Source organism: Pantoea sp. X-Soil-YNGN-844 (genome assembly GCF_059730595.1).
On the sequence record NZ_AP036008.1, the window covers coordinates 167,929 to 224,086 of the forward strand.

Below are 56,158 nucleotides of genomic sequence, written 5' to 3' on the forward strand. Positions count from 1 at the left end.
ATAATTGGGTTTCGTCAGGGATAAAACGTGCAGTGTATCAGGGAATCCCCCGCGTCGGTGCACAACGCGGGGTCAGGGTCAGGCTAAATCCAGTGAACGACGTCCGTTAATATTCAGATCTTCCGGCTTAAAACGTTGCTCCCACCCGGCTTCATAATCTTCCGGCGGAAAATCACCCGGCGAACGTCCCTGTTCCAGTGCCTGCGCAACCTGGCGGGCGTAGATGCGGTTTTTATCACACATCGGCGCAGCGGGGATATACATCACATTGCCCCAGCCCTGCTGATCGTCCACCGGTGCAACGGAATGGATCACATCACAGTGCCACCACACTGAATCGCCCGCCTCCAGAGCCGGGATTGAACAAAGTCCGGCGATCAGGTGCGGATGCCACTGCGCAGTGACAGGTAACACCCGACCCGGCGCGACGCCACAGAGTTCATCTTCAGGTACATCGGAAAGCAGCGGGCGCAGCAGAATATACGCCATCGCCTGGGGTACCGGCACCACATGCAGCAGGCCCTGACCGGGGATCATATCAGAGAGTGCGGTCCAGCCCTGAAACGTGCGGAATACAGAACACTTAGTCGTGCCAGGCAGGTCATACTCATCAACGTCGGTACGGTGTGCCGCATCCCAGGGATCGTAAGCGGCAAAATCACCGTGAAACAGCTTGCTGAAAACCTGCTGGTAAGCGGGCAGTAACCAGCGTTCCAGCGCGCCGGAGTCGGTATGTGCGCCTAATCCTTTCGACGTCGTGCCCGGCAAACGGCGACGGATGCGATCGGGATAGATCACGCTGACATCGGGATCAAACCACTTTTTGCCCTGAGAGTTAAACATCCATAAACGGTTCAGAAACGATTGCGCATCAGCCATCGCCACACTCTGTCGCGCTTCCATCTGCGCATGTGACCAGTAAATCGGGTAGATTTCGGGACGTGAGGCAGCGAGCGTGCCAAAGAAGTCATCACCGGGACCGCGGTACTGCTCATCAAAGCGGTTGTGATCCAGGTAGTCGAGCATCGACTTATCCCACGCCATCGCCTGATCACGCGCGAAGTGTTGCTTAATTACTACACAGCCGCGACGTTTAATCAGCGATCGGGTTTCATCCGAAACCTTCCCTTCTGCTATGTCCTGCATCGGGACGACCGGCCAGGCACTGCCGGTTCGCGCTTCGTCCGCTTTTGCCTCAGCAATCGCGGCAGTAATGTTGTCGCACACCTGCCGAAACAGAGCATCTACGTCGCCAATTTGCTGGCGTAGCTGCTGTTTCATTTCGCGGATAGCGCTTTTAACGTCATCAGGCAAAGGTGTCGCTCGGGATTCATCACGCATTTCACACTCCTAAAAGTTCGGGGTTGAGTTACGAATGGAATTAAAATAACCTTCATTCGTAAATTGCGACTGAGGTTAACATTCTTTTAACGATAAAAAACGTGCGTTGTAACACAACTTCTGAACCGGAACGCTCTGAAAGCCGTTAGCAAAGTCACTATTTGCATTCTCATTAATCCACACAGCGAGTAAGCTTTATGAATCAAATCAATCAGCCGGCAGGACAGAACGGCGAACGTATAGGGGCAGGCGAGATGGCGGTTAAGATGATTGCGGTGGATATGGACGGCACCTTTCTGGACGATAATAAGCAGTACAACGTTCAGCGGTTTTCACGTCAGTATGCGCTGCTGAAGCAGAAGGGCATCCGTTTTGTGGTGGCCAGTGGTAATCAGTATTACCAGCTGCAGCGCTATTTTCCCGACATCAAAGATGAGATCGCTTTCGTGGCAGAAAATGGCGCCTGGGTCTCTGACAGCAATGAAGAGATTTTCTGTGGTGAATTAGCGCAGGATAAGGTGCATAAGATCCTCGATATTCTGGCGCATGAACCCGACATCGCAGTGGTGGTCTGTGGACGAAATGGTGCTTATATGCATTGTTCTGCCTCTGACGAGGTGATGGACCAGCTGGCAAACCACTATCACCGTCTGGAAAAGCGCGATGACCTGTATGCCATTGACGACACCATCTTCAAGTTCTCGCTAAAGCTGGAGAATGAAGGGGTGGAAGCACTGCTGCAACGCCTGCATGCGCGTCTGGGCGAGCTGGAAAATATCATGCATCCGGTTTCCAGCGGCTTTGGTTTTATTGACCTCATCATTCCCGGCTGCCATAAAGCCCACGGCATCGCGCTGTTACAGGAAAAATGGGGCATCAGTGATTGTGAAGTGCTGGCGATTGGCGACAGCGCGAATGATATCGAGATGCTGCGCCAGGCCTGCTTCAGTTTCTCAATGGCCAATGCGGCCGACGCTGTCGCCGCCGTGGCGCGCTACCAGACGCAGAGCAACAATGACGAGGGCGCGCTGAATGTGATTGCGCGCGTGCTGGCACGCGAATTCCCGTTCGATTAAGACGCGGCAAGCTTTATAACGGGCGGCGCTTTAACCGCCCTCCTGATGGCTGCGCGCATGATTTTCCATTTCATCCAGCGCAGCCTGATTTTCCAGTCCCCACTGATACATCTGCTCGATCGGCTGTGCAAAGGTATGGCCCAGCGCCGTGAGGCTGTATTCCACTTTTGGCGGCACCACCTGCCACACCTGACGTGACACCAGTCCGCGTTGTTCCAGCTCACGGAGCGTCTGGATCAGCATCTTCTTCGAGATGCCCTGCAGGCTGCGCTCCAGTTCGCCCGTGCGTGCCCGATTGTCCGGCCAGTGAAAAAGCGCATGCAGCACCATAGTGCTCCACTTCACCGAAAACAGTTCCAGCAGGCGGCGCGGCGGTGAGTCCGCATAAAAACACAGTTTTCCGTCAACCCAGACCGGCATAATGACCTTCCTATTTCATGGTAACCAAAAGGTAACTACTATCAAAAGGGTCTCCGTGTGTCTATAGTGTGCCGCTTTCTTTACGACCATCAGGTAAGAAGAGGCAACAGATGAAAATTAACGCGCTGGTAGCAACTCAGGCAGGTCAACCGCTCAAGGCAGGCGAGGTTGAGTTACGCGATCTGCAGGCTGATGATGTAAAAATTGAGATTCTCTATTGCGGCGTCTGCCACTCTGACCTGCATATGGCGCGCAATGAATGGGGCGTCAGCCGTTATCCGCTGGTGCCTGGTCACGAGATTGTTGGTCGCGTGGTTGCAACGGGTGACAACGTCACTAAATTCTCTGTTGGAGAGACGGTTGGCGTTGGCGTGATGGTCGATTCCTGCCGGGAGTGTCACTTCTGCCAGCAGCAAGAAGAGCAGTACTGTGAGGCGGGTTTCACGCCGACCTATAACGGCACCGATCAATATACCGGCAACACGACGTTTGGCGGCTATGCGCAGCACGTTATCGCTGACCAGCATTTTGTGGTCAAGGTACCGGATAATCTGGCGCTGAACGCGGTGGCTCCACTGCTGTGCGCTGGCGTGACCGTCTGGTCACCCTTGCAGCACTTCAACGTCAAAGCAGGCGATCGTGTGGGTGTGATCGGTCTTGGCGGGCTGGGTCATATGGCGGTTAAGCTGGCCAGCGCGCTGGGTGCGGAGGTTACCCTGTTTACGACCTCTCCGGCGAAAGGGGCGGATGCGCGTCGGCTGGGTGCAAAACATGTGGTGGTCTCGCGTGACGCGGCCCAGATGGCCGGGTGTCAGGCGTCTCTGGATATCATCCTCGACTGTGTTGCTGCACCTCACGACCTCGATCCTTATCTCAGCACGCTGAAAACCAACGGTCAGCTGGTGCTGGTGGGGATCCCCGATCAACCGCATCCGTCACCGAATGTCACGCCAATGGTGTTCCGCCGCCTGAGTATTACGGGCACCTCAATCGGCAGCATTCAGGAGACGCAGCAGATGCTCGACTTCTGTGGTGAGCACAACATCACGGCTGACGTAGAGATGATTACCGGTGAAGAGGTGGAAACTGCCTTTGAACGGATGCTGACCAGCGATGTGAAATATCGTTTCGTCATCGATATGCAGAAAACCCGCTGGTAACACGCCTGGCCCGCGGTGAAAGCGGGCCTTCAGGCAGCGTTCAGTAAGTCACAGCATGAAAAGAAGAGGCTATCTGTAGTTACAACATGCTTTTAATATCAATTCGCCGTACCATTCGTTTCTGTGCAGCAAAAGCTATTTAGCGAAAACGTCTTTTAGCAGCCAAAAAAATACCCGACTCACTGGCCGGGTATCTGCTTTAACATCAGGGAAGGTCGTTAATCCTGCTCTTTATCCGCGTTACTCTTTTCGGGTTCGTCTTTTTCAACAGCATGAATAAAGGGCTTAAGCAGCTGGATATCCAGAATGACATAAACCATGGTGCTGATGAAAAGCGAGATGACACTGCCAAACACGCCACTGGTGGTAAAGGTCAGATAGTTATAAATCACCAGCCAGGTCACACAGATAAACAGTGCGAGCGAAATAGAAAGATTGGGCACAGAGTAATTGCTGGTGCCACCGCCCTGAGTATGGGTGGCTTTAAACAGGTTACCGATGGCATACTTCTCCAGCACCAGAATACTCTTTTCCCAGTTATGCTGCTTACGCGCACTGGCACGGGTCAGGAAGAGATAAAGAATGGAGATGAAGAAACCGGAGAAGGCGATGAGCACCGGAATCGCTTCCAGTGCATACTCGATACTCTTATGCGCCGCGCCTGTGGTGCTGAGATCCAGCGTCAGCGAGGCCCCCAGCGCAGCATATAAAAAAAGAAACAGCAGCAGAAAAGTCAGGCTGCGCTTCCAGTCGCTGTCTGCCTCTGCACTTTTCTGCTGAATGGCCAGCTGAAGCGATTGCTGAATGTGTTGTGCCTGAAGTGAGTCTGTATCGAAGGTGTCGCAGGGTGCAGCAAAGAAGTTGTGCATAAACAGCTCATCTTCTTTGTGAATAGTGATTTTCATCAGAAACCTGTGTGCGGGAAATTTTCTCTATTTTAATCAGCACGGGATGAATTAACAGTAACTTCGCCCGCAAACCCGCAGCCCCATGCTGACTTAGCGGGATAACAGACTCAGAAGAGAGCTGAAAAGCGAATCCGTTGCAAAGTTCTGCGCAGCGTTACCCTCATCGTGACGCAACTGCTGATAGCGCAGAAGCGCCGCATCAGCGTTATCGGCATTAACTACGTCCCACACCACTTTATAGCCTTCAACTGATAACAGGTCCTGCTGATCCTGGCTTACATGATTCACGGCCCTGACTGTCTGGTCCTTCTGAAACAGGCGATAATCTGGCATGTTTATTTCTCCGCAGGGTTGTCCAGCGCTTTAAACTGCTTAATCGCTTCATTGATATTGTTTGTTTCAACGGTCGCGATACAGCGATCGCCGTTAAAAACTTCATAACGGGCATTATGCAGCTGAAACAATAAATCGCGGCCACGAAAGTGTATACGTTTCTGCTTAACGCCAATCCCATGCCGCCGTAATAACGCCTGTGACAGGCGATCGGTCTCTTTAATCATTCCCTCAGCTCCTCGGCAGTACGTGGTCACTACCAGTAAACCTGATGAACATTAGTTTTATATTAAGAGATAACCTTATTTTTAACAGGGCTAAGGCGCACCTTTCAGAGAAATTACCTGATAGCAGGGACGTGGGGGAACATGAGTCTGCAGAACGGCTGCCATTCGCTGAGTTAATGGGCTATGAATGCGGTACACTTGACCGGACAACTTGCCACAGGACACGCCGCTATGAGCGATAAGAAGATGATTTCCATTGATCAGTTCAATGCTGATGAACGTCTGGCCGTCGAACAAACCTATAAAGGGCTGGCTGAAAAGTACCGTCAGCGAACCGGTAAAGAGCCGGATAGTAAAAAAGAAAAAGAATTCAACAGTGAAGCACGGCAGATGGTGATGGCCAGTAAGCTGGAGAAGGAGAGAGCAAAGGCTGAAAAGGAGAAGAAAAAACCGCTGCGTAAAAAGAAACCTGAGTCACTCACCGCCAGTGAAGTCAGCGATTTCAACTGGTCGGCCTCAATTGTGAAAGGCCGCCGATAGTCTCCCTGTGCGCGCTGTCATGGCGTGTACACACTCTTTCTCGATCAGCATCGGTTGCCTGGACATCATATAGTGCTGAGTAAAAACATTAGTTACGCAATAAGAATATTCTGTAAATAATTAACCCTGTTTAAGCATTTGCCGATAAACTGCCGTAACCAGTGGCTGCTTCAGTGTGCATATGAATTATTACACTCCCGATGATGTTCAACTGAAGCGCCGTTCGACGCGATTTGTGCGACGAATGTTTATGATGCGCCAGCTCGGCACCTTTCTCTGTTTTCTGCCCATTTTGTCGGTTCTGATGGAGATGGGAAAAAGCGCGGTACTTTGTGCTCTTCTCTTTACCAATGCGTTTATCTGGCCTTATGTCGCCTATCGAATGGCATTGCGGTCGCGCGATCCGACCGGTTTTGAGCGTAAGAATCTCACGCTGGATGCCGCGTTTGGCGGCGTATGGGTTGCTGCGATGGCACTGAGTCCGTTGCCTTCAATTATTATCATGGCAGTGCTGATCTCCGATCGCTACTCGGCAGGCGGCTGGGTTCAGCTAAAGTCCGCGCTGCAGGCATTTCTGTTTGCCTTTGTGCTGGTCTGGTCAGCGGAAAAGGCACCCCTGGTGCTGACGTTCAGTACCCGAACCGTCTGGCTGACTCTGCCGCTGGCCAGCCTGTATCTGCTGGCACTCAGTGTGGTGTCACACAATCTGACGCTGAGTCTGCGCCAGAAGAACCGCGAGCTGGAACGCATTGCGCTGATGGACCCCGGTCTGAAAATCCCTAACCGCCGGCTGTTTGAACGGCGGCTGGAAAGTGAGTTTTTGCGCACGCAGCGAGGCGAGGGCAAAGCCTGGTTAATGCTGCTGGATGTCGACCACTTCAAACAGGTTAACGATACCTATGGACATGAAGCGGGTGACTTTCTGCTGACAGAGATTTCGGCACTGCTGCGTGACAGCGTCGGCCTGAAAGATGTGCCCGCCCGCTTTGGCGGCGATGAATTGTGTGTGATCGTACGGGATGCGGATGAAACCAGCATCCTGCTGCTGGCAGAGCAATTCAGGCAGGGGATTGCCCTGTTGCGGCTGCCAGCGTCATCCACCTTTCAGTGTTCGGTGAGTATTGGGATTGCGGCAGCACGTGATGCGGCTTCAATTCATGAGTGGCTGAGATGTGCTGATGAGGCGCTTTATCAGGTTAAGCGCGCGGGTCGCAACAATGTGCAGATATGGCATTCAGACTCGCTGAACACACTCAGTGCAGTCAGGAGCAAATGAAGAAGGCAGCCTGAGACGCGTCCTCAGGCTGAGTGATTAAATCGCCGGGTAGTCGCCAGTGCCTTCAGGCCACGGCGTCAGCAGATCGAAACCCTCTTCAGTGACGGCGACGGTATGTTCCCACTGCGCCGAGAGCGAACGATCTTTAGTCACGACCGTCCAGCCGTCGGATAGCACGCTGGTCCCGGCTTTACCGGCATTAATCATCGGTTCAATAGTAAAAATCATACCGGCCTTCAGGGGCATTCCTTCACCTGGGGTGCCGTAGTGCAGTACCTGCGGATCGGTGTGATAAATCTCACCCACGCCGTGCCCGCAATACTCCCGTACGACAGAGAAACCGGCAGCTTCAGCAACACGCTGGATTGCCGCGCCCACATCGCCCAGCGTTGCGCCAGGACGGACGGTTTTGATCCCCGCAACCATCGATTGATAGGTGATCCCGACCAGGCGTTTTGCCCGGACTGACGGCGTGCCGACAAAATACATCCGGCTGGTATCGCCATACCAGCCATCTTTGATAACCGCCACATCGATATTAACGATATCGCCATCCTTAAGCTTTTTGCTGGCTGGTATACCGTGGCACACCACGTGATTGACCGACGTGCAGGTTGTGCGGGTATAGCCGTGATAGCCGATGTTCGCGGGCGTCACCCTGAGTTCATTCACAATGAAGTCGTGGCAGATATCATCCAGCTCTTCGGTGGTAATGCCGGGGCGAACGTGCGGTGTAATCATCGCCAGTACCTGCGCCGCAGCCTGCCCGGCTGCGCGCGCCATCTCAATCTCCGCCGCGGTATGAATTTTAACGGTGTTCATGACACGTCTCCTTGTGTGGTGAGGCTCTCTTTATGGAGCATATTGCGGATATCAGCGCTGCCGTCCAGTTCAAGCCGGATCAGCATCTGTGCCAGTTGGTGTTGGGTCTGCTGCGGATAAAGTTCTGCCAGCATGCCGAGTTTTAGCCAGTGTTCCGCCTGTGCATTAATCGAGCGGCTCATCGCCTGACTGGCGATGCGCAGATTTTCATGCATCAGGTCGGAGATTTTTACGATACCCATTTGAGCCTTATATGAAATGTATATGTTTCGTATAGAGTAACGCGTGCGGGCCGATTTGCAAAGCGACGAAATGTTTACCTGCATGAATCGGCTCAGAATCTACTAAACGCCTCCGCCAGCAGGGACGCCTTTACTGAAAACCTGGAAAGTTATTCATCACTAAAGTGATTATTTAGCGGGTATAAGTGCTGTAAAAAACTGCTCATAACTGGCCTCATCAGGTCCTGCATCCGCCTGTTTAACATTGATGGGTCTGCCTCCCCATTCGCAGTCAGCATCACAATCCAAATCCGTAGAGGACACTGCTCAACGTCTGGTCATCCGTGCGCTGGCCTGACAATAAATAAAAGCCTTCTTTTACATATTTTCGGACATCCTTCTTTTCGTTTTGCTGACATACATTTTGTTGCTGATTAATTAAACTACACGCTGAGAATGAACGTTCATTACAGGATCTTTATGGGAAACTTTCAGCGCAGTATCATCGCCGGACTCGTGATGATTGTGGCGGCCTGCGACCAAAACAGTCAGCAGCCAGATGGAAACATGACCACAGAAGTCGGTGTGAAAACCTTGCAAACCGAATCTGTGACGCTGGATAGTCAGCTGGCCGGACGCGTAACGGGCAGTATGACGTCAGATGTCAGGCCCCAGGTGGATGGCATCATCCAGAAACGCCTGTTTACAGAGGGTGATGACGTTAAAGCCGGGCAGATTCTTTACCAGATCGATCCCGCCAGCTATCAGGCCAGTTACGATCAGGCCCTGGCGCAGCTGAAAAATGCTCAGGCGCTGGTGAAAAGCAGTAAATTAAAAGCCGAACGCTATGCTGCGCTGGTGAAAGAGAATGGCGTTTCACGGCAGGATGCGGATGATGCCCAGGCAACGTATCAGCAGAACGTCGCCTCTGTTGACCAGTACCGTGCTGCCGTGGAAAGTGCCCGTATCAGTCTGAACTACACCCAAATCAAAGCGCCGATTAGTGGTCGTATTGGGATCTCATCGGTGACACCTGGTGCACTGGTCACCGCCAGCCAGACTTCTGCACTGGCAACGATACGCGCGCTCGATCCCATCTACGTCGATCTCACCCAATCCAGTGTGCAACTGCTGAAACTGAAGCGCCAGCAGGCGTCGCTGCAGCAGAGTGCCGATGCCGTCCCCGTGACGGTGAATCTGGAAGATGGTACTGCCTATGAGCATCCCGGAAAGCTGGAGCTGACCGAAGTCTCAGTGGATGAAGCCACGGGTACAGTAACGCTGCGCGCGATCTTCCCGAATCCGCAACATGAACTTCTGCCTGGCATGTACGTTCGCGCCAGCGTCACCAATGGCGTACAGAGCGATGCGATTCTGGCACCGCAGCAGGGAATTACCCGGGATGCGAAGGGCAACGCCACTGCGCTGGTAGTGGATAACCAGAGCAAAGTAGAAAGCCGGGACGTCGTAGCCGATCGCGTGATTGGCAACAAATGGCTGATTACCTCGGGACTGAACCGCGGTGACAAGCTGATTGTGGAAGGCACCGCTAAAGTTCAGCCGGGTATGCGCGTCAAGGCTGTCGAAGTGACGCCAGACGCGAAAGCCGCAACCGGCGAGGGCAAATGATATGCTGGCTCAGTTCTTTATTCGTCGTCCGGTTTTCGCCTGGGTAATCGCCCTGTGCATCATGATGTTCGGCATCCTGAGCATTAACAGCCTGCCGGTGGCGCAATATCCGGATGTGGCACCGCCGCAAATCAGTATTCAGGCAACCTATACCGGTGCTTCTGCTGAAACGCTGGAGAGCAGCGTGACTCAGGTCATTGAGCAGCAGCTTACCGGGCTGGATGGGTTACTCTATTTCGATGCCACCAGCACTGCCTCCACCGGCCAGGTCAAAATCAACGTCACTTTCCAGCAGGGAACCGACCCGGATATTGCGCAGGTTCAGGTGCAGAACAAGGTTCAGCAGGCCGAGAGCCGCCTGCCGACCGCAGTCACGTCACAGGGTGTGACCGTGCAGAAAGCGCAGAGTGACTTTCTGCTGATCCTGGCGCTGTACGATAAAACCAATAAAAGCAGCTCATCAGATGTCGCCGACTATATGGTGAGTAACATGGAAGACAGCCTGGCGCGTGTGCCGGGAGTAGGCAGCGTTCAGGTATTCGGTGCTGAATATGCGATGCGTATCTGGCTTGATCCCGCCAGGCTGACTTCCTTTTCTCTGATGCCTTCCGACGTCACAACGGCACTTGAGAGTCAGAACACGCAGGTCTCCTCGGGGCAGTTAGGGGCACAACCCGCCAGCAAAGAACAACAGCTGGTGGCGACGGTCCGTTCACGATCCCGACTGCAAACCCCTGAGCAGTTCCGCAATATCGTCCTGAAAAGCCAGGCGGATGGGTCAGTGGTACGACTGAGTGATGTCGCACGCGTTGAGATGGGTAATGAAGATTACAGTTCTAACGTTCTCGCTAACGGTCATCCTGCATCCGGTATTGCCGTGCAGCTGGCGTCAGGTGCCAATGCACTCTCAACCGCCGAGCAGGTGAAAGCGAAAATTAATGAGTTTCGCAGCACTATGCCTGCGGGCTATGAGATCGCTTATCCGCTCGACAGCACCGATTTCGTTAAAATCTCCATTGAAGAAGTGGTGAAAACGCTCATCGAAGCAGTGATTTTAGTGGTCATCGTGATGTTTGTTTTCCTGCAAAACATCCGTACTACGCTCATCCCGGCGATTGCTGTCCCGGTCGTGCTGCTGGGCACCTTTGGTGTGTTGTCCCTCTTTGGCTACTCAATTAATACCCTCACCATGTTCGGGATGGTGCTGGCCATCGGCTTACTGGTTGATGATGCGATTGTCGTGGTTGAAAACGTCGAACGTGTGATGCGTGAGGAGGGCTTACCCCCGCGTCAGGCGACGGAAAAATCGATGAAGGAGATTACCGGTGCGTTGATTGGTATCGCGATGGTGCTCTCAGCCGTGTTCCTGCCTATGACCTTTTTCAGCGGCTCAACGGGTGTGATCTATCGTCAGTTTTCAATCACCCTTGTTTCATCGATGGTGCTGTCGGTGATTGTGGCGCTGACGCTGACGCCCGCACTCTGTGCCACCCTGCTTAAACCGCATAATCACGAAAGCGGCAGCACGGGCTTCTTCGGCTGGTTTAATCGCAGCTATGAAAGAGTCCAGGCACGCTATCAGAATGGTGTTGGTCATGTTGTGAACAGTTCGGTTCGTTATCTGCTTCTGTATGGCGTGCTGTTGATCGGCTGTGCGGTGCTTTATATGCGCCTGCCCACGGGCTTCCTGCCGACTGAAGACCAGGGTTACATCATGGTGCAGTATCAGCTTGCTCCCGGCGCCACGGAAAACCGGACAAGTGACGTGCGTCGTCAGGTTCAGCACTACTTTGCCACCCAGGAGAAAGATAACGTCAACGTCAGCATGCTCGTCAACGGCTTTAGTTTCGCGGGTAATGGTCAGAACGCCGGTATTGGCTTTATCGCGCTGAAGAACTGGAGTGAACGGGAAGGCAGCGAAAACAGTGCTGATGCTATTGCGGGCCGCGCGATGAAGGCGTTGTCGGGCATCCGCGATGCGCAAATTTTTGTACTCACGCCCCCGCCGGTTTCCGGGCTGGGTCAGTCGAATGGCTTTACCTTTGAACTGCAGGCGCGCGGGGCGACCAGTCGCGACGAACTGCTTAAAATGCGCGATCAGCTGATTGCTGAGGCCAATAAGAATCCCGACCTCAGTGCCGTTCGCGCCAACTCACTGCCGAGCCTGCCGCAGCTGGACGTCGACATTGATGACGCTAAAGCCCAGTCACTGGGTCTGACGATCAGCGATATTAACAGCACCTTAAGTGCGGCGATTGGGGGGAGCTACGTCAATGACTTCACCGACCGTGGTCGTGTGAAAAAAGTCTACATTCAGGGGGAACAGCAGTTCCGCAGCAAGCCGGAAGATATTGATCAGTGGTATGTGCGCGGCACGGACAGCAGCAGTAACACCACGATGGTGCCGTTCTCATCCTTTGCCTCGATGAAGTGGGCGTATGGCCCGGATGTCCTGTCACGTTATAACGGCCTGGCGTCTTACGAAATTCAGGGTTCGCCGGCCTCCGGCAAAAGTTCGGGGGATGCTATCACCGCGATGGAAAAGCTGGTGGCGAAGTTACCCGCAGGAAACACCTTTGCATGGAGTGGCCTCTCGTATCAGGAAAAACTCTCTGGCAATCAGGCAATGTCGCTCTATGGCATCTCACTGATTGTGGTGTTCCTGTGTCTTGCTGCTCTGTATGAGAGCTGGTCAATACCCTTCTCGGTCATGATGGTGGTGCCATTAGGTGTGATCGGTGCGCTTCTGGCGACGACGCTGCGCGGACTGGAAAACGACGTTTATTTCCAGGTCGCGTTGCTCACTATCATCGGACTCTCGGCAAAGAACGCCATTCTGATCGTGGAATTTGCTGAAGAGCAATATCGCAAAGGAGAGAGTCTGGTCAGGGCCGCGACGCATGCAGCAACGATGCGTTTGCGTCCCATCATTATGACCTCACTGGCCTTTACCGCAGGTGTGCTGCCGCTGGCTATCTCGACAGGCGCGGGCGCGAACAGTCGTATCGCCATTGGTACCGGCATTATTGGCGGGACCTTAACCGCGACGCTGCTGGCCATCTTCTTTGTTCCGCTGTTCTTTGTGCTGGTCCGCCGTCTGTTTCCGGCCAGACCGCATGAGGAAACACAGTCTTCAGAATCCGCAGTAAGGGTAAGAGAATAATGACAATATCTGCAAAATGTTTAGCGGTGTTTTTGCCCTGCTTCCTTGCGGGATGTGTTTCGCTCGATCCGCATTATGCACGCCCGGATAATGCCGTCGTTGCCGCAATTCCGAGCGGGGAGGCTTACCGCAACCTGCAAAAGAACGCGATTAATTATCGCGATGTGGGCTGGCATGATTATGTGCAGGATCCCCGGCTTCGTCAGGTTGTCGCAATGGCTCTGGACAATAGCCGCGACCTGCGGGAAGCCGTGGCAAGTGTGAAGTCTGCACATGCACAATATGGTGAGCAGCGGGCTAATCTCTTCCCCACGCTCAGCGCCGATGTGAGTGGAACCCGCTCTCGCGCGCTGACAGGAGAGGGTAATCAGACTGCATTGGGCAACAGTTACTCGGCAGAAGGGAGCGTCAGTTCATTTGAACTGGATCTGTTTGGCAAAAATCAAAGCCTGTCACGCCAGCAGTATGAAACCTATCTCGGCACGCTGGAAGGGGCGCGAAGTACGCGCCTGACTATACTCTATAACACGGTGGATTACTGGTTAGAGCTGGCGGCCGACCGCAGCAATCTTGAGATTGCGAAAGAGACAGCAGAGAGTACGCGCCAGTCACTGGAGGTGACACGCAAACGTCTGCAAAATGGCGTGGCTTCAATGGTGGATGTCGCTTCAGCAGAAACCACCTGGCAGTCTGCCCAGTCGGATGTGGCCAGCTATACCACCAGCGTGGCGCAGGATAAGAATGCCCTGGACCTGGTTGTGGGTAAAAGCGTGCCTGATAATCTGCTGCCGCAAAACATCGAATCTGTTGGTCAGGCATTGCGTGACGTGCCGGCGGGTGTTTCATCCGAAGCCTTGATTAATCGTCCTGATGTCTTGCAGGCTGAGCATAACCTGAAGGCAGCAAATGCCAATATCGGTGCGGCGCGTGCAAATTTCTTCCCGAGCATCTCACTAACGGCGAGCGGTGGTGTCGGCAGTTCCGATCTCTCTTCACTGTTTAAAAACGGGGCAGGGATCTGGTCTTTTGCGCCCAGCATCTCGCTGCCGATCTTTAAAGGTGGCTACAACGTTTCTTACCTGAACTACACCAAAGCGCAAAAAGAGTATTATGTGGCAGCGTATGAAAAGGCGGTACAAACCGCTTTTCAGGAAGTCGCAGATGCTCTGGCTCGTAAGGGCACCATCACAGATCAGCTGAACAGCCAGCGCAATAATGTTGCTGCCTCACAGACGTATTATCATCTGGCCGATCTGCGTTATCAGAACGGGGTGGACACGTATCTGAATGCGTTAACCGCTCAGCGTACGCTCTATACCGCCAGAACCAGTCTGGTCAGCGCTGAGCAGGCGTACTATCAGAATCTGAATACGTTTTACAAGGTGCTGGGCGGCGGCACGGCGTTGCAGGAGTCGCAACTGAAAATGTAAAAACCGGGTGCGTATTCAGGCGGGAATGCGCACCCAGGTTAAAGCGTAATCTCAGCGTAAATTTCAGGAGATGAGAAGGTGAAATCATAATATTTCATGCCTGAATTCCCGGCTGATATGTTCTCGCACTCCTGCCTCGGTTATCATTGAAGAATGAATATCAGGGCTGGTGTGACGTCAGTTAACAGGAGGTTATTTGAGCAGGTCAGACAGTGAGGATTTCCTGCAGCAGCGGCAGCAGCAGATAATTTCGGCAGCGAAAAACTGTTTCAGTCGCTCTGGCTTTCATGGTGCCAGCATGGCTGACATAAGCCATGAGTCAGGTCTGGGTGCCGGGCAGATTTATCGCTATTACAGTAGCAAAGAAGTCATTGTCAGTGAGACGATAAAAAGTATCGCAGAAAACTGGCGAATGTTTTTACTGAAAAACCTTCAGCTACAAACCAGCGCCTCAAATATCATCGATACGGAATCCGACTTCTGGCGGGACTGGTCTTTCAGGGATCGTTGTTTACTGCTGGAAATGTATTCAGAGGCATCACGTAATAAATCAGTTCGCGCGTTGCTTGCACATGAAGAACAATTGCTTTTTACGGAGCTGGAAGCGGTTTTTAAGCGGCAGATGCCAGCAGCGACCCCTGAAGAGCGTAGTGATCGTATTCAGTTTTTGCTGATGCTGGTGGATGGCGTGGCCTGTCGTACGTTTGGCGACAAACACCTTAATCAGCAGGAGTTAGCGCGGATTAACACCCTTCTCGCCGGCCATCTTTTCTCCTGAGTCAGGCGACACCGTTCTGATTAATGTCATGACTGATGACATCCAGGAATAACATCACGCGGCCATCGATTTCACGCTGTTTCATATAGCGGCGAATAGTCATACCGTCTATGATCAGTGACATAATATACAAGCGTGTCTGGATAATCTCAGCATCCATCGACGGATTAAGCGCCTGCTCCTGTGTAATAAAGTTCTCCTTTAACGTCTGCCAGGCATCGGAAATAATCTGACGGATCCGCTCATTACGTGTGGCTTCTGCAGATATATCAATAAGCAGTACAATGCTTTTTTCAACGTCGACTGACACAACGCCGTGCGCAGAATGAGCGACTTTCCCTGCATGAGCAAGATTGTCGAGAGCCTCTTTGAGTGAATCAATCATCCGTTGCACCACGTTTTTAATCAGTGCTTCGATAATCGCTTCTTTATTTTTATAATATTTATAAATCAGACCGACGCTGACATTTGCCTGTCGGGCTATATTCTGAACCGATGTCTGATAAAAGCCTTTCTGTCGCATGCAGTATTCTGCTGCCTCAAGAATTTCCTCGCTACGATTCATAATAACACTCACATTATAAAAATATTACTCTACCTCCTTTCACTTAGCATGGCTATACGTCGACGTTCCCGGCTCCCGCATGGCCTGCCGCTATCCGTATGTGCACGTTACGCGCAGAGCCTGATAATCAGCAGGAATCGGCTATTACGGCGATGCGATCAACACGGCATTAGCCAGGTCTGTTTCAGGCATTTATCCCTCAAAAGCGAATGCCGGGGATGAATGTGATTTAGCGGTGACCACTCTGATGCAGTCGCTCACTCCGGTACGCTCTCCATTCATCCCAGCATTTTTCTGGGTTGATATCAAAGTAACCGCGGCATTCCGCCATTGTAAAAGCAACATCACGCGCCACTTCAATACAGGTGGCACTATCTTTAATGCTGCTGACTTCCTCCTCTGTAAGCGGGCTTCCTTTCTCATTCTCTTTGTTCAACAAGAGTGGAATGAGGGCAGGTATATAAACGAGGCTCATTAGTTATTTTCCTGGTGGTTAAATATCACGCTTTTACTAATAACCGAAATCACACAGCTCCTTAATGACGGGCCGTACATTGCAGTTGCTCAATAACATCGATTCAACGTCGTTCTTCTTACGACAGGATCAGCAATCGATAATTGCTTCCGGGGCAGAGAGGCCATTTGGGTAACCTGGCTGGCCATCAGCAAAGCTAAACACCTCGCAGCCCGGATTATTCGGTTCTCTTCGTTTCCTTTACTACATTCTCGACAGCTGGCGCGATATCTTCAGCCAGAAAGTGAATATTTTGATCATGACTTAATCAACACCAGACTATCCTTATGCCAGGAGGTGCCTATGTGTGGACGGTTTGCGCAGTACAGTAGCCGGGACGACTACTTCGATTCTCTGGGACTGAAGCCCGATGAAATCATTTATGATCCGGAGCCGATAGGGCGTTTCAACGTTGCGCCAGGTACCAACGTGCTGCTGCTCAATGAGCGGGACGATGAATTTCACCTGGACCCGGTTTACTGGGGCTACGGTCCTGAGTGGTGGAATAAGCAGCCGCTAATCAATGCCCGGATTGAAACAGCTCCAACCGGCCGTATGTTTAAACCGCTGTGGGATCGGGGACGCGCCATTGTTCCTGCCGATGGCTGGTATGAGTGGAAGCGTGAGGGTGACAGGAAACAGCCATACTTTATTCATCACAAAGAAAAGGAACCGCTGTTTTTTGCCGCCATTGGCCGGGCGCCTTACGGTAAGGACCATGGACAGGAGGGATTTGTTATCGTCACTGCAGCGAGCAATAAAGGCATGGTCGATATTCATGACCGCCGGCCACTGGTTTTACGGGCGGATGCGGTTCGGGAGTGGCTCAGTGTTGAAACCTCATCCCAGCGGGCGCAGGACATTGCCCATGCAGCCGCATTACCCGAGAAGGATTTCACCTGGCACCCTGTTTCAGCCAAAGTCGGGAACATCCATAATCAGGGCGAGACGCTTATCAAAGAGATAAATCCTGAAGGCACATGAAGCGCAGGTGAGATATACACAACGTAGGCTGCTAATGTTGAGCGCTGATGATAGTCATCACCCTGAAAAAAACGCTGAGTTTAATGGCGCTTTCGGTCGCTCATCTTCACACCGAATACGCAAAAGCCCAGTAAATCCTTGGCCTCATCTTCCACCCGGGTCACCATGACCAGATCGGACGATCCGTCGGGTAGCACAACCTCATAAGGTGGATAAGGGAGTCCTTTCAATCGGAATTCCTGTAGCCAGAGTAGTTTTTCCGCCTGTGACGGAATAACTTCATAAATATATTTATGGATAAGATCCTGCGGAGCCCAGCCGACCCGTTCGGCAAACGTGTCGCTTGCATCAACGATGACTAATTCCGGATTAAGAAAGCAAATGGACGTGCCGGGAATCGCATACATGGATGAAATCTGATGTGCTCGCTGATCGAGGGAAAGACGCGCAACCCGTCGCAGAGATCCCTTGTGCGGTATCGCATTGAGCATCCGGCAGCTTTCCGCTCCTGAAACAGGCTTACCGAACAAATAGCCCTGCGCATAGAGGCAACCTATCCCCCGTAGCATTTCAGCCTGTTCTTCGGTTTCTACGCCCTCCGCGATCACATCCATATCAAGGCTCCGGCCCAGACCGGCGACGCTGGAGATGATTTTGCGGCTGTCCTTTTTGTGCAGCATGGAGCGAATAAAACTGCTGTCAATTTTAAGCGTGTTAACCGGTAACTGAATCAGCCAGGCGAGGCTGGAATAGCCTGTTCCAAAATCATCCATTGCAATCGTACAGCCCATACCCGACAACGCTTCAATCTCTGTCCGGGCGGTATTGATATCATTTAACAGAGCTGTTTCAGTAATTTCAATCTTCAGCCTTGCGAGATCGAACTGAAATTCACGGGCTGTATTCCTTATTATTTCAGTAAGATACCTGCCATCAAGCTGTGAAGGAGAAACGTTCATTGATAAAAACTGCTGTTCTGGCCATGTGGCAGCAACTTTGAAACCCTGTGCCATAAGGCTGAACATCAGCTCATCGAGCAGACCACTTCGCTCCATAGCAGGGATGAAGTCAGAAGGAGGCGTAACGATACCCTCCGGGGATATGTGCCGCGCAAGCATCTCAAAACCCATCACGCGCAAATCTTCCAGGGAAACTATAGGCTGAAAAAACGGGTGAAACTCGCCCAGCTTAATACGCTGCTGCAAAAGTTCGCGCGTTTCATCATTCTTGACACCAGGTTTCATTTCATTCCCGTAGATACATAATTTTCAGCCTGTTAAAAAAGTGTCTCTGCAACACAGGCTTTATAAACTCAGCGAACTCTGTCGACAGTCGCATACTGGTTTAATCTTTTTTTCAGCATAATCATTATGATAATCAGTTTTATAAGGCGGCTCATCTCAATGCTGGCTTAATGTTTAATTTGGCAATATTTTATTACATTCGCTGTGTGTTCATATCTTATGCTGGCGAGTAAGACGACTTACTCACTATCGTTATCGGCCTGGAGTTACTTTTCATTACATCGTAACAGCATGACATCGATGCAGTATTGACCCGCATTCAAAATGGTCGCTTAGCTTATAGCAGATGAATAAGGATCTGGTGGGGAAAAGTTAACTGTAATGGTCTTGATCATAAACAGGGTAAATAACGATGCAGGCTGACATTGAATATTAGAAAAGGTAATGAGTTACAAAATCGTAAAACAGATAAAGGTTTTAATCATTGAAGTTTCAATGTGTGCACACCTGTCAAATAATGAGGTTTCTTAATGACCATTCATATCGTTATTCCAGATGATTATCAGTTTGCCACTCAAAAACTGGATTTTCTCCATAGTGATAACAACTTTCACTGCGCTGCAATGGGCGATATCAGCAGGGATCCGATGGCAGATGCACAGCTGTCATCGGCTGAAGCATTAATACTTATCCGCGAAAGGACTGTGATTGATGAGGCCTTTCTGCAACGCACGCCACACCTTAAATTAATCAGTCAGACGGGTAAGCTGGCGAGAAATGTTGACATTGATGCCTGTACACGGGCAGGTGTTGCCCTTGTAGAAGGCACGGGTTCTCCGGTTGCTCCTGCGGAGTTAACCTGGTTATTGATCATGGCATCCCGCCGAAAATTTGTCTCGTCGGTCAATGCAATGGCCGAAGGGCACTGGCAAACAGAAATCGGATCTGCGGTTCACAATCAGGTCATCGGCATTCTGGGCTATGGAAAAATTGGTAAACGTCTTGCTTCCTATGCCGCCGTTTTTGGCATGCAGGTGCAGGTATGGGGAAGTCGCCGTGCGCAGGAAGAGGCACGAGCAGACGGATGGACGGTTCCCGAAAGCCGTGAGCAATTTTTCGCCACCAGCGATGTGTTAACCGTGCACCAGCGGCTGGTGGCTGCGACGCAGGGCAACATCACGGCAAACGATCTCGCGTTGATGAAAACTGATGCGTTATTCGTGAATACCAGCCGGGCTGAACTGGTTTATGGCGGCGCGTTGCACAATGCCCTGACACAGGGGCGGCCTGGATTTGCGGCACTGGATGTTTATGAAGAGGAACCGATCTACAACACCCGGCATCCTTACCTGCAGATGCCGAATGTACTTTGTACGCCGCACCTGGGATATGTGGAGAAGGCCAGCTATGCGCTCTATTTCAGAACGGCATTTGATAATGTTGTGCGTTATTTTAGCGGTGACAGGTCGCATGTGATTAATTTCTGACTCCTTTGCGAGACTTCAGGGCGCAACCTCTTAGCCAGATGCAAGCTCCTGGCCAGATAAATAAGTAAATAGAAAAGGCGCCTGAGCGCCTTCACTTCCATCTCACATGTCTTTGCGATAAGGATCTTTAACCAATGCTACGGCAAGCGCGCCAGCCAGTAACACGGCGGAAACCGCCAGCAGCGCCCACATAAACTCGCCGCTTGACTGCCGGATGTAGCCAATAAGGGACGGCCCGACAAAACCGCCCAGGTTTCCGACAGAGACAATCATCGCTAATCCGCCTGCGGCTGCGCTTCCTGTCAGAAAACCGGAAGGCAGCGCCCAGAATGAAGCCTGGAAAGCCAGAATGCCGCTCACGGTGAAACAGAGCGCAATCATCTTGATGACCGGTTGATCCACGATGGCACTCGACGCCAGTGCAACAGCAGCAATAATCAGCGCCGCGCTGATCCACCGAATGCGGTTGCCGGATGCATTGGCCCGCTGTGCCCAGAGCAGCATTCCGACCGCGCCACAGATATAAGGTAACGCGGTCAGGAAACCGGTGGCGGTATGACTGACGCCCATCTGCTTAATGATCTGCGGCATCCAAAGGCCCACGCCGATAGAACCGACAATGCCGCAGAAGTTAATAAAGGCCAGCAGGTAAAGCAGGGGATTACGCAGCGCATCACGCATACTGGAACCGTGCGCCCTCTCAATTTTCTGCTGCTCATTCTCCAGGCGCCTGGTCAGCAATGTTTTTTCCGCATCAGTTAACCAGTTTGCCTTTGCCGGACGGTCGTTCAGATAGAACAGGCAGATAATGCCCAGGATAACCGCGGGGAAACCTTCCAGCACCAGCAACCACTGCCAGTTACGGATATGCTCATGCCCGGTGATTTGCATCAACATCCCGGATAACGGCGCGCCGATGATATTCGCGACAGGGATACCCACTAAAAAGGCTGCCGTAATCTTTGCGCGCCAGGTTCCGGGAAACCAGTAGGTGAAGAACAGATAGATACCGGGTGTAAATCCGGCTTCGGCCACCCCCAGACAAAAACGGGCAAAGGCGAAGCTAGTGGGCCCGGTGACGAAGGCGGTCGCCATGGAGATAATTCCCCATGAGATCATAATGCGGGCGATCCAGATACGTGCGCCCACCTTTTGCATGATGAGGTTACTTGGCACCTCAAACAGGAAATAGCCGATAAAAAACATTCCGGCTCCGAACCCGAACTGTTCAGCTGTAATCCCCAGATCGGCATTCATGCCGAGAGCAGCGAAGCTCACGTTGGTGCGATCCAGATAACTCACAACATAACAGATGAAAATAAACGGCAGGATACGGCGGAACGCTTTACCTGCCGCCCGTTCACTTTGGTCAAAATCGATTTGATTCATTGCATCACGGGATTCAGACACGGCTTCCGTCTTAACAGGTGAGTCAGCGCTTACAGATTGCAGATTCATGGGTGCCTCCGCTGCGTTCAGAAACGCAGAATGATTCTCAAAGAAATTCGGTGGAAATAAAGGGCAATGGGTGACCGCGTGTTTTCATCGGGCAGGTAAGAATGCTGCCGCTGACCGACTCGGTAATAAAAAGCTGTTGCAGGCTTTCGCCACCAAAGCAGAGGTTGGTCGTGGAGCGCCCGGCGGGGCTGGTGAGAATTTCTGCGGGCTCTGCCAGATCGTTAAGCAGCCAGATGCGTCCCAGGCCCGGGTTGGCTATCAGCAACTCGCCATTGGCGTTCATAGCCAGTCCATCAGGGCCGCTGGGACCGTGTGAGGTAAAATACTGACTGACTTTGCTGACTGAACCATCACGCTGAAGCGGTACGCGCCAGATGGCATTGCCGCGCGTCATCGCGACGTAAAGTACTTTTTCGTCCGGGGACAGAACCAGCCCATTCGGGCTTGGGCAGTTATCCAGCAGCATATCCAGTCGTCCGTCCTGGCTCAGCCGGTAAACACGACCGGTGGGATCGTGTAGCCCTGTTTGCCCCTGATCGGTGAAATAGAGGTTCCCCTGGCTGTCGGTGGTTAAATCGTTAACACCACAGAAACTCTCGCTATTACGGCGAGCCAGCCACGGCGACACGCTCTGGGTTTTGAGGCAGAGTTTCATGATCCCATGACGATAATCCGTAATCAAAAGCGTATCCGGATCGGCGAGTTTCATGCCATTAGGTTCGCCGTCATATTGCACGACGAGCGCCCAGTTACCTGTCATATCAACCCGGAATATGCGGCCATAAGGAATATCGGTCAGATACAGACAGCCTGAAGGATGCCAGACCGGCCCTTCAAGGAACGAGTCGGTAAGTTGTCCCCCGCGATTCGCGACGGCCCAGACATTGTTGCTATCCGGTAAGCGAAAACGGTCAGGCAGGCGGGTAAAAATCGATGTCTGCCTGACATCTGCAGGCGTCAGGGTGATTATAAAATGACTTCCTCTTTAGCTATTCCATTACATAGATCTGTTCCTGACAGATTACCTGGTTTCAACGGGGCGTCTGATAACCTGATACCGCTGTGATGTGTGCTTCCTCTGTCCGCCATATCAGTAGCCCCAGGGGTCTTAAGGCTTGCAGGACGCACAGCATAATCATCACTGCCTGGCGTAAGCTTTCGATTAATCAGGGATTTCTCATCAGCAAACATATTGCGCCTCGCTTCAGGTTTTACAGGATAAAACTCTGTTGTACATGATGAAATTACTATATCCGTGATTTTCATGATGACGCTAGTGTTGCGAGCTTGTTTGTTATGTAAACAAGATGTGACTCACAATTCGGGCAGAGCTGGCTCAGGCAGAAGAAAATAATGCAATAAAGAAGAAGGCTTTTCTTCGGGAGGACACTCAGGGCCGCTCAGAGAATTAAGGATCAGGTTGAGTAGAGTTATGTTCCCCGATGCATTTCTGCCAGCAGCCATTGCCTTAAAACCTTTAGTGCCTTTTGTTTATACCCGTTTAAACAGGCTTCTCTGAATAATACTTTTGCTGAGAGAGGCAGATGCAGGCCAGTGCCAGGTTAGCTCGCTACCATCCAGCGCTGATTTTCGCGCCGTACTCGCCCGCTAATGCCATGGCGGCAGTTGTTTTGCAGCGTTTTTACACTTCACCAGCCTCTTTTTACGCCATTTTTACGGGCCTCCCGGTTTAATTAACGGCACCGGGCGCTGACGCGCCTCTTACCGGAAAGCCGTGAATGAAAAGCATCACTAAGCCCTGGTCCATACCGGGCTGCCGCGAGGCGGCATTAGCCGATCTTGCTGAGCAGCAGCGCCTTCGCCTCATTTCGCCCCGCAAGTGGTTCCGGGATGCCATTGAGGCCAGTACCGATCCGTCACTGCTGAACTATCGCCTGATTGCGCAATGGCTGGGCACAACGATCCCCGACAGCCGCGCGCTGATTCTGGCCCTCAACAACAGCCTGTGCTTCGGACTTTATCGTAATGGCCGACAAATCGGTTTTGCCCGTGTTGTAACTGACATGGCTGAAACCTGGGTAATCCGGAATCTGTTTATCTCGCCGGAGTATCGCTTTGTCGGGCTTGGATCATGGCTGCTGCACTGCTGTCTTTCTCATCCTGGCGCCAGAGGCTGCCGCCGTATTATTGCAATGGGTGAACCCGTGCCGGATTTTTTTGAACGCAACGGATTCATCGCCTTTCCCTCACAGCCTGGCGTCTGGGTGACGACTCTGCACGATGGGGTTAATGATTCAATCTGCGCCAGAAGCGCCAGCAGGCATTAAGCGGACAGGGCACGCACTCATGAGCGGTTTTCTCCAGTTTATCATCCGACCTCAGCTTAACAGCCGCAGGCTACCAGGCTTGATCGCCTGTCCACAGCCTTCAATCAGGGAACACACCATGTCAGGCCTTATCCTTGTTTCTCATAATCAATCGCAACGCTCGACGCTTACTGCAGTTTATGACGGGATACTCTCCCGGCTGGGCGGCCTCTGGATTAGCTGGAATGGTGAAAGCACGGTTATCTCTCAGGATGCGTCAAGAGGCTATGTTGCGAAGCAGCACGATCGGTATGAAACCGTGAGCTTCCCCTATACGCTGGGCGAGCTTAATGAGGGATACCATAATTACATTCATAAAGGGCTCTGGCCTGTTTTCCACCAGCGTCCGGATATGGCCCGTTTTTCAACCAATGGCTTTCAGGAATATAAAAACATTAATAAAGCCTATGCGCGGGCCATCTGCGAAAATGCCACACCAGACGATGTTATCTGGATTCAGGATTATCACCTGCTGGGCTGTGCCCGCTACATCCGCGAAGAGGGCCTGCCCAATTCAGTCGGCATCTTTCTGCATCAGCCTTTCCCGGCTGGCAGAATGTTTGAAACCATACCCGAGTGGCGCTGGTTTACAGAGTCGCTGTTGAGTTGTGACCTGATTGGCTTTCAGACCGTGCAGGATATGAATAACTTCCTCGTCTGGCTGGAGAGCGGATTCCGGCTGGAGCGGCTGGAAGCGCACAGCTTTCGTATTCATGGCCGGATTATCAACATTGGTGTGTTCCCGGTCGGGATCGACCTCGACGATGTTGAGTCGTTGCGCGAGAGTAACAGCTGCGCCTTTATGGAGATGCAGTGCCGCGAAAGTCTGCCCGAAAATAGCGTACTGAGCGGCGGCCATCTCGATGAGAGTTCAGGACTGCCTTATCGAATCAGCACGCTGGAGGTGCTACTGCGGAGGCATGATTGCTACCAGAAAAATATCACGCTGTTGCAGCTTGCGCCGCCGGCAGCCGGACACGCACATGATGCGTTACAACTCGGTCACGCTCTGGAAGCGCTATGTGGAGAACTTAATGGTGTGCATGGCACCATGAACTGGTATCCGGTGAACTATCTGACTCACGCTTACAGCCGGGAAGAGCAGGCCGGTATCTATCGTGCCTCACGCGTTGCGCTGGTCACGCCGCTCATGGCGGGCATGAGCCTGATGGCCAAAATGTACGTCGCACTGCAGGACCCGAAAAATCCCGGGGTGCTAATCCTGTCGCAGTTTGCCGGTGCCGCCGGGCAGATGGAAGGTGCTATCATCGTTAATCCTTATGATCCTGACGCTATGGCCAGTGCGGTCCATCGCGCCCTGCAGATGCCGTTACACGAACGGCGCTGTCTGCACGCCCGTCTGATAAAAGGCCTGCATACGCACAACAGCCATCACTGGGCTGCGTCATTTTTGCGGATGCTGAACAACGTGCCTGCTGATCCGGAAGCGTTGCCGCCGCAGGCGGCTTTTCCACGACTGAGTAGTAGCCGCGCGAGGTACTGAGTTGTCAGATTTCATAAAACTGGCACTTCAGTGACCCGATCTTCGGACGTAAAAAAGTGAGCGTCACCGATGACAGTCAAAAGGTGATGTCCTTAGACGTGTTCCTGAAATAAAAGTGACCTGTTTTATTAATCCGTTTCAGGCAAAGCAGCTCATCGCATTGCGATGCAAGAACGCCATTTTGTTCAGCGTTTTCAGGCGGACATCCCTGTCGCAGATTGCAAAGCAGGTGAAAGAGTTGCGTGATTTCAGACAACTTACGCGGTTACGACTTCACTGAACCGCCTCTGGCGCCGGGCCTGAAAGCGTGCTTTTTCGCACGCCAGGCGATGACAAACGCAACAGCCATAAAGGCCAGAAGCGCCCAGGGGAATGATTCAGCACCGGCATTATTGAGCAGCAGCCCGCCAGCGACGCCACCGCTGGAAATGGCCAGATTCCATGCGGTTGTTACCATCGCCTGAACGACATCAACATGATTGCCCGCCGAGTCGGCGGCGGCGGTCTGCATCTGGGTTGACGCGCCGCCAAACGACCATCCCCAGACGATAACGGCCAGAAAGACAACAGCCTGCTCCCGCATGCCTGCTGCAAGCACCACAGAGACAACCGCCAGAGCCGCAAGGCTGAGCAGAACCAGATTGCGCAGATGGCGATCCACCAGCATTCCGGTAATCCAGATGCCGATAAGTGCCGCAATGCCAAAAACGAGCAGGATAAGCCCCACGTTTGCAGCCAGTCCCGACAGCTGCAGGAACGGGCCGATAAAGGTGTAAAGAATGTTGTGCGCCGTCATCCACAGAAAGATAACCGCCAGAACGGGTGTGACGCCGGGCATCAGGAAAACTTTCCACACAGGGAGGCGACGGCCAGTCTGTTGCCCGGGCAGGTCAGGCACCACGATCCATGTCCAGATAAACAGAATCACGGCCAGGGCTGCCATGATCCCAAAGGGCACTCTCCATCCCATCAGGCTGCCCAGCCATGCGCCTGCCGGTGTACCCAGTGACAGAGCAACAGGAATACCCACCATAGCAATAGCCAGTGCGCGACCCTGTAACGCAGCAGGAACGAGGCGGCGCGCATAGCCCGCCAGGATCCCCCATGCCAGTCCGGCTGCCACACCCGACATAAAACGGGCCGCCATCGTTAGCCAGTAACTGGATGACAGGGTAGTAATGGTGTTGAAAATCAAAAAAGTGCCGACGGCAAGCAGCAGCACTTTTTTACGCCGCCATCCACTGGTCAGCACCGTTAACGGGATCGCCGCAAGCAGCGATCCCAGCGCATAAATACTGACCAGCTGGCCCGCCATCACCTGGGTAACCCCCAGGCCTTCTCCGATTTCCGGAAGCAGACCTGCCGGCAGTGTCTCTGTCAGGATGGCAATAAAGCCTGTCATGGCAAAGGCCAGCAGGGAAGCCAGAGGCAGACCCCGCTGAGTGGTGGTTTCACTGAATTCTGAAGTGGTGTGCACGTGAGCCTCTTTTAAATCGTTGATAGCGCGAAAACCCTTATGGCAAAAGATTTTCTGATTAATGTATCGATTGGTATATATCTGAAGCTATAGGCCGGCCTGAACCTTGTCAAGTACATATGTATCGATTAGTATTTATATCTGACACGTACAAACAGGAGCGGACATGGCTCAGATGGGACGTCCACGGAGATTTGATCGTGATGAGGCAATTCGTCAGGCGATGACCCTTTTCTGGCAGTATGGCTACGAGTCCACCTCGCTTGCCATGCTCAAGTCGAACCTCGGTAACGGTATTACTGCACCGAGTTTTTACGCTGCGTTTGGTTCAAAAGAGGCGCTGTTTGAAGAAGTGGTTGAATGCTATGCGTCGACTTACGGCCAGGTTAACGATTGCCTGTGGGATGACACGCCTGAACCTCGTGAAGCTGTTGAACTGGCATTACGCCGTTCGGCAAAAATGCAGACAGAACCGGGACATCCCAGCGGCTGCCTGATTGCGTTGTCCGTAAATACCTGTTCACCCGTGAATGATCACATCCGTAAAATTCTGGCGGTGCAACGCGAACGGACAAGGGCGGGATTTTTGCGATGCGTCACCAGAGCGAAAGAGGCGGGACAGCTTTCTGCCGATACAAACGTGCGGGCGCTGGCCATCACTCTCCACAGTTTTGAACTCGGCCTGTCAACGGAAGCCCGGGATGGGGCAAGCGGTGAAGAGCTGGATGCGGCGGTATCAGCCGTGATGAAATTGTGGGATGCAAATATCCCTGATGCTAAGAATTGATGAGTAAGATCGTATTCAGCACGCAGCGCGGGTATCAAAGGTGCAGCGATGCAGATGCGTAAAGCCGATTGCCCTGACTAAGGGAAAGCACCCTGATAACAATCAGATTTATCGCTGTCGCCCGAACGTGGGCGAAAAATATTAAACGGGATGTACAGGCGGTATGGCTTGCCGCCCGCGATTCCCGGACGCCGTTGCTGGCTAAAGTGCTGGCGCTGATTGTCGCTGCCTATGCTGTTTCCCCCATCGATTTGATTCCCGACTTCATTCCCATCATCGGCTATCTTGATGACCTGATCATCGTGCCATTGGGCATCATGCTGATGTTGCGTCTTATTCCCGCCGAAGTCATGCGTGAGCATCGGGAAACCGCAGCGCAGGCCAGCAGACTTCCGGTCAGTCGCATAACGGCAGGGGTATTTATCCTGATATGGGTGATTTGCGCCGTGCTACTGGTCAGGGCATTTGCCTGAAGCGGAGTAGATGAACACATAAAAAGTAAATAATTAGCATCTGTCTGTTATCGCGCAATGATGAAAGCGGTCCTGATGACACGTATTTAGTGTCCGTCATACTAACAGTGCTCTGATAGTATTCACGACAGAAGCCGCTATATCCCTGCCAGCGCCTGATAAAAACCAGCATTTTTCTGCTGAGCAAATTTGTCATGCTTAATCACGTTGACCTCTTTTGATGTCCACAGCAGTGTGAATGACCGCATTCGGGATAAAGAGAGATGTGCACTATTTTACTGGTGCTAAAGTCAAAACCACCAGCCGATACAGAAAAGCGAATATATTGTCAGTCTATAGTTTTCCTTATTTTCTGAGTTTCATGTAAGGGCATCCGCTCATCTTAAACGTTATTGCCGGTCAGATTTGGCCGTCTGTGAATATTTCCCACAATGCTTCGACAGCCCGGGACATTCTCGCCGCGGGCCTGAACAGCCTGATCTCTACAGGAACCCAAAGCGCGCTTTCCTTCTTTGCTGCAGCGGCAATTAAACCAGCATCCACATCCTGAATCGCCAGTGTTTCCGGCAGCCAGGCTATGCCGTCTCCGGCTTTAACCATGGCGATTAATGTGGCAGCAAGATCGGCTGTGAAAGCAACATCCATCCCGCGTCTGGCTCGATTCACCTGTGAGGTGTTAGAAAGGATTCTGCCAAGGCCGGATTCAGCAGAATAGGAAAGGAAAGGAAATTTTCTGGCGCCTGATGCATGAAATAGTGGCTCACGCGTAACGGGATCGCATTTTGAATAGGGCTGTAAAACTTCCCGTCCAAGCCGGACACTGAGATATTTCGACTGATCAAGATTGATGTGCATGTGAGGATGGTAATAACAGAGCAGAAACTGCGCATCCCCCTTTTGAATCATGCGCTCGCAGGCACTCAGTGAGTCAGATAAGAGGCGGAAAGATCCGAAACGGGCAATTTTTTCGTTGTTTCGCATCAACGCCGGAAAAAAAGAAAATGACAGTGCGTGCGTGGCGGAAAAAATAACATCCGGTCTGGTTTCTCCCGCCGCCTCAATAGATTCACTTCTCAGGGTGTAAAGCGCACGAATCAGTTCCGGGACCTGCTTAACGAAAACCTCTCCGGCGCGCGTCAGACTCACGCCACGACGGTTTCTTTCAAAAATTGGCGTTCCAAGCCACTCTTCAAGCGAGACTATTCTTCTGCTGAATGCAGGCTGCGTCACATATCGTGAAGCTGCCGCACGGGAAAAATTAAGTGATTGTGCCAGCGCAACACAGTCTTCAAGCCAGGTTAATTCTAAGTGATGCCGATTTTGCATTACAGACTGCCTCTTTGGCATTAGAACGGAAACAATCAACTGCTTAGGATAATAGCTGACAGGACAATCAGGTCCTTTAACACTACGCAACTGTATTATGCCTATAACCAGATGGCATGACACAACAGAATGCGTAGGTATTTACGTTAATCAGTCGTTGACTGAGAATTGCCGGAGAGAACATGCGTATCCTCGACGTTGTAGAAATTACCAAACCCATTGCTTCCCCTATTCGTAACGCTTACATCGATTTCAGCAAGATGACGACAAGCCTGGTCGCTGTTGTAACAGACGTCGAAGTAGACGGGCGCCGCGTAGTGGGTTATGGCTTCAACTCTAACGGGCGTTATGGCCAGGGCGGCCTGATCCGGGAACGTTTCCGTAATCGTATTCTGGAGGCCGCGCCCGATAGCTTGCTGAATGCCAAAGGCAACAACCTGGATCCGCATAAAATCTGGGCCACGATGATGAGTAACGAAAAGCCCGGTGGTCATGGTGAGCGTTCAGTTGCGGTGGGTACACTGGACATGGCCATCTGGGATGCAACGGCGAAAATTGCTAATAAGCCACTTTTCCGGCTGCTGGCTGAAATGAAGGGCGTTGAGGCCAATCCACGCGTTTTCGTTTATGCGGCAGGGGGCTACTACTATCCAGGTAAAGACCTGGGCGCGCTGCGCCAGGAAATGCGCGGTTACCTGAATCGCGGCTATAACGTTGTGAAAATGAAAATCGGTGGTGCGTCTCTGGAAGAAGATCGCCGACGTATCGAAGCGGTACTGGAAGAAATCGGCAGCGAAGCGCGTCTTGCCGTTGATGCTAATGGACGCTTTGATGTGGAAACCGGCATTGCTTACGCAAGAATGCTGCGCGAATTCCCACTCTTCTGGTATGAGGAAGTCGGGGATCCCCTTGATTACTCTCTGCAGGCAGCCTTGTCCGAATTCTATCCAGGCTCAATGGCAACGGGTGAAAATCTTTTTTCTCATCAGGATGCGCGTAACCTGTTGCGGTATGGTGGTATGCGTCCGGATCGCGACTACCTGCAGTTTGATTGCGCGCTCTCCTACGGTCTGGTTGAGTATTTGCGTACGCTTGATGTGCTTGAGCAGTTTGGCTGGTCACCATCACGCTGCATTCCTCATGGCGGCCACCAGATGTCCCTGAACATTGCCGCCGGCCTCAGTCTGGGCGGTAACGAAAGCTATCCTGATCTGTTCCAGCCGTATGGCGGTTTCCCGGACTCGGTTAAAGTCGAAGATGGCCATATCATTATGCCGGAACTGCCGGGCATTGGTTTCGAAGGAAAATCAGAGCTGATCAAAGAAATGCGGATGCTGGCTGAATAATTTAATACTGATATTCTGGCCTAATAAATGTCAACTTGCCTCTCTGATATAATGAGGGGCTTTTCTCAAAAAATATAACTTTAAGTTATCAAGTCATAAATGCTGGAAAAGTTATACCATCCTGAAATGAAATAGGGTTAATGCGTTTAAATCATAATGTAATGTTATTACGGTTTCCGGGTATTAATTCATCATGATGCATTTGTTTCGCGAATAACTATAACCCAGCGCCCTGAATTTTTTGCATTCACGTTACCCGGGAATTAAAGATGCGGAGAAGTACGTTATCTTTTTCTGAAATAGCATGGGTGCTGAATTGAACGTTAATTCAGTTGGGCCAGATATCTCTGTCCGCTGCTGCGCTCTTAATGCTGCTCATCTTTGCTTTACAACATAGTTTAATCATTAAATCTATTTTTAATAATATTTATAAGAAATTTAAATCGGCATTCCTCCCCCTGCATCGTTTTAAATGAGGAAGTTAATATGAACGAAAATACTCTCAAAGGTAATGCACTTATCGGAAAGAAACGCTGGACAATAATATTACCAGCCGTGTTCATCATGTATACCATTTCATTTTTTGACCGGGTAAACATCAGCATGGCGTTGCCCCATATTACTTTCGAAATGGGCCTTAGCCCTGTGGAGGCGGGCTGGCTAGGTGGTGCATTCGCATGGGGCTATGTTGCCACGCAGTTTTCCGCCGGATGGCTGGCTCTTCGTTTTGGATCGCGCAAAATAATAGGCATCAGTCTGTTTCTGTTTGGCGCCTGTGCAATGCTCACTGGTTTGACGCGCAACTTCGGTGAACTGGTTGCGATCCGTTTCTTACTGGGCGTGGCTGAAGGCCCGATTCAGGCCGCTACGGCAATGTTCCTGGCGCAGTGGTTTATGAAGTCTGAACGGGGACGTGCATTCGGTATCTGGAATCTTAGTCTGGGTGCGGGCGCTTTTCTGGCCGGTCCGATATCCGGCTGGATCCTTGCACATCATAACTGGCGCATGATGATGGTGATTGAAGGGGCTCCGGCCTGGCTATTCTGCCTCATCTGGTTTTATCTGGTACCCAGGAGTATTCAGGCCGCAAGCTGGCTAAGCACCGAAGACCGGGAACATATCCAGAATAACCTCGCTGCCGAACAGTCAGACTACATGAAAGAGAAATCGGATCCCTGGTGGACTATTCTCAGAATACCTGCACTCTGGCTAATGCTGATCGGCTATTCACTTCATAGCATGCTGGCCTATGGCTTTACGCTCTGGCTGCCTACTGCACTCAAAGGATACGGAACGCTCAGTGAATTTATGGTTGGACTTATCAGCGGGATGCCGTTCCTGATGACTATGCTGGGTATCCTGTATATCACCCGGCGTTCAGATAAGTACAACCAGGAGAGACGTCTGCATGCGGCTATTCCCACCATACTCTGTGGTGCTGGTTTATTAGCTGCCGCTTTTGTACCACTTTCTTATTACTGGGCTCAGATAATTTTATTCATGTTTGTTGGCCTGACGATGAAGATGCTCGTTCCGCTGGTTTACGTCCGGCTGACTGAGATTCTTCCGACAAAGAAAGCGGTTCCTGCGGTGGCATTCGTTGGGGCATGCAGCAATTTCATTGGACAATTTGGCGGGCCACTCGTTGCCGGATACCTCAAGCATCTGGGAGGCGGTAATGATATGACACTCGCATGGGGCGTTCTGGGGCTTTTTTCAATCGTGGGTGGCATGCTGTTTGCCCTGGCCGTGGGTCGTGATGAACGCATTCTGGACATCAAACAGGCATTCTCTGTTTCTTCCCGGAAAGTCATATCCACTCGTCAATAACATTGCTGTGTCAGCTTAAGCGTTTCGGACACATAACCCGTCACAATGCCCGGATCGGCATTTGTCCTGATATTTAAAACTGCGGGATGACCAGCCTCATCCCTGAGATTAATATTCCGGTGGTGCAAATGATGAGTAAACTGAGCTGATATCGCCCACTGTTAAGGGCACAAGAAGTACCTGAGGAATAGATGATAGCAAACGCTGAATAACGAAGCGGGTGACCGGTTTTTATTTTCGTACGCTCTGAATAGAGCGTCCGGAATAGTTTCATTTATTGGAACGATGAACTCAGGACAGTCAGAAATTATTGCTGGGGTTTAAAAGAGCAGGATGAACCATCATCTGAATGAAAAAGCCCGCACCGCACGGGCTTTAGCCAGCTTTACAATCCCACCAGCGTAATATGTTTCTTCATCGTCAGCGCCTTATATAACGCGTTCGCCAGGTTGCCTGACGCTATTTCAGGGTGAGCACCGGCTGAATCTGTCCAGAACGATTTAATACGCAACAGGGTATTAATGCTGGTGACGCGCTCCATCTCCAGCACAGCCAGCACAGGGTGGCGCATTTCGCCGAGTTGCTCTGTTGTATCTGCCTCGATCACTGCGGCGCGGGGCGCCTGACTGTCAAAGATAACGTGGCATCGTGCGCCGTTCAGGTTGAGTATGTCGATAACTTCGTAAAGGCACTCAACAGCCTCTGCACTGTAGGTTGCGGGCACATTAAACATAGCAAATCCCTCTGACGCAAAATGTAGTGAGCAGCCAGCATAGGCGAACTCTAATGAGAGGAGAAGTTACTGTTTTTGCATGAGAAATGTAGAGTTCTAAGGTTACGATAACGCGCGTTATTTTTACTCTTATTTAGGCTGGTACTAAAGTTAAGCGAAGCGCAAGCGGATCTTGGCGGCAGGGTGCGGATTTGACTTAAAGAAACTTTCTCACAGGGCCGGCTAACCGTTCCAGTGCGGAGTGTATTTATAGCAGCACACAGCGTGTCAGCTGCGTGCTTTCGTCATTTTACAGGATGAACCTTAGGTTAAGTTTAAGATTTATCGCTGGGTTAAATCATAAACTTCTTATACCCGCAGCGCTGAATGCTAAAGAAGCAATGAACTAAAAGCCTGATATGCTTCCGCGATTCACTGGATAATCTTCCGCATGAAAATGCTCAGTGGGTCTGCAAGGTAAGGGGGGAAAGGGTCACAAACCTCATATCCGCATCTGCGATAGAGTGCTATAGCAGGTTGTTGATGAATGCCCGTTTCCAGTCGTAACTGATGGCACCGATTATCCCGCGCAAGCTGCTCCAGAGACCCGACGATAAGTTCTCCCAGCTTACGGCCTCTGAACTCAGGGCGGATATAAACGCGCTTAATTTCACCAAAGCCAGCTTTCTGAAAGAGCACAGCACCACAGCCCGCTGGAACACCTTCTTTATCTCTGACCATCAGACAACGGAGGTTTTCATCACTGACGGTTGATAAGTCCAGCGAATGATTACTCTCGGCGGGATAAAGTTCTGCTAAAAAAATATCGAGTTCATTCACCAGACAACTCAATTCAGAATCACTTTTGTTTACTTCCGAAATGTAAAACATTGATCACCCGTGATTTATCTTCCAGGCGATAAATCTATCACGACTTTTCGGTAATATTGAATGCCTTTGACTGAATCGCCCCCTGCAGGGTGTTGTAAAATGTCCCAGCGTTATTCAGCCTCAAACCGCACCCTTCGCTGTGCCGGCATGCTGACTCTGCGTTGCATTCATTTTGAGGCAGATTAGCCTGCATCAGCCTCAGTGTTTAAGCGGCATGGTCTGTCATAATGATCCAGTAAACGCCTAATAAACATCTAATAATTAACTGGTATAGTGACGCAAAAAAATAGTGACGGAAGTTTATCTATGCTGAAGAAATATCGGGGTTCGCAAATTCTTTTCCACTGGCTGACGGTCTTACTGATTATCGTCGCCTACGCTACTATCGAGCTGCGCTGGATGGCAGAGAAGGGAACCTGGCAGCGAAATGCGGTGATGATCACCCACTTTTCCGCAGGCTTCTGCGTCATGATCCTGATGATAGCCCGCCTCTGGCTGCGTACCCGTTCTGTAACTCCGCCGATTACGCCGCCCGTGGCGCGCTGGCAGACGGGTCTTTCACATCTGGTGCACACGCTGATTTATGCGCTGTTTGTAGTCTTACCGGTTCTCGGACTGAGCTCGCGTTACCTGCGTGGAAAAGAGTGGGCCCTGTTTGGGATCAATATGCCCGTGGCGACATCGCCCGACCCCGTCACTGCCAGTATGCTGATTGACTGGCACGAAACGCTGGCCCCGCTCGGATACTGGTTAATTGGTCTGCATGCGCTGGCGGCGCTGTTCCATCACTATTTTCTGAAAGATGACACGCTGCGCAGGATGATGCCGTAACTGCGTCTGCTGAAATCCCGGAGCGGGACGATCGTAAATGGTCCGACACTCAGGTGTCGGATGAACAGGAATATTGAGGACAATCATGCTCTGGCTGATATCGAAATATGCTATCACGGCTTTTATGGTCGTGCTGATTTCAGAAGCGGCTAAACGTAGCGATCGCCTGGGCGGCTTACTTGCCGCCTTACCGCTGGTCACCGTACTGGTGCTTATCTGGATGAAGGTGGAAGGGCAGACACAGGCAAAAATCAGTGCTCATGCCTGGTACACCTTCTGGTATGTGGTGCCGACACTGCCCATGTTTATTCTGTTCCCCTTTCTCTATCAGCGCACCGGCTTCTGGCTGACGCTGATCATTTCCTGCGCTATCACTATCCTGCTTTTCGCACTCTGGGCTTTGCTTCTGAAACGCTTCGGTATCGTGCTGATGTAGCGTTATGCCGCTAAAGTAAGCAAGACGACCTCATGAGAGCCGGCAATAAAAAAACCGCCTCGCCGGGCGGTTAAAATCATCTTAACATCCACTACGCGGGCCGGACTCTGGCCTTCGTCGGATGCCCGTCACGCCCGTCGTCATGGGTATGGTCCGGGTCAGGCTCGATGATAACAATATAATCTTTGCCAACTCCGTCGCGCGTTAATGTCACTAAATCGCCCGCAACGGGTTTGGAATCAAAATCATGTTCCTCTTCAACGCCCGTATCTTCGAATATCACACCGAATTTCATATTTCCGTCCTCTTTGTGATGAGCCGCGCCGTTAACCCGGTTTTATGCTGACGCTTACCTGGTGAATTCTAGCCTGGACTGAAAATGTCACCTGGCTCAGTGGATTAGCGGGTTCCGATTTGGGATGTAATAACTGGCGGATGCCGGGAGACGTGCGCCCGTCGTGCGGTCGCGTTATGCCGTCATAAAAGCCGATGGCTTCGCGCTTTTTCGCTGTGGCTAATTTGCCAGACTCTCTCTATGATGGATTTTTTCCCGGGTGATTATCGGGAGCGATCAATGACTTAGGGAAGTACCCTCGCGATGACCTTGTTAAATGACCTCGATTTACGTCAGCTGGAAGCTTTCTCGGCCGTAATTTCTGCGGGCAGCGTCACTGCAGCGGCCAAAGCGCTTAACCGCTCACAGCCTGCCGTTTCCCGCCTGATTCAGGAATTAGAGCAGTCGTTGGGTTACCCGCTGTTTATTCGCAACGGTCCGCGCATTCATCCGTCAGAAGAGGCGTTGCAGCTGCATCAGTATGTGCAAAAAGCGCTGCTGTCATTGCAACAGATTCGCTTACGCGCGCAGGAGATCGCGCATCAGCAGCATCGCCCACTCAGCATTGCTGCGACGCCCGCGCTGGCTGCCGGTTTGTTGCCGCAGGCGCTGGCCGCGCTGAATCTGCAAAACAAAGTGCAAATCATCAGTGAATCCGCCGTACAGACAGCGCATGCGGTGATCACCGCAGAGGCTGACATCGGGTTATGCAGCTTGCCGCTGGAGCATCACGCGGTCGAGTTGCACTGGATTGGGCAGTCGCAGTGCGTGGTTGCGCTGCCGGAGGACGATGAACTGGCGGCGAACAGTGAGCTATCGCTGAGCCAGCTGGCAGGCCGCCGTTTAATTGCACCCTGGAGTCCGCAGCGCTTACGTGGACGCTATGAAAAAGCGCTGAAAAAGGTCAAAGCGCCGCTGCTGGAAACCATCGAGACCAACTCATCGGCGAATATTCTGGGCTGCGTGCGGGCCGGATTAGGCGTGGCGATCCTCGAACCGGTTACGGGCTGGGGGATGCCGCTGGCCGGTGTAGCGATCCGCCCGATTCAGGAAGACATACCTTACTTTTTTGGCGTTATCACCCCCCAGGGCCGACAGATCTCCAGCGCCGTGCAGGCGCTGGTGGACGCGCTGGCGGAGGCCGCCGCGCAACTGTTGCCCGGGTTTGAACGTCTGACAGCCAGTGAACATCCGCGAATTATGCGCATCATCAACCAGGAGTGATACCGGCTTGCAGGTCACCGTCACTCTGCAGGGAGATGCCCGCCCGTCTCGATGAATTCTGTGAGCCTGGCATTAAGGCCCGACCGGCCCCGCCGCGGTAAAAACCTTCATTTTCAATACTTATAACCTATCCGGCATAAGATATAAGAAATCCATTGGTTAAACCCTGAGCACAATTCTTGACTCCGATCCGGGGCAGGAGGATTATGCGAAAACTTAGCTCTTACTATGCGTTTTGATGATTGTTAGCCGCCTATTATGTTTATAAGGGATAATTAAAAGGGCACGGTCACTGGCGCATTTAACCGTTTTCGCTCACTCTCAGGCGATCGCTGACACCAGGGAAATTGCTCTATGACGTATGCCGCCAAAGGTCTTGCAGCACTTGAAGCTCAGCTTCAGCAGGATCTGGAATTTCTGGAACTGCCTGCTAAATCGTGGGTACCGGAACACACCTTCCAGACTGCGCCTGTGCGCGACGTAGTGGTGATTGGTGCGGGCATGTGCGGTCTGGCAACGCTGGCGAAATTACAGCTCACCGGCATCAGCAATGTCGTGGCCTATGACGCTGCACCTGCAGGGCTGGAAGGGCCGTGGATTACCTTTGCGCGCATGGAAACGCTGCGCTCGCCGAAATCGCTGCACGGCCCGGCACTGGGTCTCGCACAACTGACCTTCCGTGCGTGGTTCACCGCGCAGTGGGGCAATGAAGCATGGCAGGCGCTGGACAAGATCCCGAAAGCGCAGTGGATGGATTACCTGATCTGGTATCGCCGGGTGCTGAATCTGCCGGTGCAGAACAACGTGCGCGTCAGCAATATCGCGCAGGCCGGAGATTTCATTGCGCTGGATCTGGACGGTGCCGAAACCGGACGCGTTTACACACGTCGTCTGGTGCTGGCCACCGGACGTTCAGGACTCGGCGGTTTTGCCGTACCGGATTTCGTGCAAGGCATTGACCGCCAGTTCTGGGCGCACTCCGCCGATGACATCGATTTTGCAGCATTGCAGGGCAAACGCGTTGCAGTAATTGGCGCAGGGGCCTCGTCGATGGATAACGCGGCGACCGCACTGGAGCAGGGCGCGAGCGCAGTGGATCTGCTGATTCGTCGTAAAGAGATGCCGCGAATTAACAAGATGACCGGCATTGGCAGCCAGGGCGTGGTGCACGGCATGCATCAGTTGCCGGATGCGTGGAAATGGAAATTTGTCGATTACACCGCCGCGACACAAACCCCGCCGCCACGTTCCTCAACCCTGCGCGTGTCACGTCATGATAATGCGCGTTTCTTCCTCGACTGCGGCATTAATGCCGTTAAGCAGGAAGCAGATGGCCTGCTGATCGAAACCACCCAGGGCGCACTGCGCTATGACTTCCTGATCGCCGCCACCGGCTTTACCAACGATTTCCATGGCCGCCCGGAGTTTGCTGCCATCGCGCCGCATATCCGTAGCTGGGCCGACGGTCGCTATCAGCCAGAGATGGGGCCTGCGCGTCACAGCCTGCTGGAAGCGCCGGATCTCGGCCCTTCGTTTGAGTTTCGCGAATTAACGCCAGGTGCCTGCCCGATGCTGGCACACATCCACTGCTTTAACGATGCTGCGATGCTGACGCACGGCAAAGTCTCCGGCGACATTCCGGCAGTGAGCGCAGGTGCCGATCGTCTGGTGCGCGGCATTGCTGCCTCGCTGTTTGCCGAAGATGTCGATCAGCACTTCGCCAGCTTACAAGCTTTTGACACCCCTGAATTGCAGGGCGATGAATGGGTGGATTCAACCCCGCTACTAAAACAGGAGAACACGCTGTGAGCGACGCTATTGATCAGGCCGCCGGATTAACACCAGATGAGGCGTTGTATCAGACACGTCGCCTGCGTCCCGAATTTGTGGAAGGCGCAGAAGCGTGCCGTCTGTCCGTGCTGACACCGGAAGATGAACAGGGTTTACCTGCGGATCTGCGCCTGGCGCTGGCCCGGCGTATGGCGGTGATGAATGACGACGTGCCGCTGCAGCGTGATTATCAGGCACAACTGGCGGCGTTACATCCGTCAGAAGCGCTACTCGCGCTCGCTGCGGGTGACGTTGTGCATGAAGAGCCGCTGGCTACGCTTGCACGCCACACCGACCTGGTGACACAGCAACCGATTCAGGCGACCGAACAGCATATTCGTCTGCTGGAACAGGCCGGATTAACCAATCCGCAGATTGTTGCGCTCTCTGAACTGATCGCCTTTGTTAACTTCCAGACGCGCGTTGCGGCTGGCTTACGTCTGATGAGGTCCGCATGATTCCGTCGGTTAATCTCAAGCCACTGCACTGGCATCCCTACATCACGCCAGTGGATGTTGACCAGGCGACACCGGCGCAGCTTGATGCGATGAAAGTGACGCCGTCCAACAAGAAAATCTCAGAGTACGTCCGCACGCTGGTCCACGATCCGGAGAGCTATACCGCACGCACCGGATTGTTCAACGCCATTATGTACGTTGAAGGTGGCCTGGACCGTGCGGATCGTGAGCTGGGCGCACTCGGTGCTTCAATCGTTAATGGCTGCCGCTACTGTGCGGTGGTGCATGCGCGCCGTCATGTTCAACTGGCCGACAGCGACGCCGTGGTCAGTGCCATCTATTTTGATCGGGCGGATGTATTAGGGGAACGCGACGCGGCCATCTATCACTTTGCGCGCCGTTTGTCCGTCACGCCGTCGGAGGCCAGGCCGGACGATGTCGCCGCGCTGCGCGCCGTTGGGATGAACGATCAGGAAATTATCGACCTGATTCATGCTATCGCCATTTTTGGCTGGGCCAACCGTCTGATGCATGTGCTCGGCCATGCTGACCTGAACAAATAAGGGCTGCACCGGATGTTAGAACTCAACAATATTACGCTCGCTTACGGCAGCAACCCGATTCTGAAAGGCGTCGATCTGTCAGTAAAGCGCGGCGATGTGGTATCGATTATCGGGCCAAGTGGTACCGGCAAAACCACGTTACTGCGCTGCATTAACTATCTGGCGAAGCCGTCAGCGGGGACGATTCAGCTGGATCAGATTCGCATGGACTATCAGTCCCCCGACAAAGCGGCGATTCAGGCAATCCGTCTGCGCACCGCGATGGTATTTCAGCAGTTCAACGTGTTTAAGAACATGACGGTGCTGGAAAACGTGATGGATCCGCTAATCGTTATCCAGCGTAAAACTAAGCAGCAGGCGCGCGACATCGCCGTGCAGGAGCTGGAGCGTGTAGGCTTGGGGGCAAAACGCGATCACTATCCGTCGCAGCTCTCTGGCGGCCAGTTACAGCGTACCGGTATCGCCCGTGCTCTGGCGGTCAAGCCGGATGTGATGCTGTTTGATGAACCGACCTCATCGCTCGATCCCGAGCTGGTGGGTGAAGTGCTTAAAGTGATTAAAGATGTGGCGTCATCCGGCATTACCTCGCTGCTGGTGACGCACGAAATGCAGTTCGCGAAAAGCATTTCGAATCGCATCGTGTTTATGGATCAGGGTGTGGTCGCGGCGCAGGGAACGCCTGCAGAGATGTTTGATAACCCGGCGCTGCCACGCCTTGCCCAGTTCCTCAACTCAGAAAAAGTATTCTAATAAATAAAGGAATCAGTGACATGCCTGCAATCAAAACTACATTACGTCGCCTGGCCGCGCCTGGCATCATCGCGCTGGCCCTGATCAGCGGCAACAGCTTTGCTGACGCCGTACGCACGATCAAAATCGCCACCGCAGCAGAATCGAAACCGCTGTCATGGGGCGCAATCGGCCATGAGCCGGAGGGCTACGAGCCGGATGTGCTGAAAGCCATCAATGCGAAGCTGCCACAGTATAAATTTGTGATGGAAGGCGCGGCGGACATCGCTCAGGAAACCGGTCTGGTGACCGGCAAGTACGACATGGCGACGGGCGGCTACTATAAAGCGCCTGCGCGCAGCAAACAGTTCCTGATCCCGGATGCACCGATGGGTGCCAGCCTGATGAAGATTTACAGCCGCAGCGACAGCAATATCAATGGCATGAAAGACCTGGTCGGCAAAAATATCGTGCCGGTAACCGCAGGCGGTGGCGTGTATAAGTTTGTCACCCAGTGGCAGCAGGAGAACCCGACTGACAAAATCACCATTAAAGCCTCCAGCGCTGGCGTACCTTACCCGGATCGTCTGAAAGAAGTGCAGAACGGTAAATATGACGCGCTGATCCTGCCTTCAAATCTGGGCGAGCAGACGGTGATCGACAACCAGAAGCTGGCGATCAAAGCCAGTGAGCCAGTGGCGATTAACAACACCTATGTGCTGATCCACCGCTCTGCCGAGAACCAGGCACTGAATGATGACATCGCCAAAACCCTCAAAGAGCTTAAGGCGGACGGTACGCTGGATAAGCTGGCGCAGAAGTGGTTTGGCGAAGACGTTACGAAGTACATGAAGTAACAGATTCACTGCGCCCGGCGCTGAACCGGGCGCATGCTGTCCTTTTTAGCAGGAGTGTTTCACCGTGAATCTATCCTCCATGATTCCAGAACTGCTGTCGGCGCTGCCTCTGACGCTCGGCATCATGTTTGTGGCGATGATTGTCGGGTTCTTTCTGGCGCTCATCGCGACGTTGTTTCGCGTGCGCCGTATTCCCGTGATCAGCCAGCTGGCCGATCTCTACGTTTCCTATGCGCGCAGCGTGCCCGTGGTGCTGCAGCTGTTTGTTGCCTTTTACGGTATGCCACTGATTACCGATAACTTTGGCTTCAGCGACTTCTTCACGGCCAACGTGGCGGCGATGATTGGTCTGAGCCTGTATCACGGCGGTTATCTGTCTGAAGTGATGCGCCCGGCGTACCTGGCGGTTGAGCGGGGTCAGCACGACGCCACCGACAGCCTTGGCTACAGCTTCCGCCAGAAAATGCTGCGCGTTATCGGCCCACAGGCGGTGCACTTTGCGCTACCGGGTTACGGCAATGCCATTATCTATCTGATTCATAACGTGGCGCTGGTGATGTATATCGGGGCCGCAGATGTGATGGCGACCGCGCACCTGATCATGGAGCGCGATTACAACCAGTATCAGTTTGGCACCTATCTGGTGCTGGCCGTGCTCTATTCACTGCTGTGCGGTGTGGCGTGGCTGGTTATCCGCTTCTTTGAACAACGTCATGCGAAGTACAGCTCTAAGTCTGCACCGCGCGTGAAGTTCACCACCAGCGTCTGATGAGGAGAGAAAACCATGTTTGATGCTGAGGTTTTGCTGCCGGACTTCTGGAGCATTCTGGATGCCGTGCCGGTGACGCTGTTGATGGCGGTAACGGTGTTTATCTGTTCGACACTGTTGGGCGGGCTGTTTGCGTTTATTGAGCATCGCCGCATTCTGGTGCTGCGCCAGCTGGTGATCACCTACAAAATCACCTTTAAAGGCGTGCCGATGGTGGTGGTGATTTTCCTCGCCTATTACGGCCTGCCACCGGCGCTGCACTTTGTTGCTACGCTGATTGGCGTTGAGGTTAATGCCCATTCACTCCCGAACTGGGTGATCATTATTGTCGCGCTGAGCGCCTGTGTCGCAGCATTCCAGGCTGAAGTGTGGAAAGGGGCGCTGAACTCGTTCGACAGCGGTCAATCGGATGCCGCCCTGTCACTCGGCTACAGCGGGGGGCAGCTGTTTCGTCGTGTCATGTTCCCGCAGATTATTGTGGCGGCGATTCCCGATCTGGCGAATGCCTTTATGGTGATCATGAAAGCCCTGTCGCTGGCGTTTGCCATTGAAGTGGTGGATATCTTTGCTCAGGCACAATTAACGGCGGCACTGAACTTCTACTATCTCGAAGCCTTCCTGATTGCGGTGGTGTTCTACATGGTGATTGCTTACGTGGTCACTAAGATTGCCGACAGGATTGAGGCTGCGCTGCGCGTGCGCACCTGAATAATCAGCATGTTGTCATAAATGGGCCGTTCCATGTGACTTTTGCCGATCGATTCAGGATCAGCTGAACGATCCAGTAGCTCTATAAGAAGCCGGCAACGTTCTGTTGCCGGTTTTTTTATGCCGCTCAATCAGGCTCCTGAGTGACCCAGGAATATTAGCCTGCGCGTTGTTACAGACGATGGACTTATTACAGATGACCGATGACAAATTCAGGCTCATAAAAAACAGGGAAATTCACCGATCTGGCAATAAAACAGACTTTGTGAATTTCATGATGAATAGCCATCGCTGAGTCGGGATCACTACCCGCTGCTAAGGTGATTTCAGGTCTCAGAATTGCCGAAACAAAGCGACCCGCGCCGCCTGGTAAAATTTCACCTGTCGCTATCGGTGAATCTTCATATTTCAGAACCGTGATCCCGGCATCTGACGCAAGATGCAGATACCAGAGCATGTGACAGGCAGAAAGAGAGGAGATCAGGAGGTCTTCTGGATTCATTTTACTGGCATCGCCACCCAGTAACGGATCATTGGAGCAGTGGATAATGTCTTTGCCGGTTATAGCGATGTCCCATGTCCTTGCATAGGCCTTATAGCCCGATGTGCCCGTACCCAAATTACCGGTCCAGGAGATACGCGATGTATAATGATGTTCCATGTTCCGCCTCTCTTATTGATGATAAAAATGGACTCTCTGGATGAGGTGTTTCAGGAAAGCGAGTCAGTTCACACCTGTAAGCCAGGTTCACTTAATGCATGACTGTGTTGCTGACGTCAGCGATAACGCAGCGCTGCAATGACTTCCGCCAGCGCCGGTGCCTGCTGATGTCGGCTGGCATAATAAAGATGATATCCCGGAAACTGCGGCCACCAGGCTTCAAGCACCGGAATAAGCTTACCCGATGTAATATGCGGCTGTGCCAGATCCAGCGGGATATAAGCAAATCCCAGACCGTCCAGGGCCGCCTGCATCATAAGATAGGTGTTGTTAAAAACGGTCTGTCCCGTCACCCGCACCGTTATCGGTTTCCCTTCCTGTTCAAAATCCCAGGCATAGAGCCCTCCGTGTGTAGGAAGCCTCAGGTTGATGCACTGATGTGCCGTTAAATCAGTGGGCACCGCAGGCAGGTTTTTTCCCCGCAGGTAGTCCGGTGAAGCCACCACAGCCATGTAAAAGTCCGGGCCAATCCTCACGGCGATCATGTCTTTATCGACGATATCCCCCAGCCGGACGCCGGCATCAAACTGCTGCGCCACAATATCCGTCAGCGAATAATCGACACTCAGTTCTATCTGGATGTCCGGAAAGCGTTTCAGCAAAGGCTGTAGCCGGGGCCAGAGGATGGAGTCGATAGCGTGATCGTGCGCGGTGATGCGCACGGTTCCTGCCGGCTTCTCACTCAGGGCGCGCAGAGCCACCAGCTCGCTGTCGAGTGTGCTCAGCATTGGCTGGAGGGTGCTAAACAGGCGTACCCCAGCCTGTGTAAGCGACACGCTGCGCGTGGTGCGCGTCAGCAGTCTGACGCCCAGCCGTGCTTCCAGCGCCGTTATAGCATGACTCAGGCCGGAGCGTGACATGCCAAGCTGAGCGGCCGCACGGGTAAAGTTTTTCTCCCGCGCCACGATCGTGAAAGCGCGAAGGTCGTTCAGATTTTCAGCTGTCATTGTTGCATACCATGCACATAAGCATTCAGATTTACCTATCTTATCAACCAATCCAGCCAGGCCTACACTAAAAAAGTGCCGGGTGTGATGTCCGCATCCGGCTTTTCTCGTTCTGAAAAACGGAGCCTGCATGAAGAGACTTGCCGTTGCTGCAGTGTCCCTGGCACTGTCTGTTTCAGTCACCTACGCAAAGGAGATCATCCCGATGATTACGATTATGCAAAGCGGAGCAAAACCCTCCGTCAAAGGTTCGTCAGACTATTTCACCGGAACGGTTCGTATCGATTCACCCTTTCAGGGCACTGAGCCTGCGCGTATCGGCGGGGCTACCGTGACGTTCGAGCCTTCTGCCCGCACGGCCTGGCATACGCATCCGCTGGGTCAGACGCTGATCGTGACGGCTGGCGCTGGCCTGGTGCAGGAGTGGGGTGGTCCGGTGCGTGAAATCCGGCCCGGCGACGTGGTGTGGATACCGACCGGCGTTAAGCACTGGCATGGGGCAGCACCGGAGACGGCCATGACCCATATTGCCATCGCCGAAGCCCAGGACGGCAAGGTCGTTGACTGGATGGAGCAGGTCACGGATGAGCAGTATGCCTCAGCTGACAGGTCATGAACGTAATCTGATGAAGCGGGGCCTCTGCTTCGTTGTCATGCTGTGTGCCGCGCTGGCTTTGCCGTTCAGCGCTGCCACTGCTTCCCTTCCTGACGCACCGAAAAGGACCGACATGATGTCTGAAACACAGGAACAGCTTCTTACCGCACAGCATAAAAACATGGCTGTTATTGCGACCCGTGCCGCAGAGGGTAATCTGCCCGGGCTGAACAACGCTCTGCAGCAGGGACTGGATGCCGGGCTGAGCATCAGTGACTGCCGTGAAATTCTGGTTCAGCTTTATGCTTATGCCGGTTTTCCCCGTAGCCTGAACGCGCTGGGCGAGCTGATGAAGGTCATCGATTCACGCAGAGCACAGGGCATTCAGGACGACGAAGGCCGGCTGCCCGGTCCGTTGCCAAAGCCAGAGGAGATGCTGGCAGCGGGCACCAAAAACCAGACCGCGCTGGTCGGAAAGCCGGTCAGCGGGCCCCTGTTCGGGTTTGCCCCGGCTGCAGACGAGTATCTGAAGACGCATCTTTTCGGCGATATTTTCAGTCGCGACAACCTGGACTGGAAAAGCCGCGAGCTGGCTACCACAGGGATGCTGGCCGCCATGCCTGGCACCGAGCCGCAGCTGAAAGCACACCTGAATATGAGCATGAATGTGGGCGTGACGCAGTCTCAGCTTGCGGAGCTGGTGGCGTTCTTTATGGAGAATGACGAACAGGCCAGCGCTGACCGGCTGCAGGCAGCTCTCGACTCAGTTCTCGCCGGTTAAATACTTCTGTGTTCCGGACATTTTTCCTGTCCGGATCCCCGGCCGGAAAGACATTACGATGCATTGAGCGTATTACTGGCGGCATTACGCAGCGTGGTAATGTCCCTTTTCGGAGAGACACCAAACATTCTTGTATATTCGCGGCTGAACTGGGAGGGGCTTTCATAGCCGACGGTAAAGGCTGCGGTTGCCACATCCCGGTGTTCGTTCAGCATCAGACGCCGGGCTTCATTGAGCCGCAGCCATTTCTGATAACGCAGCGGACTCATGCCAGCCAGTTGCCTGAAATGATGATGGAAAGAGGGCGTGCTCATCTGAACCCGGCTGGCAAGTTCCTCAACCCGCAGAGAGGACGCAAAGTTCACCTTGAGCCAGTCAATGGCTTTGCCGATCCGGTAGCCGTGCCCGTCCACCGCTGCAATCTGCCGGAGGCGATCGAACTTAATCAGGAATGTCAGCTAATACGCTGACTCTGCTCACGGCGATACTTATGATAATCCTCATCGCACTCGGCTGAGCAAAAAGCCGTTTCGGCTACGACAGCTTCATCTTTGCACCAGACGCATAAGCCGTTGGGACTGGTAAGTTTGGTCTTACGGGCTGCCAGCGAGGCGGCAAGATGCGCTTCTTCGCGTTCCTAAGCCAGATCAACATCATCCATAAATTTCCAGAGCCTCATTGAATTTCAAAGATCAAAACACAAACCGTTATGTACAGAGAAAGCGTCTGTGTAAACGAATACGTAATTATACAGAAAATCAGGCTAATACTTAATCACAGCGCTATATTTCCATAGTCTGACACTCAGTTTCAGAATTATCAGGAAATAGTGTGCCTGAGCCTACCATTTCTTCCTTGCTCCCTTTGGAGCAGATATTAATAGTATCTATTAAGCCGACTGGCTCGACTGAATTAATGTGCCAGAGATGACTGTCAAAGCTCTCAGCCATTTATTTGCATGTTTAATGACTGATTCCGGATTATTAAATGCTGTGTAACTATGCAAATACCCTGAAACAGTCGCTTTAACATCGTGTCAGAGCCAACGTTATGATTTATAAATTTCAGCGTCAGGTGGCGTTTGTCTATATAACACCTTGCGCTGACCTGTTTTACACTTTTCATGATTCGGCATTGAACCCACAGCACTACTTTAAAAGTGTAAGAATTAATGCTTAGTACATGATCTTCACCTGATTTTAACTACAGTTGATATCACTCTGATTACATCACAATGGTGTACGATGCCGACATCTTTAACCTCCACGCTTTATGCACGCCTGCGGCTACTGCTCTCCATCACTGCCGGACTGATATGCTATTTTCTGCTCTCCGATCAACCGGGGCAGATGCAGCGGTTACTGATAAGCTGGAATGTTTGGGCCTGGCTCTATCTTTGTATTCTCTGGTTTCGCATGCTGCGTACCGATGCGACGGGCATCAGGCGCATTGCTCAACAGCAGGATCAGAGTGCTGCACTGGTGCTGGGCATTGTGATCGTGGCCTGTATCGTCAGCATAGTGGCCATACTAAGTGAACTTCCCACGCTTAAAGGTCTCACCGGCACGCCGAGACTGCTGCACTTGTTGCTGACGGCAATGACGCTGATTGCATCCTGGGCCATGTTACCCAGCGCTTTTGCGATGCATTATGCCCATCAGCACTATCTTTACCGGGATAACAGCGTGAGTCCGCTGATCTTTCCGGATAAAACGAAAAATCCTGGCTACTGGGATTTTCTCTACTTTTCATTCACCATCGCGGTTGCCTCGCAGACGGCAGACGTCGCCACCGGAACAACAGAAATGCGCAAGCTGGCGTTATTGCAGTCTGTTATCTCATTTATTTTTAACCTGGCTATTCTGGGTTTATCGGTCAATGTCGGCGCCAGTTTGCTTAATTAGGCTGTTTACATCAATCGACAGCGGGCAACGTTTACCCGGCATGAGCTTCTGCAATAATCTGGTCACCTGTCGTGATAATAACAATGTGTAATAAGGTGTTATCTGCCTCTTCACCTGTTACCTGCTGCCGTGTAAGTTCCGGGGAGTATTACGCTATTGTCCCCCAAATCCGATAAGGAGAAATAGAGTGAAAACCACCGCCATGATCACTACCAGCCTGTTAATGCTGATGAGCAGTGTTCACGCTAAAGGTCTGACGACATCAGCAGAGGGTAACAAGCTTACCGTCAGCTTTGGTCAGCCCACCATCAAACAAGTGCTGCACTACCGCAAAATGTATGACAAAAAGCCATTTCCGGATGCGGAGATTTATTACTACGATAACGGCACCTATAAGATCATTTCTCAGGGTGAAAACCATTACGGCGTTTATGTCATGCAGGGCAGGTTTGATGATGAAACCTTCACCGTACGCTTTATCTCACTGCCTTCATCCGACTGGGGCAATAAAACGGCCTTTCACCAGTTAACCTTTATCAGAAATGAAAAGCAGAACGTTTTTATTCAGAACGCGATTGTGGATACCGGCGAGGCCATCGCGCAGCAGAATGGCACCTATACGCAGGAAAAAAACAGCGTAACCAATCCGGTTTCTACACGCTGGGAAAAAAAATAAGTTTTGCTTAGCAGGTCTGACACGCTTCCTGCTTTGACCGGCTGCAGCCGGGCCGGTCACTGTTGTTCTCAAAAGATGCACAGCCGCAGTGTAATGCCTTATCCTTTTCCTCTCAGCCAGATGCCCCTGATGCGCCATTCCGGTTGTGTTTAAGGGCCGGGAAGTACACTACCGGTAATCAGTCTGTGAGTCATATCGCCAGCTTTTTACTGATACTAAACTCCATTCTTTCTGAATTTTGTCAGGTCCCGAGGCGTAAATATGGACAGAGCGTTGCCCCTGCTGGATGCGCAGGATATTACTTTTTCAGTCGGGGATCGCCAGTTACTGCGACCGGTGTCATTGCAGTTAAATCAGGGCGAATATGTGTTACTGACCGGTCCATCCGGCAGCGGAAAAAGCACGCTTCTGAAGATTCTTGCTTCACTGATTAGCGCAACTACAGGCCAAATCTTCTTCAGGAACAGTGACATCACCACGCTAAAAGTGGAGACCTATCGTCAGCAGGTGTCGTACTGTTTTCAGACGCCACAACTGTTTGGTCAGACGGTTTATGACAATCTTGCGCTGCCCTGGCAGATTCGACGTCAGAAGCCGCAGCGGGACAAACTCGTTGCTGCGCTGGAAAGCGTTAATCTTTCTCCTGACATGCTGGATAAACCGGTTGAACAACTTTCAGGCGGAGAAAAGCAGCGTGTCGGACTGCTCCGCAATCTGCAGTTTATGCCTGACGTACTGTTACTGGATGAAGTGACCAGTGCCCTTGATGAAGAGAACAGGCTGGCCGTACTTTCACTGATTAACCGGATTGCAGCTGAAGAAAAGGTGGCGGTGGTGCGGATCAGTCATGATGTCAGCGATATTCAGCAGGCCGGGCATGTGCTGCGCCTCGAGCCGCCACAAAAGGAAAATACGCTTGAATCAGCATAATATCAGTGACACCTCGCTGTTGCTGTCGCTGACGCTGGTCGTCATAGCGCTGCTTATCAGCCAGAAAGAAAAACTGGGCATGGGCAAAGATATTGTCTGGAGTGTTTGTCGGGCGATTGTTCAGCTGGTCATCGTCGGCTTTGTGCTGAAGTCGATTTTCGATATCAATAACAGCTGGCTGACGGTCCTGATGGTGCTGTTTATCTGCGTGAATGCCGCGATCAACGCCCGCAAACGTGGCCGGAATATTGATAACTCCTTTGCGATAGCGTTTACCTCAATCTTCAGCGGCACCGTTATCACGCTGACGATTCTGGTACTGAGCGGCGCGATAGCGTTTGTGCCCATGCAGGTCATTCCCATCTCAGGCATGATCGCCGGGAATGCCATGGTTGCGGTAGGGCTCTGTTTCAGCAACCTGAATCAGCGCTTCAGCGACAACCACCAGAAAATTATGGAGATGCTGAGCCTGGGTGCATCGGTGAAGCTTGCCTCAGGTAGGATTATTGCCGATAGCATTCGCACCGCGATGATCCCGACAGTGGATGCAGCTAAAACCGTCGGGCTGGTCAGTCTGCCCGGTATGATGTCCGGACTGATTTTCGCCGGAATCGATCCGCTAAAGGCAATTAAGTATCAGATTATGGTGACCTTTATGCTGATAGGCACCGCCAGCCTGTCAACTATCATTGCAGTCTGGTTATCCTATCGACGGTTTTATAATGCCAGGGCGCAGCTGAAGATGTCGGGTGCAAAGCCGGACTGATAGTGCTGATGGCTGTGGTAAATTCGGATGCTCCCTGATAACGAATCTCTGTTTATTCAAAGCCATGTTATGTTCTGAATCGTTCCACAACATGAGGAGAGCGAAATGATTGTCAGAACATGGCACGGATGCGTACCGCTAAGGCATGCAGAAGGCTTTGCAATTCACCTGCAAAAGACCGGTGTAGAGCATTCAGAAGGGACACCAGGTAATCTGGGAGCCTGTGTGCGCAGGGAAATCCAGGGTGAATGGGAGCATTTTTTTCTTGCTACATACTGGGAAGACTTAGCGGCAATCAAAGCCTTTGCAGGCGAACAGTATCAGACTGCCGTGATATATCCGGATGATGAGCAGTTTGAACTGTTATCGGATCCCTACGTTTTTCAGCATCACGTGCAGAAAGTAACTCCTTTGTAGTTATTTCCCTGCCGCCGCCCGGCGGCAGTTTGTGTCTGATTCAGAACATTTCCTCAGAAGACTTATTGGCCTGAAATAAGGCGAAAACAACATCTTTCAATTGTAGATTGATCGATCTACAATCGGTCATCAGCATAGGAGAGTCTTATGAAATCATCTGCAGGCAGACCCAGAGAGTTTGATCCAGACGTGTTCCTCAACACGGCACTTAACTGCTTCTGGCAGAATGGCTATCAGGCCACATCCATGGCTGATCTGATGAAAGCTTCAGGACTGGCCAGTGCCAGCATCTATAAACTTTACCCGGATAAGCGCGCTATCTATCTAGCAGCTTTACAGCGCTATATAGATGAGGGCACTTTAAGAACAAAAAAAAGAACCGCAGAAATGTCGCCAGAAGCCGCCTTGCGAGAGACGCTTGAATTTGCTGCTCAGTTATCATCTGCGCCTGCCGGAGAGAAAGGTTGTTTTACAATTGCCGCAGCCAGTGAGCTTTTGCCTGGTGACGAAGAGGTTAAAGCCAAAGTTTCTGCAAAATTTAAAAACATAATCAACGAGTTAGAGTGCATATTACTCAGAGGCCAGCAACAACACGTTTTTCGCCGGGATGAAGAAGCGAGAGTAGTAGCAAAAAGCCTTTTCATGATGATTGAGGGTATGCGGATATATGGAAAGATTCAGCCAGAAATTGAAGATATCCGAAGAAGTAATGATTTTATTATCAGAACACTACTTTTAAGCGCCAATACTGGCGCAGCTAAGGCATCATCATGATCGCGACCGGCACTATTGTCCGGCGGAGAAAAAGAAGAAAAAAAATGATTGTGCTGGAATGCTCAGACAATATGATTCTATGTGGTTGGGTCGATAAAGGACGGTTCTTTAAAAGAAGCTTCCCGCTTTCTGAACTTGAGATATGCGTCCCTTATTCAAATTTCTGGTCATTAACTTAAAAGTGGCACAATGACTAATATCCAGGATGACAGTTGGCGTTAATTGTGCCTGAGCAGTTTTTAACGCAGCGAGCTTTCCAGATTATGGGGTGCCCAGGTTAAAGAAAGCAGTCATCTTTCGTAATTTTACTGTATCAGCCCAGTCAGAGGCATTAACACAGGTCAAAAATCAACCCCTTGTTAAATATCGAAATATTCACTAAACATCTTAGATGCTCATCACGATAAAAGGTGTAAGTATATCAATTATAATGCGTCTGAAATTTTCAAATTGGATTATTGTTCGAATTCTGGCGATTGCCGGACAACACCCTGTCCGGCAATCAGCTAATTTACATCAGCACCAAAGCTCAGCTTAATTCTGCGCCGGCTGGGCCTGCTGATTTTTTTCCGCCTCTTTCTGTTTTTTCTTCGCCATATGATGACCGACTGCGCAACCCGCCGCGGCACCGGCAACACCATGATGATGAGCAACATGACCTGCCACACCGCCGACTGCGGCGCCTTTCAGACATCCTTCGGCGTTAGCCTGTAAATTCACAGACAAAAACAGACCGGTAGCCATAACAATAACTGATAATTTTTTCATCTTTTTTATATCCTGATAGTCAGAGTTGCAGGTTGAACTTCGCTGAGCATAGCCAGGCATAAGGGTGTTTCACTCGTCAGGATACAGGAATCACGAAGTTAGTTACCTGTCGTTACGCTTTTCACAAAATAAACGAAATGGGTGCTGTATTTTTAATCAGGAACACGGCATCCCGTCTGTCACCCGAAAAGACTGACGCGGAGTGCTCTGCAGAGAAACTCGCTTTATCTGCCTGAAACGTGAAATGGTAGCCTATGTTGATATGCCTCAAATGCCTGACCTCAGTGTGACCGCTATTCACTGGCGGGCAGGGGTTACATGCTGATTATTAAACGACAGGTAAACAACTTTGCAGATTTATTATTTAAACAGTCTTCGTTTAATCTGCGAGTATATTCTGGTATCTGCCTTTCTCTTAATAAATTCTTAATCTAGTTAGGTTGTAACTGGCTGACTAAGTTCAGTAAAAAATAAAACAAATAAAGCTTGATCCCAAATGAGAAAAGTTGCTTATATGTGACTACCCGGATAAGCAGCAAAAGCACCTGTTTATTCAATATTCTTACGTCGATATATAAACAAAACCTAAATGAATAATTTTGATCAAATATCTTTAGTTCTGTTGAGCCTGGCGTTAACTTTCAGCATTATACTGGCCTGGTTAGTCAACTGACAGACTGGCAGAGCGTGAGCGTCTTATTTAGAATTAAATCTGATTTTTCCGGTCTGCTCGCCATAAATAGTTTAATCACAACATTCATTTATTTATTTGAATAATTTTCTGTTCGGGAAAACGTTTGTTAATGCTTTCCTTTCTTCAACCAGCGTGAATGGCACTATCATGAAAAATATCCTTATTACCGGTTCAACAGGGTTTTTAGGCGGGGCTGTCGTAGCAAATCTTTTGCAGAGCAGGGTTCAGGATCGACTGCTGCTGCTGGTCAGAGGCGAGACCGTTGACGAAGGGTTAAACAGGCTTAAAGCCAACCTGAAGAACTTTGGTTTAAATGCGTCAGTAATCAATACGATAGCAGCTGAAAATATTATTCTGGGTGATCTGGCGTTTACGGACAATTTTATTCATGACGCACGACTTAATGACGTTACCCATGTCATTAACTGCGCCGCCGTCGCCTCATTTGGTAACAATCCTACCATCTGGAAAGTGAACGTTGAAGGCACGTTCCGGTTTGCCGAACGAATGAGCCGTGTTGAAGGATTGAAGAAATTTATTCACGTTGGAACCGCTATGTCCTGTGCACCGGAACCCGGCTCACTGGTCACTGAGGGCGGGCTCAATTCCAGCCGCGATCAGCATGTCGTTGAATACACCTGGAGTAAGGCTTCAATTGAAAAGCTGATGACAGAGAAGTTGCCAGGCCTGCCACTGGTGATTGCCCGTCCGTCGATTGTGGTAGGTCATTCCGATCAGGGATGCCTGCCTTCAGCCAGCATTTTCTGGGTATTCAGGATGGCACTGGCGTTGGGTAAATTCACCTGCGACCTCGACGATCGTATTGATGTGGTTCCGGTTGATTACTGCGCGGATGCACTGGTTCTGCTGCTGGACGCAGAAAACGTCATTAATGAAGTCATTCACATTTCTGCCGGAACACACAGCAGTGTTACGTTTGCAGAAATTGATGAGGCGATGGCCAGAGCGTCAGGAAACAAGGCCCTGGGTGTGGATTACCAGAAAGTGTCCTATAAACAGCTGTCCGATAGCAGAAGAACGTTTAAGGATCTGTTCGGACCCTGCAATGAACGCATCATGCTGCGCGCAATGAACCTGTATGGCCACTTCTCAAACCTTAATGTGGTGTTTGATAACTCCAAACTGCTACAGCTTGGTATGAATAAGCCTTCCAGATTTACCGATTACCTGGACCGCTGTGTGCTGACAACACGTGATTCAACGATTGCCGAATTGATGCAGGTCGATTTTAAGTAGTTGAAAATGAAGTGGAAGAGTTTGGTTTGAGGGAGAAAGCGCTTCCAGCCGGAAGCGCTTCGGTTGATTAAAACGTCATGGTCAGACCCGCATAATAAGCACGGCCTGGCTCGTTATAGGTCGATGCCCCATCCGCTTCCCGGTAGAGCTGCTTATCCAGCAGGTTATTAATACCGGCATTGGCACGCAGATTTTTGGTAATGTCGTAATTGAAATTAACCCCGAATACCGAGTAAGCCCCGACTTCGCGATTCGACATTGAGCCATTTTCTGTGCGAGATTCCGCATACTGGCGCGGTTTCTGGCGGCCATACATTGTCCAGTTCAGATTAGTAGAGAAATCCTGCGTCACCTGCCAGTCCAGCATGGAGTTGATGGTGTATTCCGGGATAATCGACAGCGGATTGCCCGTCTTTTTATCCTTTGACTGGATCATGTAAGTGGCATTAGTCCGCCACTCAAGTTCATCACTGACCAGCGGTATCGTAACATTACCCTCCAGACCTTCAACGACTGCTTTGCCGCCGTTGCTCCACTGCAGAATATTGTTGCCATTAGAGGCGTAACCCAGCACATCAGTCCCGGCGACGATCTTGTTCTTGTAGTCATTGCGGAACCAGGTAAGACCCGCAATATAGCCATCCTGACTGAACTCGATACCCAGCTCTTTATTGACGCTGACTTCAGGATCAAGATTTTGATTACCCAGCAGATAACAGCTGCCGCTCGTCACGTTAACCGGGCAGCCATTGCCTCGTGTTGCCAGCAAATAGCCCTCACTGGACTGATAGAGGTTAGGGGCTTTGAATGCACGGGCGATACCCGCTTTCAGAGTAAAACTTTCTCCCAGCGCCTGAGAAATATTCAGCGACGGACTCCAGTTCGCCCCGAAAGTATCGTGATAATCAAAGCGCAAACCCGGTATCACCTCAGTGCTGTCGGTCGCGGCGATGTTATCTTCGAAATAGAGCGAACTCAGCGTCGCGCTGTTTTTGCTATTGCGGCTGCCCGCATCACCACTGATGCCATCAATCGAAACGCCCGGCGCACTGGTGCCGTTCATGGAGTTGGGATCGTTCAGCTCATCACGGTTCCACTCAGCGCCCAGCGTAACGGTCTGTTCACGCAGCAATTCCAGCGGGAAGCTGACTTCGCCTCCCGCCCGGTAACTTTCAAAGCGACTGTTCGAAAACGTATTGCTGTTGATTCGGCCTTCACCCGCGCCCGCGGTGCCTTCGTTCAGACGGGTATTGTTCGTCTTCTCATAGTTAAAGGTCAGTTTTGACTGTCCCCAGTCCCAGATACCGTTGTGGGACAGGCCCCAGGTCTGACGATAAAGACGATTAGTTTCCGACCCGTCGAGAGATTCGATAAGCTTATTACCGGCCCCGTTGCTGTACTGGGTATCCCCGGCGTAAATATTGCCCTGACGACTGTAGCCATAGCTAAAATCCAGCACCTGCAATGGCGTAATCTTCCAGGACAACACGCTGTTGATGTCTTTGTTGCGAACGCCTTCACGGCCGGCCGCGCCGGAGCCGTTATGCGACTGATTGATATCGAAAGCATCGCTGTCGGTTTTATTGATGTTGCCATAAAGCCGCATAGTCAGCGCATCGCCCGCCAGCGGGCCACTCAGGTTAAAGTTGGCGCGTCGGGTTGCCCCTTCTTTATCATCTTCCGGCTGGTTGGTGTAGAGCGACAGCGATCCGCTCCAGTCATTTGTCGGACGTTTGGTAATGATGTTAACCACACCGCCAGAGGCGCCTGAACCGTAACGGGCTGCCGCTGGTCCACGAATAACTTCAATTCGTTCAACTATTTCCGGCGGTACCCAGTTAGAGTCGCCACGGGAATCACGCTCGCCGCGCCAGCTGTAACGCACTGAATTGCGTGAGGTCGTTGGCACACCGTCGATCAGAATCAACGTGTTTTCCGGC

General features: G+C 51.8%; 58 protein-coding genes and 1 pseudogene (2 of these 59 running past the window's edge). 35 read left to right on the forward strand and 24 right to left on the reverse strand.

What is annotated here, in order from left to right; genetic code table 11:
• A protein-coding gene (locus AC6I8C_RS19610) for a DeoR family transcriptional regulator (protein ID WP_497823497.1) crosses the window boundary here: on the reverse strand, positions 1-2 show a 2-nt sliver of it. 748 nt of this gene lie to the left of the window's left edge; a 2-nt sliver of its 750-nt coding sequence is all that appears in the window; the start codon is cut by the window's left edge — 2 of its three bases fall inside, at positions 1-2; its stop codon lies off the left edge, out of view.
• Between the two features lie 76 nt (positions 3-78).
• Complete coding sequence (locus AC6I8C_RS19615) at positions 79-1,341, reverse strand: DUF1479 domain-containing protein (RefSeq protein ID WP_497823498.1); 1,263 nt, start codon at positions 1,339-1,341, stop codon at positions 79-81.
• Between the two features lie 254 nt (positions 1,342-1,595).
• Here AC6I8C_RS19615 and AC6I8C_RS19620 point away from each other — a divergent pair, with 254 nt between their 5' ends.
• On the forward strand, positions 1,596-2,417 hold the full coding sequence (locus AC6I8C_RS19620; protein WP_497823754.1) for a Cof-type HAD-IIB family hydrolase: 822 nt from the start codon (positions 1,596-1,598) through the stop codon (positions 2,415-2,417).
• A gap of 30 nt (positions 2,418-2,447) precedes the next feature.
• On the opposite strand, the gene AC6I8C_RS19625 is transcribed toward AC6I8C_RS19620, so the two are convergent.
• Positions 2,448-2,837 carry a winged helix-turn-helix transcriptional regulator gene (locus AC6I8C_RS19625; protein WP_497823499.1) on the reverse strand — a complete coding sequence of 130 codons (390 nt, stop codon included), beginning with the start codon at positions 2,835-2,837 and terminating at the stop codon, positions 2,448-2,450.
• A 110-nt stretch (positions 2,838-2,947) separates the two neighbouring features.
• Between AC6I8C_RS19625 and AC6I8C_RS19630 the strand changes: the two genes are divergently transcribed.
• Positions 2,948-3,997, forward strand: coding sequence for an NAD(P)-dependent alcohol dehydrogenase (locus AC6I8C_RS19630; protein WP_497823500.1), 1,050 nt, complete (start codon positions 2,948-2,950; stop codon positions 3,995-3,997).
• 218 nt (positions 3,998-4,215) lie between these two features.
• Here the strand turns inward: AC6I8C_RS19630 and AC6I8C_RS19635 are convergent, their stop codons facing one another.
• The 3 genes from AC6I8C_RS19635 to AC6I8C_RS19645 form a co-directional block, all read right to left on the reverse strand.
• Positions 4,216-4,902 (reverse strand): RipA family octameric membrane protein, encoded by a 687-nt coding sequence (locus AC6I8C_RS19635; RefSeq protein ID WP_346436370.1) that lies wholly within the window; start codon positions 4,900-4,902, stop codon positions 4,216-4,218.
• A gap of 93 nt (positions 4,903-4,995) precedes the next feature.
• Positions 4,996-5,238, reverse strand: a complete 243-nt coding sequence (locus AC6I8C_RS19640; RefSeq protein WP_497823501.1) for a hypothetical protein — start codon at positions 5,236-5,238, stop codon at positions 4,996-4,998.
• 2 nt (positions 5,239-5,240) lie between these two features.
• On the reverse strand, positions 5,241-5,465 hold the full coding sequence (locus AC6I8C_RS19645; RefSeq protein WP_013196395.1) for a hypothetical protein: 225 nt from the start codon (positions 5,463-5,465) through the stop codon (positions 5,241-5,243).
• Positions 5,466-5,696: 231 nt separating this feature from the next.
• Between AC6I8C_RS19645 and AC6I8C_RS19650 the strand changes: the two genes are divergently transcribed.
• Both AC6I8C_RS19650 and AC6I8C_RS19655 read left to right on the forward strand, forming a co-directional pair.
• Entirely contained in the window at positions 5,697-6,005 is a 309-nt protein-coding gene (locus AC6I8C_RS19650; protein WP_497823502.1) for a hypothetical protein, read from the forward strand.
• 181 nt (positions 6,006-6,186) lie between these two features.
• Positions 6,187-7,281, forward strand: a complete 1,095-nt coding sequence (locus AC6I8C_RS19655) for a sensor domain-containing diguanylate cyclase (RefSeq protein ID WP_497823503.1) — start codon at positions 6,187-6,189, stop codon at positions 7,279-7,281.
• 36 nt (positions 7,282-7,317) lie between these two features.
• On the opposite strand, the gene map is transcribed toward AC6I8C_RS19655, so the two are convergent.
• Positions 7,318-8,103: a type I methionyl aminopeptidase gene (gene map, locus AC6I8C_RS19660; protein ID WP_497823504.1), complete on the reverse strand. Its 786-nt coding sequence runs from the start codon at positions 8,101-8,103 to the stop codon at positions 7,318-7,320.
• Entirely contained in the window at positions 8,100-8,345 is a 246-nt protein-coding gene (locus AC6I8C_RS19665; RefSeq protein WP_013196391.1) for a ParD-like family protein, read from the reverse strand. Before AC6I8C_RS19665 ends, map begins: the two co-directional genes overlap by 4 nt.
• A 459-nt stretch (positions 8,346-8,804) precedes the next feature.
• Between AC6I8C_RS19665 and AC6I8C_RS19670 the strand changes: the two genes are divergently transcribed.
• The 4 genes from AC6I8C_RS19670 to AC6I8C_RS19685 all read left to right on the forward strand — a co-directional run bounded on the left by AC6I8C_RS19670 (position 8,805) and on the right by AC6I8C_RS19685 (position 15,324).
• Positions 8,805-9,953 carry an efflux RND transporter periplasmic adaptor subunit gene (locus tag AC6I8C_RS19670; protein ID WP_497823505.1) on the forward strand — a complete coding sequence of 383 codons (1,149 nt, stop codon included), beginning with the start codon at positions 8,805-8,807 and terminating at the stop codon, positions 9,951-9,953.
• A gap of 1 nt (position 9,954) precedes the next feature.
• Positions 9,955-13,116: an efflux RND transporter permease subunit gene (locus AC6I8C_RS19675; protein WP_497823506.1), complete on the forward strand. Its 3,162-nt coding sequence runs from the start codon at positions 9,955-9,957 to the stop codon at positions 13,114-13,116.
• Entirely contained in the window at positions 13,116-14,546 is a 1,431-nt protein-coding gene (locus tag AC6I8C_RS19680; protein WP_497823507.1) for an efflux transporter outer membrane subunit, read from the forward strand. The genes AC6I8C_RS19675 and AC6I8C_RS19680 overlap by 1 nt, the downstream gene beginning before the upstream one ends.
• Positions 14,547-14,742: 196 nt before the next feature.
• Positions 14,743-15,324: a TetR/AcrR family transcriptional regulator gene (locus tag AC6I8C_RS19685; protein WP_497823508.1), complete on the forward strand. Its 582-nt coding sequence runs from the start codon at positions 14,743-14,745 to the stop codon at positions 15,322-15,324.
• A 1-nt stretch (position 15,325) separates the two neighbouring features.
• Here AC6I8C_RS19685 and AC6I8C_RS19690 read toward each other — a convergent pair whose 3' ends face one another.
• Both AC6I8C_RS19690 and AC6I8C_RS19695 read right to left on the reverse strand, forming a co-directional pair.
• Entirely contained in the window at positions 15,326-15,889 is a 564-nt protein-coding gene (locus AC6I8C_RS19690; RefSeq protein ID WP_497823509.1) for a TetR/AcrR family transcriptional regulator, read from the reverse strand.
• A gap of 229 nt (positions 15,890-16,118) precedes the next feature.
• The gene (locus tag AC6I8C_RS19695; RefSeq protein ID WP_147788798.1) at positions 16,119-16,364 is read right to left on the reverse strand and encodes a hypothetical protein; all 246 of its coding nucleotides are present in this window, start codon (positions 16,362-16,364) and stop codon (positions 16,119-16,121) included.
• A 342-nt stretch (positions 16,365-16,706) separates the two neighbouring features.
• Between AC6I8C_RS19695 and AC6I8C_RS19700 the strand changes: the two genes are divergently transcribed.
• Complete coding sequence (locus AC6I8C_RS19700) at positions 16,707-17,387, forward strand: SOS response-associated peptidase family protein (protein WP_497823510.1); 681 nt, start codon at positions 16,707-16,709, stop codon at positions 17,385-17,387.
• 80 nt (positions 17,388-17,467) lie between these two features.
• On the opposite strand, the gene AC6I8C_RS19705 is transcribed toward AC6I8C_RS19700, so the two are convergent.
• A complete protein-coding gene (locus AC6I8C_RS19705; protein WP_497823511.1) occupies positions 17,468-18,631 on the reverse strand; it encodes an EAL domain-containing protein in 1,164 nt (387 codons plus the stop codon).
• Between the two features lie 530 nt (positions 18,632-19,161).
• Here AC6I8C_RS19705 and AC6I8C_RS19710 point away from each other — a divergent pair.
• A complete protein-coding gene (locus tag AC6I8C_RS19710; RefSeq protein ID WP_497823512.1) occupies positions 19,162-20,118 on the forward strand; it encodes a D-2-hydroxyacid dehydrogenase family protein in 957 nt (318 codons plus the stop codon).
• 102 nt (positions 20,119-20,220) lie between these two features.
• On the opposite strand, the gene AC6I8C_RS19715 is transcribed toward AC6I8C_RS19710, so the two are convergent.
• Genes AC6I8C_RS19715 through AC6I8C_RS19725 form a run of 3 tightly spaced genes read right to left on the reverse strand, consistent with a single transcriptional unit; the run spans position 20,221 to position 22,842 of the window.
• Positions 20,221-21,576: an MFS transporter gene (locus AC6I8C_RS19715; RefSeq protein ID WP_497823513.1), complete on the reverse strand. Its 1,356-nt coding sequence runs from the start codon at positions 21,574-21,576 to the stop codon at positions 20,221-20,223.
• Positions 21,577-21,613: 37 nt separating this feature from the next.
• Positions 21,614-22,546: an SMP-30/gluconolactonase/LRE family protein gene (locus tag AC6I8C_RS19720; protein ID WP_497823755.1), complete on the reverse strand. Its 933-nt coding sequence runs from the start codon at positions 22,544-22,546 to the stop codon at positions 21,614-21,616.
• Positions 22,543-22,842, reverse strand: a complete 300-nt coding sequence (locus AC6I8C_RS19725; RefSeq protein ID WP_497823514.1) for a hypothetical protein — start codon at positions 22,840-22,842, stop codon at positions 22,543-22,545. Before AC6I8C_RS19725 ends, AC6I8C_RS19720 begins: the two co-directional genes overlap by 4 nt.
• A 473-nt stretch (positions 22,843-23,315) precedes the next feature.
• On the opposite strand from AC6I8C_RS19725, the gene AC6I8C_RS19730 reads away from it, so the two are divergent.
• Both AC6I8C_RS19730 and AC6I8C_RS19735 read left to right on the forward strand, forming a co-directional pair.
• A complete protein-coding gene (locus tag AC6I8C_RS19730; RefSeq protein ID WP_497823515.1) occupies positions 23,316-23,864 on the forward strand; it encodes a GNAT family N-acetyltransferase in 549 nt (182 codons plus the stop codon).
• A gap of 118 nt (positions 23,865-23,982) precedes the next feature.
• Positions 23,983-25,407, forward strand: coding sequence for an alpha,alpha-trehalose-phosphate synthase (UDP-forming) (locus tag AC6I8C_RS19735; RefSeq protein ID WP_497823516.1), 1,425 nt, complete (start codon positions 23,983-23,985; stop codon positions 25,405-25,407).
• 265 nt (positions 25,408-25,672) lie between these two features.
• On the opposite strand, the gene AC6I8C_RS19740 is transcribed toward AC6I8C_RS19735, so the two are convergent.
• Positions 25,673-26,884: an MFS transporter gene (locus AC6I8C_RS19740; RefSeq protein WP_497823517.1), complete on the reverse strand. Its 1,212-nt coding sequence runs from the start codon at positions 26,882-26,884 to the stop codon at positions 25,673-25,675.
• 166 nt (positions 26,885-27,050) lie between these two features.
• Between AC6I8C_RS19740 and AC6I8C_RS19745 the strand changes: the two genes are divergently transcribed.
• Positions 27,051-27,671 (forward strand): TetR/AcrR family transcriptional regulator, encoded by a 621-nt coding sequence (locus AC6I8C_RS19745; protein WP_497823518.1) that lies wholly within the window; start codon positions 27,051-27,053, stop codon positions 27,669-27,671.
• Between the two features lie 95 nt (positions 27,672-27,766).
• Positions 27,767-28,144: a YkvA family protein gene (locus AC6I8C_RS19750; RefSeq protein WP_497823756.1), complete on the forward strand. Its 378-nt coding sequence runs from the start codon at positions 27,767-27,769 to the stop codon at positions 28,142-28,144.
• A 399-nt stretch (positions 28,145-28,543) separates the two neighbouring features.
• On the opposite strand, the gene AC6I8C_RS19755 is transcribed toward AC6I8C_RS19750, so the two are convergent.
• The gene (locus AC6I8C_RS19755; protein ID WP_497823519.1) at positions 28,544-29,470 is read right to left on the reverse strand and encodes a LysR family transcriptional regulator; all 927 of its coding nucleotides are present in this window, start codon (positions 29,468-29,470) and stop codon (positions 28,544-28,546) included.
• Positions 29,471-29,652: 182 nt separating this feature from the next.
• Here AC6I8C_RS19755 and AC6I8C_RS19760 point away from each other — a divergent pair, with 182 nt between their 5' ends.
• Both AC6I8C_RS19760 and AC6I8C_RS19765 read left to right on the forward strand, forming a co-directional pair.
• Positions 29,653-30,816 (forward strand): mandelate racemase/muconate lactonizing enzyme family protein, encoded by a 1,164-nt coding sequence (locus AC6I8C_RS19760; protein ID WP_497823520.1) that lies wholly within the window; start codon positions 29,653-29,655, stop codon positions 30,814-30,816.
• A gap of 486 nt (positions 30,817-31,302) precedes the next feature.
• Positions 31,303-32,646 carry an MFS transporter gene (locus tag AC6I8C_RS19765; protein WP_497823521.1) on the forward strand — a complete coding sequence of 448 codons (1,344 nt, stop codon included), beginning with the start codon at positions 31,303-31,305 and terminating at the stop codon, positions 32,644-32,646.
• A 385-nt stretch (positions 32,647-33,031) separates the two neighbouring features.
• On the opposite strand, the gene AC6I8C_RS19770 is transcribed toward AC6I8C_RS19765, so the two are convergent.
• Positions 33,032-33,379, reverse strand: a complete 348-nt coding sequence (locus AC6I8C_RS19770; RefSeq protein ID WP_497823522.1) for a hypothetical protein — start codon at positions 33,377-33,379, stop codon at positions 33,032-33,034.
• Between the two features lie 411 nt (positions 33,380-33,790).
• On the reverse strand, positions 33,791-34,249 hold the full coding sequence (locus AC6I8C_RS19775; protein WP_497823523.1) for a GNAT family N-acetyltransferase: 459 nt from the start codon (positions 34,247-34,249) through the stop codon (positions 33,791-33,793).
• Positions 34,250-34,555: 306 nt separating this feature from the next.
• Between AC6I8C_RS19775 and cybB the strand changes: the two genes are divergently transcribed.
• Both cybB and AC6I8C_RS19785 read left to right on the forward strand, forming a co-directional pair.
• Entirely contained in the window at positions 34,556-35,080 is a 525-nt protein-coding gene (gene cybB / locus AC6I8C_RS19780) for a cytochrome b561 (protein WP_497823524.1), read from the forward strand.
• 85 nt (positions 35,081-35,165) lie between these two features.
• On the forward strand, positions 35,166-35,516 hold the full coding sequence (locus AC6I8C_RS19785) for a DUF3147 family protein (RefSeq protein ID WP_497823525.1): 351 nt from the start codon (positions 35,166-35,168) through the stop codon (positions 35,514-35,516).
• 91 nt (positions 35,517-35,607) lie between these two features.
• Here the strand turns inward: AC6I8C_RS19785 and AC6I8C_RS19790 are convergent, their stop codons facing one another.
• On the reverse strand, positions 35,608-35,811 hold the full coding sequence (locus tag AC6I8C_RS19790; protein ID WP_013196355.1) for a hypothetical protein: 204 nt from the start codon (positions 35,809-35,811) through the stop codon (positions 35,608-35,610).
• Positions 35,812-36,114: 303 nt separating this feature from the next.
• Between AC6I8C_RS19790 and AC6I8C_RS19795 the strand changes: the two genes are divergently transcribed.
• From AC6I8C_RS19795 to AC6I8C_RS19830, 8 genes are all read left to right on the forward strand, one after another.
• Positions 36,115-37,074 (forward strand): LysR family transcriptional regulator, encoded by a 960-nt coding sequence (locus AC6I8C_RS19795; RefSeq protein ID WP_419963273.1) that lies wholly within the window; start codon positions 36,115-36,117, stop codon positions 37,072-37,074.
• Between the two features lie 354 nt (positions 37,075-37,428).
• Positions 37,429-38,883, forward strand: a complete 1,455-nt coding sequence (locus AC6I8C_RS19800) for an NAD(P)-binding domain-containing protein (RefSeq protein ID WP_497823526.1) — start codon at positions 37,429-37,431, stop codon at positions 38,881-38,883.
• A complete protein-coding gene (locus AC6I8C_RS19805; RefSeq protein WP_497823527.1) occupies positions 38,880-39,362 on the forward strand; it encodes a CMD domain-containing protein in 483 nt (160 codons plus the stop codon). Before AC6I8C_RS19800 ends, AC6I8C_RS19805 begins: the two co-directional genes overlap by 4 nt.
• Positions 39,359-39,925, forward strand: a complete 567-nt coding sequence (locus AC6I8C_RS19810; RefSeq protein ID WP_497823528.1) for a peroxidase-related enzyme — start codon at positions 39,359-39,361, stop codon at positions 39,923-39,925. Before AC6I8C_RS19805 ends, AC6I8C_RS19810 begins: the two co-directional genes overlap by 4 nt.
• Before the next feature lie 12 nt (positions 39,926-39,937).
• Entirely contained in the window at positions 39,938-40,675 is a 738-nt protein-coding gene (locus tag AC6I8C_RS19815; RefSeq protein ID WP_497823529.1) for an amino acid ABC transporter ATP-binding protein, read from the forward strand.
• 20 nt (positions 40,676-40,695) lie between these two features.
• Complete coding sequence (locus AC6I8C_RS19820; RefSeq protein ID WP_033784750.1) at positions 40,696-41,511, forward strand: transporter substrate-binding domain-containing protein; 816 nt, start codon at positions 40,696-40,698, stop codon at positions 41,509-41,511.
• Positions 41,512-41,575: 64 nt separating this feature from the next.
• On the forward strand, positions 41,576-42,280 hold the full coding sequence (locus tag AC6I8C_RS19825; protein WP_110332196.1) for an amino acid ABC transporter permease: 705 nt from the start codon (positions 41,576-41,578) through the stop codon (positions 42,278-42,280).
• A 15-nt stretch (positions 42,281-42,295) separates the two neighbouring features.
• A complete protein-coding gene (locus tag AC6I8C_RS19830) occupies positions 42,296-42,988 on the forward strand; it encodes an amino acid ABC transporter permease (protein ID WP_497823530.1) in 693 nt (230 codons plus the stop codon).
• A 190-nt stretch (positions 42,989-43,178) separates the two neighbouring features.
• Here the strand turns inward: AC6I8C_RS19830 and AC6I8C_RS19835 are convergent, their stop codons facing one another.
• Together AC6I8C_RS19835 and AC6I8C_RS19840 are read right to left on the reverse strand one after the other, a co-directional pair.
• On the reverse strand, positions 43,179-43,649 hold the full coding sequence (locus AC6I8C_RS19835) for an OsmC family protein (RefSeq protein ID WP_497823531.1): 471 nt from the start codon (positions 43,647-43,649) through the stop codon (positions 43,179-43,181).
• Positions 43,650-43,765: 116 nt separating this feature from the next.
• Positions 43,766-44,656: a LysR family transcriptional regulator gene (locus tag AC6I8C_RS19840; protein ID WP_497823532.1), complete on the reverse strand. Its 891-nt coding sequence runs from the start codon at positions 44,654-44,656 to the stop codon at positions 43,766-43,768.
• Positions 44,657-44,786: 130 nt separating this feature from the next.
• Here AC6I8C_RS19840 and AC6I8C_RS19845 point away from each other — a divergent pair, with 130 nt between their 5' ends.
• Positions 44,787-45,272 (forward strand): (R)-mandelonitrile lyase, encoded by a 486-nt coding sequence (locus AC6I8C_RS19845; RefSeq protein ID WP_497823533.1) that lies wholly within the window; start codon positions 44,787-44,789, stop codon positions 45,270-45,272.
• Positions 45,241-46,032, forward strand: a complete 792-nt coding sequence (locus AC6I8C_RS19850; RefSeq protein ID WP_497823534.1) for a carboxymuconolactone decarboxylase family protein — start codon at positions 45,241-45,243, stop codon at positions 46,030-46,032. Before AC6I8C_RS19845 ends, AC6I8C_RS19850 begins: the two co-directional genes overlap by 32 nt.
• A 53-nt stretch (positions 46,033-46,085) precedes the next feature.
• Here the strand turns inward: AC6I8C_RS19850 and AC6I8C_RS19855 are convergent.
• Positions 46,086-46,469: pseudogene (locus tag AC6I8C_RS19855) on the reverse strand (helix-turn-helix domain-containing protein); the annotation flags it as partial.
• Positions 46,470-47,276: 807 nt separating this feature from the next.
• Between AC6I8C_RS19855 and AC6I8C_RS19860 the strand changes: the two are divergent.
• From AC6I8C_RS19860 to AC6I8C_RS19885, 6 genes are all read left to right on the forward strand, one after another.
• Positions 47,277-47,936: a DUF1345 domain-containing protein gene (locus tag AC6I8C_RS19860; RefSeq protein ID WP_497823535.1), complete on the forward strand. Its 660-nt coding sequence runs from the start codon at positions 47,277-47,279 to the stop codon at positions 47,934-47,936.
• A 202-nt stretch (positions 47,937-48,138) separates the two neighbouring features.
• Positions 48,139-48,612, forward strand: a complete 474-nt coding sequence (locus AC6I8C_RS19865; protein WP_497823757.1) for a hypothetical protein — start codon at positions 48,139-48,141, stop codon at positions 48,610-48,612.
• Between the two features lie 261 nt (positions 48,613-48,873).
• Positions 48,874-49,542 carry an iron efflux ABC transporter ATP-binding subunit FetA gene (fetA, locus tag AC6I8C_RS19870; protein WP_497823536.1) on the forward strand — a complete coding sequence of 223 codons (669 nt, stop codon included), beginning with the start codon at positions 48,874-48,876 and terminating at the stop codon, positions 49,540-49,542.
• The gene (fetB, locus tag AC6I8C_RS19875; RefSeq protein WP_497823537.1) at positions 49,529-50,308 is read left to right on the forward strand and encodes an iron efflux ABC transporter permease subunit FetB; all 780 of its coding nucleotides are present in this window, start codon (positions 49,529-49,531) and stop codon (positions 50,306-50,308) included. The genes fetA and fetB overlap by 14 nt, the downstream gene beginning before the upstream one ends.
• Before the next feature lie 105 nt (positions 50,309-50,413).
• Positions 50,414-50,725 carry a hypothetical protein gene (locus AC6I8C_RS19880; protein WP_497823538.1) on the forward strand — a complete coding sequence of 104 codons (312 nt, stop codon included), beginning with the start codon at positions 50,414-50,416 and terminating at the stop codon, positions 50,723-50,725.
• A 147-nt stretch (positions 50,726-50,872) separates the two neighbouring features.
• Positions 50,873-51,499 carry a TetR/AcrR family transcriptional regulator gene (locus tag AC6I8C_RS19885; RefSeq protein ID WP_497823539.1) on the forward strand — a complete coding sequence of 209 codons (627 nt, stop codon included), beginning with the start codon at positions 50,873-50,875 and terminating at the stop codon, positions 51,497-51,499.
• A 534-nt stretch (positions 51,500-52,033) separates the two neighbouring features.
• On the opposite strand, the gene AC6I8C_RS19890 is transcribed toward AC6I8C_RS19885, so the two are convergent.
• Positions 52,034-52,267 (reverse strand): hypothetical protein, encoded by a 234-nt coding sequence (locus AC6I8C_RS19890; protein WP_033735179.1) that lies wholly within the window; start codon positions 52,265-52,267, stop codon positions 52,034-52,036.
• 841 nt (positions 52,268-53,108) lie between these two features.
• Here AC6I8C_RS19890 and AC6I8C_RS19895 point away from each other — a divergent pair.
• Entirely contained in the window at positions 53,109-54,218 is a 1,110-nt protein-coding gene (locus AC6I8C_RS19895; RefSeq protein WP_497823540.1) for an SDR family oxidoreductase, read from the forward strand.
• Positions 54,219-54,285: 67 nt separating this feature from the next.
• Here the strand turns inward: AC6I8C_RS19895 and AC6I8C_RS19900 are convergent, their stop codons facing one another.
• A protein-coding gene (locus AC6I8C_RS19900) for a TonB-dependent siderophore receptor (RefSeq protein ID WP_497823541.1) crosses the window boundary here: on the reverse strand, positions 54,286-56,158 show its 3' portion. The gene runs 302 nt beyond the window's last position; 1,873 of the gene's 2,175 nt are visible here — the last part of the coding sequence; the start codon falls outside the window, past its right edge; it ends in the stop codon at positions 54,286-54,288.

Coding starts and splice junctions, on each gene's coding strand:
- AC6I8C_RS19615 (WP_497823498.1), bottom strand. CDS start 1,341: ATGCGTGATGAATCCCGAGCGACACCTTTGCCTGATGACGTTAAAAGC.
- AC6I8C_RS19620 (WP_497823754.1), top strand. CDS start 1,596: ATGGCGGTTAAGATGATTGCGGTGGATATGGACGGCACCTTTCTGGAC.
- AC6I8C_RS19625 (WP_497823499.1), bottom strand. CDS start 2,837: ATGCCGGTCTGGGTTGACGGAAAACTGTGTTTTTATGCGGACTCACCG.
- AC6I8C_RS19630 (WP_497823500.1), top strand. CDS start 2,948: ATGAAAATTAACGCGCTGGTAGCAACTCAGGCAGGTCAACCGCTCAAG.
- AC6I8C_RS19635 (WP_346436370.1), bottom strand. CDS start 4,902: ATGAAAATCACTATTCACAAAGAAGATGAGCTGTTTATGCACAACTTC.
- AC6I8C_RS19640 (WP_497823501.1), bottom strand. CDS start 5,238: ATGCCAGATTATCGCCTGTTTCAGAAGGACCAGACAGTCAGGGCCGTG.
- AC6I8C_RS19645 (WP_013196395.1), bottom strand. CDS start 5,465: ATGATTAAAGAGACCGATCGCCTGTCACAGGCGTTATTACGGCGGCAT.
- AC6I8C_RS19650 (WP_497823502.1), top strand. CDS start 5,697: ATGAGCGATAAGAAGATGATTTCCATTGATCAGTTCAATGCTGATGAA.
- AC6I8C_RS19655 (WP_497823503.1), top strand. CDS start 6,187: ATGAATTATTACACTCCCGATGATGTTCAACTGAAGCGCCGTTCGACG.
- map (WP_497823504.1), bottom strand. CDS start 8,103: ATGAACACCGTTAAAATTCATACCGCGGCGGAGATTGAGATGGCGCGC.
- AC6I8C_RS19665 (WP_013196391.1), bottom strand. CDS start 8,345: ATGGGTATCGTAAAAATCTCCGACCTGATGCATGAAAATCTGCGCATC.
- AC6I8C_RS19670 (WP_497823505.1), top strand. CDS start 8,805: ATGGGAAACTTTCAGCGCAGTATCATCGCCGGACTCGTGATGATTGTG.
- AC6I8C_RS19675 (WP_497823506.1), top strand. CDS start 9,955: ATGCTGGCTCAGTTCTTTATTCGTCGTCCGGTTTTCGCCTGGGTAATC.
- AC6I8C_RS19680 (WP_497823507.1), top strand. CDS start 13,116: ATGACAATATCTGCAAAATGTTTAGCGGTGTTTTTGCCCTGCTTCCTT.
- AC6I8C_RS19690 (WP_497823509.1), bottom strand. CDS start 15,889: ATGAATCGTAGCGAGGAAATTCTTGAGGCAGCAGAATACTGCATGCGA.
- AC6I8C_RS19695 (WP_147788798.1), bottom strand. CDS start 16,364: ATGAGCCTCGTTTATATACCTGCCCTCATTCCACTCTTGTTGAACAAA.
- AC6I8C_RS19700 (WP_497823510.1), top strand. CDS start 16,707: ATGTGTGGACGGTTTGCGCAGTACAGTAGCCGGGACGACTACTTCGAT.
- AC6I8C_RS19705 (WP_497823511.1), bottom strand. CDS start 18,631: ATGAAACCTGGTGTCAAGAATGATGAAACGCGCGAACTTTTGCAGCAG.
- AC6I8C_RS19710 (WP_497823512.1), top strand. CDS start 19,162: ATGACCATTCATATCGTTATTCCAGATGATTATCAGTTTGCCACTCAA.
- AC6I8C_RS19715 (WP_497823513.1), bottom strand. CDS start 21,576: ATGAATCTGCAATCTGTAAGCGCTGACTCACCTGTTAAGACGGAAGCC.
- AC6I8C_RS19725 (WP_497823514.1), bottom strand. CDS start 22,842: ATGAAAATCACGGATATAGTAATTTCATCATGTACAACAGAGTTTTAT.
- AC6I8C_RS19730 (WP_497823515.1), top strand. CDS start 23,316: ATGAAAAGCATCACTAAGCCCTGGTCCATACCGGGCTGCCGCGAGGCG.
- AC6I8C_RS19735 (WP_497823516.1), top strand. CDS start 23,983: ATGTCAGGCCTTATCCTTGTTTCTCATAATCAATCGCAACGCTCGACG.
- AC6I8C_RS19745 (WP_497823518.1), top strand. CDS start 27,051: ATGGCTCAGATGGGACGTCCACGGAGATTTGATCGTGATGAGGCAATT.
- AC6I8C_RS19755 (WP_497823519.1), bottom strand. CDS start 29,470: ATGCAAAATCGGCATCACTTAGAATTAACCTGGCTTGAAGACTGTGTT.
- AC6I8C_RS19760 (WP_497823520.1), top strand. CDS start 29,653: ATGCGTATCCTCGACGTTGTAGAAATTACCAAACCCATTGCTTCCCCT.
- AC6I8C_RS19765 (WP_497823521.1), top strand. CDS start 31,303: ATGAACGAAAATACTCTCAAAGGTAATGCACTTATCGGAAAGAAACGC.
- AC6I8C_RS19770 (WP_497823522.1), bottom strand. CDS start 33,379: ATGTTTAATGTGCCCGCAACCTACAGTGCAGAGGCTGTTGAGTGCCTT.
- AC6I8C_RS19775 (WP_497823523.1), bottom strand. CDS start 34,249: ATGTTTTACATTTCGGAAGTAAACAAAAGTGATTCTGAATTGAGTTGT.
- cybB (WP_497823524.1), top strand. CDS start 34,556: ATGCTGAAGAAATATCGGGGTTCGCAAATTCTTTTCCACTGGCTGACG.
- AC6I8C_RS19785 (WP_497823525.1), top strand. CDS start 35,166: ATGCTCTGGCTGATATCGAAATATGCTATCACGGCTTTTATGGTCGTG.
- AC6I8C_RS19790 (WP_013196355.1), bottom strand. CDS start 35,811: ATGAAATTCGGTGTGATATTCGAAGATACGGGCGTTGAAGAGGAACAT.
- AC6I8C_RS19795 (WP_419963273.1), top strand. CDS start 36,115: ATGACCTTGTTAAATGACCTCGATTTACGTCAGCTGGAAGCTTTCTCG.
- AC6I8C_RS19800 (WP_497823526.1), top strand. CDS start 37,429: ATGACGTATGCCGCCAAAGGTCTTGCAGCACTTGAAGCTCAGCTTCAG.
- AC6I8C_RS19810 (WP_497823528.1), top strand. CDS start 39,359: ATGATTCCGTCGGTTAATCTCAAGCCACTGCACTGGCATCCCTACATC.
- AC6I8C_RS19815 (WP_497823529.1), top strand. CDS start 39,938: ATGTTAGAACTCAACAATATTACGCTCGCTTACGGCAGCAACCCGATT.
- AC6I8C_RS19820 (WP_033784750.1), top strand. CDS start 40,696: ATGCCTGCAATCAAAACTACATTACGTCGCCTGGCCGCGCCTGGCATC.
- AC6I8C_RS19830 (WP_497823530.1), top strand. CDS start 42,296: ATGTTTGATGCTGAGGTTTTGCTGCCGGACTTCTGGAGCATTCTGGAT.
- AC6I8C_RS19835 (WP_497823531.1), bottom strand. CDS start 43,649: ATGGAACATCATTATACATCGCGTATCTCCTGGACCGGTAATTTGGGT.
- AC6I8C_RS19840 (WP_497823532.1), bottom strand. CDS start 44,656: ATGACAGCTGAAAATCTGAACGACCTTCGCGCTTTCACGATCGTGGCG.
- AC6I8C_RS19845 (WP_497823533.1), top strand. CDS start 44,787: ATGAAGAGACTTGCCGTTGCTGCAGTGTCCCTGGCACTGTCTGTTTCA.
- AC6I8C_RS19850 (WP_497823534.1), top strand. CDS start 45,241: ATGAGCAGTATGCCTCAGCTGACAGGTCATGAACGTAATCTGATGAAG.
- AC6I8C_RS19860 (WP_497823535.1), top strand. CDS start 47,277: ATGCCGACATCTTTAACCTCCACGCTTTATGCACGCCTGCGGCTACTG.
- AC6I8C_RS19865 (WP_497823757.1), top strand. CDS start 48,139: ATGATCACTACCAGCCTGTTAATGCTGATGAGCAGTGTTCACGCTAAA.
- fetA (WP_497823536.1), top strand. CDS start 48,874: ATGGACAGAGCGTTGCCCCTGCTGGATGCGCAGGATATTACTTTTTCA.
- AC6I8C_RS19880 (WP_497823538.1), top strand. CDS start 50,414: ATGATTGTCAGAACATGGCACGGATGCGTACCGCTAAGGCATGCAGAA.
- AC6I8C_RS19885 (WP_497823539.1), top strand. CDS start 50,873: ATGAAATCATCTGCAGGCAGACCCAGAGAGTTTGATCCAGACGTGTTC.
- AC6I8C_RS19890 (WP_033735179.1), bottom strand. CDS start 52,267: ATGAAAAAATTATCAGTTATTGTTATGGCTACCGGTCTGTTTTTGTCT.
- AC6I8C_RS19895 (WP_497823540.1), top strand. CDS start 53,109: ATGAAAAATATCCTTATTACCGGTTCAACAGGGTTTTTAGGCGGGGCT.